Origin of the sequence: Komagataeibacter sp. FXV3 (genome assembly GCF_015155755.1) — a bacterium.
In the GTDB taxonomy this organism is placed as follows: Bacteria; Pseudomonadota; Alphaproteobacteria; order Acetobacterales; family Acetobacteraceae; genus Komagataeibacter.
Window position 1 is genome coordinate 1 of record NZ_VWPI01000137.1, and the last position, 56,807, is coordinate 56,807.

Genomic DNA, 56,807 nt, shown 5'->3' on the forward strand with positions numbered 1-56,807 from the left:
CTGGCGGGACCAGCCAAGCGTGAGGCCTTTGCAAAAGTGCGCGCCGGTGACCCCGCGGAACCCGCCAGCCACATCACGACCGAGGGCGAACTCATCTGGCTTATGGACAAGGCGGCGGCGGGACAATAAGTGGCACAGTATCGTGTTTGTGCGATACGGATCACGGTTCAATAAAAACGACGGGGCACCCGGTGGCGGGATGCCCCGCAGGAGAGGAAGCAGCGCATGTCCACCCAGAACACGGACCCACGGGCAGAACTGAAGCGCAAGGCGGCGATCGAGGCCGCGGACATGGTCAGGGAAGGCATGGTGGTCGGCCTTGGTTCAGGCAGCACATCGGCCTTCATGATCGAGGAACTTGGCCGCCGCTGGGCGGAGGGGCTGCGATTCTGCGCCATTCCCACATCCGAACGCTCGGCCGAGCAGGCGCGCTCGCACGGGATCAAACTGGTGACATTCGCCACCCACCCGCAGATCGACATCGATATTGATGGCGCGGATGAGGTCGAACGCGGCTCGCTCAATCTGATCAAGGGGCTTGGGGGCGCGCTGTTCCGCGAAAAGATCGTGGCCGCCGCATCGCGCAAATTCGTGGTCGTGGTGGATGACAGCAAGCTGGTGGATCGTCTGGGCGCGCGTGTGCCCGTCCCGGTGGAAGTCGCGACCTTTGGCTGGACCTCGACCGCCCGGCAGCTTGAGGCGCTGGGCGCGCGTATCACCCAGCGCATGGACCGCAGCGGCAACGTGTTCGTAACCGACGGGGGCAACATGATCCTTGACTGTCATTTTGGCGCAATCGCCGATTCCGCGCGGTTGCAGGCGCAGCTGGCGCAGGTGGTCGGCGTGATCGAGACCGGTCTGTTCATCGGCCGTACATCCGAAGTGATCGTGGCGACCGCCACGGGACTGCAGAAGCTGGTTGCGGCATGACCGGGCGGGAACTGCAGGACCAGGGCATCCGGCCGCAGGTCCTGGTCATCATGGGGGTGTCGGGCTGTGGCAAGACCACGCTGGCGGAAGGGCTGCACAACCTGCTGGGCTGGCCCTATCAGGAAGGTGACATGCTGCACCCGCGCGCCAATGTGGAAAAAATGGCGGCGGGCATTCCCCTGACCGATGCGGACCGCCTGCCATGGCTGCAGGCCTGCCATAAATGGCTGCTTGGCCGCGTGGCGTCAGGGCAGGGGGGGATCCTGACCTGCTCCGCGCTCAAGCGGTCATACCGTGACCTGCTGCGTGCCGACGGGGCGGCGGATATCGTGTTCGTCTATCTGGAAATCCCCGAGGACGTGCTGGCCGAACGCCTGCAGCGCAGGCGCGGGCATTACATGCCGCCCAGCCTGCTGCCCAGCCAGCTTGCCACGCTCGAGCCGCCGGGGGCGGATGAACACCCGGTGGTCGTGCATCTGGAAGAAACGCCCGCCGACCTGATTGCCGAGACCATCGGCCTGCTGCGGCAGCGTTTTCCCGAACACACCCCCGAAAGGGGATAGATGACTGACATGCCTGCGGTCCTGTTTGTCTGCATGGGCAATATCTGCCGCTCCCCTTTGGCGGAGGCTGCATTCCGCGCGGCTGCCGACCGGGCGGGACTGTCGTTTGCGGTCGATTCGGCGGGTACGGGCGACTGGCATGCGGGCGCACCGCCTGACCGTCGGGCCTGTGCTGTTGCCCGTCGGCATGGCATCGACATTACCCGTTATCGTGCGCGCATGGTGACGGCGGCGGATTTTGACCGTTTCACCCACATCATCGCACTGGATCATGCCAACCTTGCGCATCTGATGGCCATGAAACCGGCGGGTAGCCGGGCGCAGGTCTCACTGCTGCTGGACCATGTGCCGGGGCGCAGGGGCCATGCCGTGGCCGACCCGTATTATAGGGACGCCAGCGGGTTCGACACTACATGGCGCGACGTCACGGCGGGTGCCGCGGCACTGGTAGAAAAACTGCGGCGCGACAGTCCATGACGCGCCTTGCCCGTCATGGGGCCGCCCTGCTGGGGGCAGGGTTGTGGAACTGGCACCCGCTGCCCGGTGGCGACGTGGCGCAGGTGCTGCTGGTCTATCTCAATGACGGACGCCGGGTCGTGGTCAAGCATGGTCCCGACCCGGTGGCCGAAGCCGCCATGCTGCGCACCCTTGGCCAGACGGGCGCACCTGTGCCCGATGTGCTGGCGGTGGATGAAGACGCCCTGGTGCTGCAGTACCTGCCGGCCGATGGCCGCCTGTCCCGATGCTGGGATGATCTGGCGCGTGTGCTGTCCCTTGCACACACGGGGCGGCCCGATGGGGACGGTATCCGTTATGGCTGGTCCGGGGATTATGCCTTTGGCGCCGTAAAGGTATGCAATGACTGGACGGAAACATGGCCGGATTTCTGGGCGCGGCACCGTATCGGCGTGCATCTGGCGCATGTGCCCGTCGACCTTGCCCGCCAGCTTGAAACCCTGATGCGCCGCCTGCCTGATCTGCTGCCCGCGACGCCCACGCCCTGCCTGCTGCACGGTGACCTGTGGGGTGGGAACGTGCTGGTGGCGGACCGGCATGTAACGGGACTGATTGATCCGTGCTGCTATTATGGCCATGCCGAGGTGGACCTTGCCACGCCGGGCGTGTTCAGCCAGCCGCCTGCGGGATTTTATACCCGCCATGGTGGGCTGGCGCGCGGGCATGATGTCCGTTTCGCCATTTACCGCCTGTGGACTGCACTGGTTCATCTGCGGCTGTTCGGTGCGACCTACCGGCCCATGGTGGCGCAGTACCTGAATGATGCCGGGGTGTAGGGCGTTGCTTTAAAAGAGAAAGTTCTTGGTGAAGCTTTTTTCAGAAAGCTTCAGGAAACGCCGCCTTTTTGAAAAAAGGCAGCACCCAAAAACTTTTATCATTTACCCATCAGGCAGAACGGTAGCGCGCCAGCCAGTGGGCATAGGGTGCGGGCAGGACCCATGCCGCATCCGCGCGTCCCAGCGCCCGTGCCGCCGCATACGGCCAGTGCGGGTTTTCAAGGAAGGGGCGGCCGATCATCGCAAGGTCGATCTTTTCCTCACGCACCAGCCCGTCAATGACGGGAGCGGTGCCCAGATACCAGCTTGTGGCGACCGGCAGGCCGGTTTCGCGTCGCACGCGCTGCGCGACCGGGGCCATGAAGGCCGGGCCCCACGGAATTTTTGCCGTAGACGTGGAAAAACCGATGCTGACATCAAGGAAGTCCAGACCCGATTCGCGAAAGACCTTCGCGACTGCAATGGCATCCTGCAGCGTCTGTTCGTCCTGACCGTCAAATTCGATCATGCCAAGGCGGGCGCTGAGCGGCCGGTCCTCGGGCCAGACGGTCCGCACGTCGCGCAGGGTTTCCACAAGGAAGCGGGCACGGTTTTCAAGGCTGCCGCCATAATTGTCATCACGCTGGTTGGAATGGGGGGAAAGAAAACCCTGCCCCAGATAGCCATGGGCAAAATGCAGCATGAGCCAGCCAAACCCGACATCACGCGCCCGAACCGCCGCCGCCACGAAATCCTGACGCACGCGGGTGATATCCGCCAGGGTCATGGCGCGCGGCACCCTGGGCAGGTTGGCGCCAAAGGCAATGGCGGACGGGGCGATGGTATCCCATCCACGCGGGTCATCGGTGGCGATGTGGTCGTCACCTTCCCACGGGCGGTTGGCGCTGGCCTTGCGGCCCGCATGGGCGATCTGGATGCCGGGCACGGCCCCTGCGTCGCGTATTGCGTGCACCAGCGGGCGGAAGGCTTCGGCCTGCGCGTCATTCCATAGCCCAAGGCAGCCCGGCGTGATGCGCCCTTCGGGTGAGACGGCGGTGGCTTCCACCACCACCAGCCCGCTGCCACCACGGGCCAGGGTGGGGTAATGCACAGCGTGCCAGTCGTTCACCATGCCATCGCGCGCCATGTACTGGCACATGGGGGACACGGCGATACGGTTGCGCAGGGTCTCGCCCTTCAGTGCATAGGGGGTAAAGAGATCGGTCATGGCCGTTGGGCTCCGTCATGCGGGAATCTGGCCACAGACTGAGCATATGGACGGCATGACGCAACACATGCAGGCATGCTGAAACGGCAGGACAGGTTTCAGCCAGACCCAGCCGTGCGACAGATTTCAAGAGGGGAAATGCACCGTAAAGTGGCGCGAGTGACGGGGCTCGAACCCGCGACCTCCGGCGTGACAGGCCGGCGCTCTAACCAACTGAGCTACACCCGCATCCGTTACCGCCCCGTGGGGCTGCAACCGTTCGGTGAAAGGGCAAATAACAGGCTGGCCCGATCATGGCAACAGGGCAGGCAAAAAAAAACGCCATGACCGTCACGTTCATGGCGTTTTGTCTGTAAGCGGGACCGGATCAGGCGGGAATTTCCACACCATCCAGCGTTACGGCCACGCCATGTACGACTGCGGCGACCCGGACGGCGGCCTGGATCTGCTCGGTCGTGACGCCGGCTTCACGCAGCTGGCGTTCGTGGCTTTCCATGCACAGGCCACAGCCATTGATGGCGGATACCGCCATGGCCCACAGTTCGAAATCCGCCTTGTCCACGCCGGGATTGGCAATGACGTTCATGCGCAGGCGGGCGGGCATCTTCTCGTAGTCGCCGCCAACCAGATGCACGAAACGGTAATAGACATTGTTCATGCCCATGATGGCGGCAGCCGAACGGGCGGCCTGCAGGGCCTCGGGCGTCATCTTGGGGCCATATTCCGCGACCAGGGCGTGCGTTACCGCCGGATTGCGCGACGCGATGGCGGACGCGATGAACGTGCCGCCCAGCTGCTGCGGCGTCAGCACGAAGTCATTGGCAAGGGCACCAAGGTTCAGCTTCAGGTCCTTGGCGTAATCGGGAAGGGCGGCCTTGAGGGAGTCGATGGACATGGGCGTGTTCCGTGTATTGCCGGTCGTGTGATGGTGGCGCGCCACCTGTCCCGACCCCTGCGGGTGGGGCAGGGATCGGGACAGGCGGCGTGGCCGCCCCGCGCGGGGCGCGGGGACGGCCGGTCGTGTGGCGATCAGGCCTTGATGAAGGCGTCGCCCTTTTTCCAGTTGCACGGGCACAGCTCGTCGCTCTGCAGGCCGTCAAGGATACGCAGGACTTCCTGCGGGTTGCGGCCAACCGACAGATCATTGACGCTGACGTGGCGGATGATGCCCTGCGGGTCCACGATGAAGGTGGCGCGCAGCGCGGCCCCGGCCTGCTCGGCCATCACGCCACAGCTTTCGATCAGCTCGCGCTTGATGTCGGACAGCATGGGGATTTCAAGGTTCTTCAGTTCGGCATGGTTCAGGCGCCAGTTCAGGTGCACGAACGCGCTGTCGATCGACACGCCGTAAACCACCGCGTCACGGTCCTTGAACTCACCGGCCAGCTTGCCGAACGCCACGATTTCGGTCGGGCAGACAAAGGTGAAGTCCAGCGGCCAGAAGAAGACGACCTTCCACTTGCCCTTGTTGGATTCGTCCGTGATCTGGACGAAATCGCCCTTCAGGCCTTCGGGGCCACCGGGAACGGCGCTCAGGTTGAAGGTGGGAAACTTGTCACCGACTGTCAGCATCAGGGTGATCTCCTGTTGGGGTTGTATATGGCCGGGACGGGCGCGCCGCCCCGCGGGCTGTATCTATGCCGGGAGTGATGCTATCACGCTATTGAATAATTTACATATGCATGATCGGAGTTATCGATGCTTCCGATGCCCTCCGCACAGCAGCTGCGTTATCTCGTCACCCTTGCCGAACTGCGTCATTTCGGCCGGGCGGCCAGGGCCTGCGCGGTGACACAGTCCACGCTGTCCGCCGGGATACTGGCCCTGGAACGCCAGATGGATGTCAGGCTGCTTGATCGTGACGTGGGCAAGAAGGTCGTGTTCACGCCGCTGGGGGACAAGGTGGTCGTGCGCGCCCGCGCCGCGCTGGAGGCATTGCAGGGCGTGCTGGACGTGGCCGTGGCTTCGCGTGAGCCGATGAGCGGCCTGCTGCGCCTGGGCGTCATTCCCACCATCGGCCCGTTTGTCATGCCCGCGCTGGTGCGCAGGCTGCCCGGCGCCTATCCGCAGCTGCGCCTGTCGCTGAACGAGGACGTGACCCATAACGTGATGGAAAAGCTGTCGGCAGGCAGGCTGGACCTCGTGCTGCTGGCCATGCCGTGCGACTGCGCGGATAGCGAGACGCTGCCCCTGTGGCGTGATCCCTTCATGGTGGTCATGCCGCGCGACCATGCGCTGGCGCACCTGCCCGACGTGCCGGTGCGCAGCATCGTGCGTGAGCGGATGATCCTGCTGGAGGACGGGCACTGCCTGCGTGACCAGGCACTGGCCATGTGCCGCCAGGTGCGGGGCTGGACCCAGCCGGAGGACGAGGCGGAATGTACCGTCAGTTCGCTCTACACCATGGTGGAAATGGTCGCGGCGGGCATGGGTCTTGCGCTGCTGCCCCGGCTTGCGGTCGAATCCCCGCTGATGGCGGGACAGGACGTGGTGGTCCGCCCAGTTACCGGCGCACAGGCATGGCGCACCATCGGGCTGGCGTGGCGGCCCCGTTCGCCCCGCACTGCCGATTTCCAGACCATTGCCCCGTTTTTCGTGCCGGATTCGATCACAGATACGATTTTACCCCCGTAAATGGCCCCAGAATCCGGCCCACCGGTTGACTCTTGGCGCAGGCAGGGGTATTCGGGCGCCTCTTTGGCGGTATTCCGCCGCTAGTCGAGGGTCGGATCATGAAAATCAGAAACAGCCTGAAGTCGGCCAAGGTTCGGGACAAGGACTGCCGTGTGGTCCGTCGCCGTGGCAAGGTCTATGTCATCAACAAGAAGAACCCCCGCATGAAGGCCCGTCAGGGCTGATTGCCGGACGGCCTTGACCGTCAGGTTCATCTTTGAACAGCCGCGAAGCTGCGCAGGCAGGTTTTTGGAAACCTGCTTCCGCGGCTTTTCGTGCGTACCCATGGTGCTGGCAGCAGGTCTGATGGGCAGCGGCCCGCAGGCTCATGCCGCCCTGCCGTCGCACGGGGTTGACCAGCATGCCGGCCCGGCCGCCGTAAATGGTCATGCCCCCGCCACGGGGAAGGCGGAAGCCGAGCCATCGCTGGATGATCTGGAAACCGAACTGGCCCATGCATCAAACGTCCACGGGGCGCGTGACCTGCTGACCCGGATCGAGCAGATACGCCAGAAGGATCTTGCCCCCACCACCAACCTGCTGCTCAGGCGCGCGCAGGATGATCTTGATGCCCAGCGCCCGCTGGATGCGGTGCAGGACATGGACGATGCCCTGCTTTTGCAGCCGGATGTCGAGGTGCTGTGGCGTAACCGTGCGCAGGCCCGCCTGGCGGCGGCCAATCCCGATGGGGCGGTGGCCGACCTTGGCGTGGCGTTACACCATGACGGGCGCGACGTGACCGCGTGGAAGATCCTTGAGGACACCGAGGAGCAGCGTGGCGACTGGCAGGCGGCATGGAAGGCATGGCAGCACGTGGTGCAGCTTGATCCCACCATTCCCGATGCAGGCCATGAAACAGAGCGCCTGCGCCTGAAGGCCTTCGGGCAACCCACCTGATCAGAAGAAGTGTTTGGTGAAGCTTTTTTCAAAAAGCTTCAGGAAACGGCGTGTTAAAAAAACGCGATACCCGGAAACAGCCATTACCTTCTGTCAGGCGGCGCCATCGCGACCGTAATGGTTCGTGCGCGTTTCCTGATACGATAATGCAGCAACGGACCGCCTAGGGCGGCCTGTTGCCATGTTTCGCCCATGGTGGATCAGCGATCCGTCAGGCGGAATTCGATGCGCCGGTTGTGGGCAAGGGCTTCGGCTGTCGTGCCGTGGTCCAGCGGCTGGTAATCGGAAAAGCCGGTCGCGGCCAGATGGTGTGGGTCGATCCCTTCGGCAATCAGCAGCTTGACCACCGTAATGGCGCGGGCGGATGACAGTTCCCAGTTGCTGGGGAAGGCGGTGTGGATCGGCTGGCGGTCGGCATGGCCATCCACGCGCAGGATCCACGGAACGTCAGGCGGAATCTGGACTGCGACCTCACGCAGGGTCTTGGCCAGCACCTTGATTTCCTCCACCCCTTCGGATGACAGGTCGGCGCTGCCAACGGGGAACAGCACCTCGCTCTGGAACACGAAGCGGTCGCCGACAATCTGCACGCCCTTGTGGTGCTGCATCACGCTGCGCAGGCGACCGAAGAATTCGGAACGGTACTGCTGCAGCTGCTCGACCTTTTTCGCCAGCGCCACGTTCAGCTGCATGCCCAGGTTGTTGATCTTCTGGTCGCGGTCATGCACTTCGTTTTCGGTCACTTCCAGCGCGGCACCAATGGCGGCCAGCTGCGCGCGCAGCTGCGCCACCTGGTCATCCAGCGCCGTGGCGTGGGCCTGCGCGCTGTCGCGCTCACTGGTCTGCTGGTTAAGCTGTGCGGTCAGTGATGTCGCGGTGGCCACATCGGCATCATGCGCCTTGTGCAGGCTGGCGACCTCGCCCTGCAGGGATGTCGTATGGCTTTTTTCAAGCGAGAGCATCTGCCCCAGCTTCGCCACTTCGCGCTCAAGCTGGTCAAGGGCCTGCTGGCGCTTGTTCAGTGTTACGGACAGGAAGGCCTGCCCCAGCACGAAAACAAGCAGCACGAATATGATGACCATCAGCAGCGTTGACAGCGCGTCAACATAGCCGGGCCATGCATTCAGTTCGGAACGGATCGAGCGACGGGAACGGCGCGCCATGGGATGAACCTCAGCCTTGGGATACGGTCAGGAAGCGGAGTGGTTCGTTCCCGGGGCGCTTGCGGCGATGGTGCGTGCAAGCAGGCGCAGGTCGTTGCGGATGTCGGTTGCGATCTGCTCCCGTCCCGCCGCGGATTCCTGCACCAGACGGGCCAGCAGGGATTCGATGCCCTGCAGGTGTTCCTCGCCCCGGCTGTCCGCCAGTTGCGCCAGACGGTCGTTCAGCGCGGTCAGCAGACGCTGTTCCTGTGCGCGGGTTTCCTCGCTGCGGGCCAGAAGGATCTGGAGTTTTTCCATGTTCTCGGCCGTGTGTTCCAAAAGCGCCTGCACATAGGCCGGGATGCTGGCGTCATTGCCGCCAACCTGCAGCCCGCCTGCCGAAAGGCGGGTGATGGTGGCCAGCCATTCTTCCAGTTCGTTAAAGAAGCGTGTCTGCGCCTGTCCCGCCGTAAGATCCAGGAAGCCAAGCACCAGCGCGCCCGCCAGCCCGAACATGGACCCCGAAAACGCGGTGCCCATGCCATGCAGGGGGCCGGCCAGCCCGGACTTGAGCTGGTCGAACATGACGGTGGTGTCCCCGCTGCCAACCGACATATTGCCGATCACGTCGGCAATGGAGCCGACCGTCAGCAGCAGGCCATAGAACGTGCCCAGCAGGCCAAGGAAGATCAGCAGGCCCGTCAGGTAGCGTGACAGTTCACGCCCCTCGTCCAGACGCGCCGACAGGCTGTCCAGCAGGGACTGCATGACCGGGGCGGACAGGGTCAGCCTGCGCCCCTTGTCATGGGTGGCCAGCATGGAGGCCATGGGCGCCAGCAGGCGCGGCGGCGGCGGCGTGGTCAGGCCCTCACGCGGGTGGCGCAGGATGTTGACCCAGCGGACTTCGGGGATCAGCCGCAGGATCATGGAAATGTTCCACCCGATGCCCAGCAGCAGGATGCCGATGATCAGGCCATCAAGGTAGGGATTGTTGCAGAACGCCTGATACAGGGTGGAGGAAAGCAGGGCTGTGACAACCCCGACCGCCAGAAGGAACAGCAGAACCCGGACAAGATAGGTCGTCGGTCGTGTCACGCAATGGTTTCCTTAACGTGAAGGTGAGCCTGTAGCATTCGAGGCCACCACACCCGAACGGGTGACGTCAATACAATCTGTTCCGGCTCCGTGCGCATTTTCATCCGGCAGCCCCACCGCGCGGACATAGATGCGCGTGGGCGCGATACCGGCATGCAGCAGTACCGAACGCGCCGCAAGCCCGCGCGACAGCGCAATACGGCGGGGTGTGGACGGATCATCGGCGCGGCCTTCGCCATATGCCGCAATGCTGATGTGCTGGTCAGGTAGTTTCTGCATGACTGTGGCAAATGTTTGCAGCGCCGCAATCATGCGGGAATTCATCTCCGCTGACTGCGGGGTGAAGTGCAGGCGCGTGCCACCGGTAATCCGTTCCGCCCGGCCCCGTGCCTGCGGGTCGGCCTTGACTTCGGGGGGCATGGGAAAGGGATGCAGCGGCACGTGCAGTTCCGGCGGGCGCAGCACGGGGTTATCGGGTGGCCGGGTCGCAACCGGCGGCAGGGAGGCGATGGCGGCAGGCGACGCAATGGCCGTGGCGGGGGCGTGGCTGCCAGGAATGTCCCCGGCGGCATGGTCGCCGGTGCTGCTGGCAGCCGGGGTGCCGCCCGCCGTGCTGGTCGTGGTGCCGGTGGGGGAAGCGGACATGCTGCCGCCATCGGGCAGCATGGCGGGGCGTCGTGGCGCGCCCAGCGCGTCCAGCGCGTTCCTGCTGGTCGTAACCTGCGCATGGGCACCCGCAATGGGGGCGGACAGCCCGATGGCCGCGGCACCCAGCACGATCAGCCTACGCAGGGACCGGCGGTGGAAAGGGGGGAATATGTATCGCATCGTGCCCGGCAGGCTACCGGGCGACGGGCGGGGGCGCAATCGGCAAACGGGCCGCACCCGCGCCCGCGCGGCATCAGGCGATGCTGCTGGCCACCAGTTCGCGCAGCGGCCCATGCAGTTGCGGGTTGCCCGCCACCGCGTCGATGGACGCGCCAAGGTCATTGAGGTCAACGCCTTCGGGATCGGTGGCATAGCCACCGGCCTCACGCACCAGCAGGATGCCGGCCGCGCAGTCCCATGGCTTGATGCCCATTTCCCAGTAGCCGTCATACCGCCCCGCCGCGACCCAGGCGAGGTCGAGTGCCGCAGCACCGAATCGGCGGATACCGGCAACCTGCGGCATGAGCGCGCCCAGCGTGCGGGCAAATGACAGGCGGTTGCGGGCCGAAACCTTGGCAAACGGGATGCCGGTCGCGAACAGGGCCTCATTCATCGACCGACGCGCGGAGACGCGCAGGCGGCGGTCATTGAGGAACGCACCCACGCCCTTTTCCGCCCAGAACATCTCATTGGCGGCGGGGTTGTAGACAAGGCCCGCCACGATCTCGATCGTGCCATCGGGCAGGCGGCGCTGCAGGCCGATGGAAATGGCCCAGTGCGGGATGCCGTGCAGGAAGTTGGTCGTGCCATCCAGCGGATCGACGATCCAGCGCCACGTCCATCCCTCGTTCCCCGAGGCACCGCTTTCCTCCATCAGGAAGGCATAGCCGGGGCGGGCGCGCGCCAGTTCCTCGCGGATGGCGGTTTCGGCCCGCAGGTCGGCCTGCGACACGAAATCGCCAGGGCCCTTGATGCTGACCTGAAGCTGCTCGACTTCGTTGAAGTCACGCAGAAGACGGCGTGCGGCCTTCTGGGCAGCGTTCTGCATCACCGTCATATGGGGAGAGAGTCGCATTGCCACGGTGATCGGTCCTGTCTGGTTCGTGCGGTGGAACGGAGTGTTGAGGCGTTGAAAAACCGGCCCGCGCGGGGTGTGAAGGCCCCGGCACGGATGGGTGGATGGTCAGGACTTGGCGCGCTCGACGTAGGTGCTGTCCTCGGTGCGGACCACGATGCGTTCACCCGCTTCGATGAAGGGGGGCACCATGGTCTTGACGCCGTTGGACAGGCGCGCGGGCTTGTAGGACGAGCTTGCGGTCTGGCCCTTCACCACGGGATCGGCCTCGACCACTTCCAGCGTGACCTGCGCGGGCAGGACAGCGCCAACCGGGTCGCCTTCCACCAGGTTCAGCACCAGCGTCATGTTGTCCTGCAGGAACGGCGCCTGGTCACCCAGAAGATCCAGCGGCAGGATCAGCTGTTCGAACGTCTCGGGGTCCATCAGCACGATGTTGTCGCCGTCCATGTAGGAGTAGGTGTATTCCTTCTCCTCGGTCATCAGGCGTTCAACGGTGTCGGCGGTGCGCCAGCGTTCGTTGGTCTTGTTACCGGTCTTGAGGTCGCGCATTTCCACCTGGATGAATGCACCGCCCTTGCCCGGCGTGATGATCTGCTGCTTCAGGACCGTCCAGCGACGGCCGTCGTGCTCAATAACCTGTCCGGCGCGGATCAGGTTTGCCTGCTGCTTCATGGTGGTCCCTGTATGGTTGTGGGAAGTATGGCGGTTCGGCTTCTAGCGCCCCACGCGCGGAAGGGCAAGGTTGCGGGCTGTCTTTTCGCCCGCGTTTTACCCGCGTTCGCGTGCCAGGCGGTGGATTGTGCCATCGGGCGCTTCCACGCGCAGGTATCCGTCCGGCCCTTCGTGCAGGTAGTCGGGCGCGATCGGCACCTTGCCATGGCCACCGGGAATATCCAGCACATAGGTCGGCCAGGCGATGCCCGTCACCCGCCCGCGCAGGCTGGCCAGCAGGCGCTGTCCTTCGCGTATGGGCACATGGAAGCGTGCGGTGCCGGGGGCGGGGTCAAGCTGATGCAGGTAATAGGGGCGGATGCGCGCGGCCACCTGCGCGCGCAGCAGGGCCTCAAGCGCTTCGGGCGTGTCGTTGACGCCGCGCAGCAGCACGGACTGCCCCAGTACCGGAATCGCGCGCGCCTGCACGCGGCGGATAGCGGCGCGGGCGGCAGCGGTCAGTTCACGGGCATGGTTGATATGTGCCACCAGCCACATGGAACGCGTGGTTTCCAGCGCATCCGCCATTTCATCATTCAGGCGTTCGGGGTCGGCCACCGGCACGCGGGAATGGATACGGATGGTATGGATATGGTCCATTCCCTCCAGCGCCGTCATGATCGTGCGCATGCGGCGTGGCGACAGCATCAGCGGATCGCCCCCGGTCATCACGACTTCATGAATGTCGGTATGTGCGCGCAGCCAGTCCAGTGCGCGGTTCAGCGCCGCATCATCCAGCACGCCGCCGCCGGGGCCGACATGCTCGCGGCGGAAACAGAAGCGGCAGTAAAGCGGGCAGACCAGCAGCGGCTTGAGCAGCGCACGATCGGCATAGCGGTGTACGATGCCCGGTACGGGGGAAAGCGCGTCATCCCCGATCGGGTCCGGGTCTTCCGTCGGGTCCGTCTTGCATTCCGCCGCGTCGGGAATGACCTGCCGGCCGATCGGGTCATCGGGACTTTCGATCAGGCTGGCAAAGGCGGGGGGAATGGCGGTGGCGTACTGCCGGGCCACCTGATCCAGCGCCGGGACCTGCGCCGGGGTAATCAGGTCTGCCGCAAGCAGGTCGGTTACATTGCGTAGCGTGCGCGTGGCCGGGGACGCCGTGCGGGGATGCTGAAATTCCGGTTTTTTTGAATCGATGACATTCACGATGCGGCGTTGATTTCCTGCTGGGGGGATGAATAATGGCGCTGTGTGGCCATTTATACCATCCGTGGAACATCGCAATGCGCTCAGGGCACGAACGGTTTCTGGCAATCGGGCATGTCCTGTCCGAAGCGGGGGGCGGATCAATGAGAAATGTGAAACACCCGGCCCCGGAAGGTCATCCCGTCACGACACATATGTGCGACGGCATCGTCATTACTTGCAATGGGGCCAATGATACATTTGATGTATGCCGTGACAATAAAAAAGTGAATCTTCAGGCCATCGCAAAAGCCATCGGCAATCTTGATGATTCCAATGTCAGGGTTGTCGATCAGGCGGTAACGGTGTTTGCCTGAGGCATGAATGCTTCTCCGCCACGCCCCGATCCTGCCCGCATTGCCGACCGCCTGCCGTTCCTGCTGCGCCGTAGCCTTGTGCTGCGTGGGGTCCGTGCGTTTTTTGATGCGCGTGGCTACATGGAAGTCGAGACCCCCTATGCCGTGCCGACTCCGGGTGAGGAAGTCCACCTGAAGGTCTTCGCCACCGAACGTGCAGGCGCGGATGGCAGCCGCCAGAAACTGTGGCTGCACACCAGCCCGGAATTCGCCATGAAACGCATCGTGGCGGCGACCGGCCTGCCGGTTTACCAGCTGGCCCGTGTATGGCGGAATGCGGAAGGCAGCCGGCTGCACGCACATGAATTCACCATGCTGGAATGGTATCATCCCGGCGCCACGCTTGATGCGCTGATGGATGAGACGGAAACCCTGCTGCGTGCCGTCCTGCCGCCCGTGGTGCGGGTGGGCGGGGATGACATCAGCATTGCCGCCCCCTTTGAACGCCTGCGTGTCGCGGATGCCTTTCGTCGCTATGTCGGCGTGGATATCCTGGCGAACGAAGGGGATGCCGCCGCCCTTGCGCGCGCGGCAGGCTGCGACCTGCGGCAGGGTGAGACATGGGAAGACCTGTTCTTTCGCCTGATGATGGCGCGGATCGAGCCGCATATCGGGCGCACGCGCCCCACCTTCCTGACGCACTGGCCTGCAAGCCAGGCAGCCCTTGCGCGGCGTGACCCGGCCGATCCACGCGTGGCGCTGCGTTTCGAACTGTATGCGGGCGGGATCGAACTGGCCAATGCGTTCGAGGAACTGACCGACAGCACCGAACAGCGCCAGCGGTTCGAGGCCGATCGTGCCCGCCGCCTGGCGCTTTATCCCGATGAATCCGGTCTGGACTGGCCGATGGATGAAGCTTTCCTGTCCGCCCTCGACACGTTGCCACCATGCGCGGGCATAGCCCTTGGCTTTGACCGTCTGGTGATGCTGGCGGCCGGTACCGGCCGGATCAGTGATGTGCAGTGGATGGGCGAAGGCCAGGGATGACGAAAGAAGTTTTTGGTGACGCTTTTTTCAAAAAGCTTCGAAGCATGCAGCCGTTTTGAAAAAAGACGGCACCCGGAAACTTCTGTTGTTTTTTAAGTGGTTTCTGCCGCCGCAATCGCCGCGTTCATGGCGCGTACACCCGCGCCGGCCCCATCGGGATGGGACCACACGGCACTGATCACCGACAGGAAGTCGGCCCCCGCGCGCACCAGCGTGCCGCAGTTTTCAGGCGTGATGCCACCAATGGCCACGACCGGCAGTTCGATCATGCTGCTCCACCACGTCAGCAGGGCGGGATCGGCGCGGATTTCGGTTTCCTTGGACGGGGAGGGGAAAAACGCACCAAACGCCACGTAATCAGCCCCCGCTTCCCCCGCGCGCAGGGCCATGTCGCGGCTGTCGTAGCATGATACGCCCAGTTGCAGTTCGTCTCCCAGCATGCGGCGCGCCGTGGCCACATCCGTATCGTCCATGCCCACATGCGCCCCGTCGCATCCGCAGGCGATGGCAAGGTCGGGCCGGTCGTTCATGATGAAGGCCACGTCCCGCGCATGGGCAACGGGCTGCAATACGTCCACCGCGCGGCGGATCGTGTCGTCATCCACGTTTTTCAGGCGCAGCTGCACGGCCGCGACCGGACCTGCGTCCAGCGCTTCGGCCAGGCGGGGGGCGAACGTCACCGGATCAAGCGATTCGGGGGTGATGAGGTAAAGCTGGCAATCGGTCATGTCGGCCTGATCCTATGCGACCATCGGGGTGGCGAACAGCCCCCGCATGGCATGTGTCCGCAGGCAGGGCAATGGGGCGTATCCCGGCGGATGGCTGTGATTTGCCCGGCATCAGGGTTTCAGTCAGCCTGTTGTGGCGCGGTGCCGTGTCCGATGCCCGGATCGGGATCTCGGTAACCGGGTGGTCGCGGGTGTCATGCCGTGATCAGCCCGTGACGGGCGCATGACCCAAAAGCGCATGCTTCGGCTGCGGGTTGATGGTATCATGCCGCCACAGGCGGGTTGCCCGTCGCGTGCATCCGGTCATCCTGCGGCAAATCTCCGCAGGTACCGCTCCAGCACCGGCCCCGCGTCACGCGGGGGCAGGTCCAGCGATGCGGGGCGCCGTTCCATCACATGGCCGCCCGTAACCTGCGCCAGGGACACAAGGGCACGGTGCTGTGCCACGGACACATGCGCAATGACGCCACATACGCCCGCGCGCAGGGCGCAGGCGGCGTATCCCGCCGCCTGCCCACAATCCAGAAGGGCCGGCAGCGGGCAGTCCGCCACCAGCGCCGTCCACCATGGCACCCCCATGACACATCCCGCGCCGGGAGGGGAAACCATGGTGCAGTTGACGCGTAACGATGCGGCCATGGCCATGACCCGCGTCAGGTCATGCATGCAGGAAACGGTGATGCAGGGGGCGGCATGCATAGAATGGTCATGTTTGTCGATCATGCTTGACGTTGAAACCACACCGGGCGATCAGTTCAAGGGGAGGAACGAGGGAAAGAATGAACGTGTCTGATATTATCATGCCACCGGGGCAGGAAGTCGCCCCTTCCCCCTCGGATGCCGGACGGGACCCGGCGGATCGTCTTGAACTGGCCCTGAACCGTATTGCCTTCGCCCTTGACCGGCGCACGGAACTGGCGTCCATCGCCCGCCCGTCCGGGCCGGAGGTGGACGTGCAGGCACTGGCGGCCAATATCGATGTCCTGATTGCCCGTGTGCGTGATGTGCTGGGCGAGGACGAAGCTGACGGCGGGAAGGAATAACGGCCATGAGCCAGGTGACCGTGCGCATCAACGGCTTTTCCTATGCCGTGGGCTGCAAGGAAGGACAGGAAAAGCACCTGCAGGCCATGGCGCAGGAAGTGGAGCGGCGTATCGACCGCATCCGCGAACTGGGTGGACATAGCGGGGAGGGACGCCTGCTGGCCCTTGCCGCCCTGCTTATGGCCGATGAAATCCATGACCTGACGGCGGAAAAGGTGTCCTCTGACACCGCCCATCAGCTGGCGCAGGGGCGTCAGGCGCGGATTGAAAACGAACGCCGGCGCGACCAGCTGGCGCATCTGGTTGAACGTGCGGAAAGCATTGCAGCCGCGATGGAAGAAGACTAGATTGCAGGGGCGGGGCTGCCGGGTGCGTCAGGCATGATTCAACCCCTGGGCCGATAAGCACTTCCTAGGGAGCTGGCACTGTCGTGACCGTGGTCACGTTACCTGGCGCCCACCTGCGTCAGCAGGTCCGGGAGGGCTGATCCGACCAACGGCCATGGCGGCTCCGTATATGTTTTCATGACCTCTCTCGATCCCGAATCGTGGCCTGTCGTGCGGGCCAAGCAGGCCCTGCGCCACCAGATGACGCGCCACCGGCAGGCTTTCACGACCAGTCCCACCCGTGCCGGTGCGGAAGAAGCCCTGTGCCACCGCATGGTGCGCGGCCTGCGTGGCATGACCGGGGCGGGGGACTGTATCGCCCTGGTCTGGCCCCTGCCGGGGGAAAGTGACCTGCAGCCGGTCATGCAGGCCCTGCATGCGGACGGGATGTGCATTGTCCTGCCTGAAACCCCGCCGCGCGGCCATCCACTGATCTTTCGACGCTGGCGGCCCGAATGTCCCATGCTGCCGGGACGTTACGGCACCCTGCACCCCGATGGTCCCCCCATGCAGCCCGATGTGGTGTGTGTGCCGCTGCTGGCGTTTGACCGACGTGGCATGCGGCTGGGATATGGCGGCGGATATTACGACCGCACGCTGGCGCGCCTGCCGCGTGCGCGAACGGTTGGTTTTGGCCTGTCCTTTCAGGAAGTGACATGCATTCCGACCGGCCTGTATGATGTGGCATTGCCCGCGATCGTGACCGAACGTGAATGGATCCGGTGTCGTGGCGACGGGCGTACACGGTAACAAAGGCTGTTTTCTTGAGAATTCTGTTTCTGGGTGACATTGTCGGGCGCGTGGGGCGCGAAGCCGTTATTTCACGCCTGCCTACCCTGCGGCGCGACCTGGCACTCGATCTTGTGGTGGTGAACGGGGAAAACGCCAGCCATGGCTTCGGCCTGTCGCCCGCCATCGGGCGTGACCTGATCGAAGCGGGGGCCGATGTCATCACCCTGGGCAACCATAGCTGGGATCGTCGTGACCTGATCGGCCATATCGATAGCGAACCCCGCATCATCCGCCCCGCCAACTACCCCCCTGGCACACCGGGACAGGGCAGCGTGGTGGTGGAACTGGTCGATGGCCGCAAGGCGCTGGTGGTCAGTGTCATGGGCCGTCAGTTCATGGATGCGATGGATGATCCGTTCCGCTCCGTCACCGATATCCTGTCGCGACACCGGCTGGGTGTGACCATGCACGCCGCCGTGGTGGACGTGCATGCCGAAGCCACGAGCGAGAAATGGGCCATGGGGCATTTCCTTGATGGCCGGGTATCGCTGGTGATCGGTACCCATACCCACACGCCCACGGCGGACCATCGTATCCTGTCCGGCGGTACCGCATTCCAGACCGATGCGGGCATGTGTGGCGATTATGACAGCGTGATCGGCATGGGCAAGGACGCGGCCATCGCCCGCTTCGTGCGCAAGATGCCCGGTGACCGCCTGCAACCCGCCGAAGGGGATGCCAGTATTGCGGGCATGATGGTGGAAACCGATGACGCGACCGGCCTGGCCCGCCGCATGGCCCCGGTCAGGCAGGGTGGCCATCTGGCCCCGACGCTGCCGGATTTCTAAAAGAAAGAAGTTTCTGGATGTCGCCTTTTTTCAAAAAGGCGGCGTTCTTCTGAAGCTTTTTGAAAAAAGCTTCACCAAAAACTTCCTTATGGTTTCGAGACTGTTTCGGGGACAGATTTTTTGAATGGTCCCGAAAATTAAAGCGGTTTGCAAAGGCCACTGCCCTTTGCCGGGTCTCAGGGCAGCGCCCTGAGAAAACCCTCCACCCCATATGGCGGTCGGAACGTGTTCGCAAGACCCGTTTCGCCCCCCAGCCAGGTGCGAAAGCAGCCCCATCCCCGCCGTTACCGGAACGCCGGTTCGTCAAACCCGCGCAGCTTGCGTGAATGCAGGCGGTCCACACCCTGCGCGCGCAACTGCTGCATGGTCTCGATTCCCACCACCAGATGCTGGCGCACGCGTTCGCGGTAGAAGGCATTGGCCATGCCGCGCAGCTTCAGTTCCCCATGAAGCGGCTTGTCCGATACGCATAATAACGTGCCGTAGGGCACGCGGAAACGGAACCCGTTGGCCGCGATGGTGGCCGACTCCATATCCACTGCGATGGCGCGGGAGGTGTTGATGCGGGTGAACAGCGCGCCAAGCCGCAGTTCCCAGTTCCGGTTGTCCGTGGTCATGACCGTGCCGGTGCGCAGGCGTGTCTTGACTTCGGCATCATGCAGGCCGGTCACGCGCGCGGTTACGTCCTGCAGCGCCATCTGCACTTCGGCAATGGGGGGAACGGGCACCCATGGCGGCAGGTCGTCATCCAGCACGTGGTCGTCACGCAGGTAGCCATGCGCCAGCACGTAATCCCCCAGCTTCTGGCTGCGGCGCAATCCCGCGCAATGGCCCACCATCAGCCAGCAGTGCGGGCGCAGCACCGCAAGGTGGTCGGTAATGGTCTTGGCATTGGCGGGGCCTACGCCAATATTGATCAGTGTGATGCCGTCGCCGTCGGGGCGGCACAGGTGGTAGGCGGGCATCTGCGGCAGGCCCTGGCCCGCATGGGTGGGTGCATGCGGGGCGTCGCGGGTGTGGATGATCTCCCCCGGTTCGACAAAGGTGGTGTATTCCGATCCCGCATCCACCTGGGCATGCCCGTATTCGCGGAATGCATCCACGTAACGCTGGTAATTGGTCAGCAGGATGAAGCGCTGGAAATGGCGCGGTGCGGTGCCGGTGTAATGGTGTAGCCGCGCCAGTGAATAATCGGTGCGTGCCGCCGTAAACAGAGCCAGCGGCCGGGGCACGCCGGGGCGCGGGATGTAATCGCAGTTGGCGATCGAATCATCAGTGACATGCAGGTCAGGCAGCGCGAAATGTGACTGGATCCATGCCAGGTCGGATTCGGTCAGCGACGTAACTGCTTCCTCCATCACATAGGGTAGCGGGATTGGCTGGTTCGACAGTCCGACCATGACCGGCGTTCTGTAATGGCGCAGCAGGCTTTCGATCTGTTCGCGCCAGTAATCGGCAAACAGCGCGGGCCGGGTCAGGGTGGTGCCATAGAATCCCGGCTCCAGCACTACGTCAAAGGGCGGACGGGGGCCATCGGGTGGCAGGGCGGCCTGCGGCATGAAGGCCAGGTAGGGATAGACCGCATCCGCAAGGCCCGTCGTATCGCGTGTGATAAAGGCATGGCGGACCAGTTCGCCCGCATGGTCATACAGTTCGGTAATGCGGGCCACGGCGGCATCCGCCGTATCGAACGGCTGGAAGTCACGTCCGACCTGCTGCAGGAGGGGGGCTGTATCCATGGCGCGTCTCTCCGTCTGCCTGACGCGCCTAGCGGCGGATCAGGATGTAGTTGATAGTCAGGTCAATGGGGAAGGTATCCCCCTGCATGTCCGGTGGCACCGGCGGTAGCTGTGCGTTGCGGAACATGCCCACCGTCGCGGCATCAAGGTAGTACGACCCCGACTGCCCTGTCAGGCGCACCTTGGTGACATGGCCATCGCGGTCCAGTTCCACATGCACCGAGGACGGGCCTTCCTCACCCGCGCGGGCCGCTTCCTCGGGGTAGTACATGTGGCTGCGGATCCAGCGGTCGAGTTCGCTGCCATAATCATCGCTGACCCCCTTGATCTGCGTGTTGGTGGAATAGGGGGCGTTGACCTGGCCATTCTTGACCAGCGGGCCAAGCGACAGGTCGATCGGGCTGCCCGTGCCGCCCGCGCGTCCGCGCTGGCTGCGGCGCGGCAGGGGTGATTGCGACAGTGACCAGTTACGCGGATGTTCCAGCGCCCTGTAGTCCGTGGCGGAGGAATGGTTGTGCGACTGCTGTGCGGGGTGGTGGCCGTGGCCCGAACTCTGCATGGACGGATTGAACGCATCCTGCCGTTCGGACTGCGGTACCGACAGGTCGGATGGCGCGTCACTCAGCGGCGGTGCGGCAGGCACTTCCGGCGTGGGTATGTTGGGCGAGGGGGAGGAATCCTCGTCACTCTGCTGCGGGTTGGGGGTCTTTTCCTGCGCACTGGGTTCGGGCTGGTCCTGCTGCTGCCGTGGCGCGTTCTGGCCGCCCGCCATGTCGGGGGAGGACTGTCCCTGCATCCCGCTGGAGGTCGGCGGCGAAAAGACCATTTCCACCTGTGGCTCCGACTGCGTGGCATTGGGGGAGCCATGCTGGCTGTGGTGGGCGGATTCAATCAGGATGGTCGCCAGAAGGGCCGCGTGCAGCAGCCCCGATATGGCGATGGCCCGGCCGGGGCCGGGTGTTTCTTCCGTATCGGGGCGGATCAGGCCCGACATGGTGGGGCGCAGCTTGCGATAGCCCGGCGGTGGCGGCACGGCCACGCCCGCCAGCAGGCGCTCGCGGTCGGGTGGCTGGTACTGGTCCCCTGCCGGATCAGGCGGCAGGCTGGCGCCGGGCTGTGTGCGGCGTGGGATCAGTACGGGCTCCACGGCATTGCGCCGCCGGGAGGAGGGACTGAGTGTCACCGTCATGAAAGGCTACGGGTCTCCGCCATGTTGGTCTGTTGCCGGGGCCGCGCACCTGCCTGCCCTGTTATATCGCCAGCATAACCGACGCGGATGGGGGGTCTGTCAAGGACCGGATGTGTAACGGAAGGCGGTTCAGTAACGTTCAGTGAAATTTTCCAGCAGTTCCGCAAATCTTTCGGGGTTTTCGACATGCAGCCAGTGCCCGGCCTGTTCGATCAGTTCCAGCCGGTAGCACGGAAACAGCCGACGCATGATGGCATAATGCTCGGGGCGGATATAGGGGGAATTCCCCCCCGCCAGGAATAGCGTGGGACCGGGATAGGCATAGCCTTCTGGTATGTAGGGCCAGTTTTCCACATTGGGCATCGATTCCACGATTTCCCGCAGACCGATGCCCCAGCCCGGGTTTTCCCCCACCCGGATGTTCTGCAGCATGAGCGCGCGGACATCCGTGTTGGGAATGTAGTGCTGCAGCAGCCTGTCCGCGCCCGCGCGGTTGAGGAACGGCGGAAACGGCACCCGCAGCATCTGTTCGCCCAGCGCGAACTGACCATGCCCGGTGCGTGCAGGCGGGATATCGGCCACCAGCAGGCTGTGCACCATGCCCGGTCGCGTCAGCGCCAGCGTCATCGCGACCTTGCCACCCATGGAATGCCCCACCAGGGTCGCGGGCAGGGCATTGTGGTGGGCCAGCGTTTCCAGCAGGTCGGCGGCCATGGTGTAGTAATCCATAAGCCCGTGCGGGCTGTCGCCATGGTTGCGCAGGTCAATGGCCAGCGTGCGACGGGTGGTGGCAAGCCGGCGCTGGAAGAAGCCAAGGTTGCGCGCCCGTCCGAACAGGCCATGCAGCAGGACAACGGGGGGGCGCCCGGCCGTGTCCGCGGTAATCTGTTCTGGTCCGCGCTCAATGACGTTCAGTAGCACCCGCTGTGTTCCTATCGTCCTGTCGTATCGATGGGCAGGTGCTGCAGGTCCAGCATGATCTTGCCCATATGCGTTCCGTTTTCCATGAGTTTATGGGCATCGGCAACCCGCGCAAAGGGGAAGGTGGCATGGATGATGGGCCGGATGGTCCGCTGCGCCAGCAATGGCCATACCCGTTCTTCCAGCTGGCGGGCGACGGCGGCCTTGTATGCGGCATCACGCGGGCGCAGCGTACTGCCTGTCACCACCAGCCTGCGGGTCATGATGCGCGCCAGGTTGACGCCATCGGCCTTCGCCCCGCCCTGCAGGGCGATGATGACCAGCCGTCCCGCCGTTGCCAGTGACCGTAGGTTGCCATCCAGATACGCGCCCCCGATCATATCAAGGATGACATCCACACCCCGGCCTTCCGTCAGTTCCTTTATGCGCTTGGGAAAATCCTCGGTCCGGTAATTGATGGCGGCGGTGGCGCCAAGCGTGGTGCACAGCGCGCATTTGTCATCCGTGCCCGCCGTGGCATAGACCGTACCCCCCATGGCGCGCACAAGCTGGATGGTCGTGGTGCCGATACCGCTGGTCCCCCCATGCACCAGCACGCTTTCACCCGGTTTCAGCCCCGCTGTCATGAACAGGTTGGACCAGACGGTGAAAAAGGTTTCGGGCAGGGCGGCTGCATGGATGGCGTCAAGGCCCGTGGGCCATGGCAGGCACTGGCCCGCGGGCACGGTGCAGTACTGGGCATAGCCCCCGCCATTGACCAGCGCGCATACCCGCGCGCCGATGGCGGGGAAACTGTCGGCGGGTACGTCTGGTCCCGTCGCCACGACTTCCCCCGCGACTTCCAGCCCCAGCAGGGGACTGGCCCCCGGCGGTGGCGGATACAGTCCCTGGCGCTGCATGATGTCGGGCCGGTTGATGCCCGCCGCCATGACGCGGACCAGTACCGTCCCCCCGGTGGGCCGGGGCACGGGCAGGGTGGAAATGCGTAGGCAATCGGGACCGCCGGGCTGGCTGAAGGTAACGGCCTGCATGGTGTCGGGTATGGCTTGGGTCATGTCTGTCCTCGTGGGGCGTGTACGTGCGGCATGCAGGCCTCAAGGTGTAGGCGATTGGTGGGCAGGACCAGTGTGCAGGGCCGGGAATCGAGCAAACGTGTGCACACGATCCCGGTTGCCCCATTGTTGCGCGCGGTTGTGATGCGGACATGAAAAAAGCGCCGGAACCATTCCGGTCCCGGCGCTTTCGTCCATAAGGCCTTCCCGGAGGGAAGCCGTTATCAGACGGAGTAGTACATTTCGAATTCAGCGGGGTGCGGCGTGTGTTCGAACTTGTAGACTTCTTCCCACTTCACGGCACAGTAGCTTTCGATCTGGTCCTTGGTGAACACGTCACCGGCCAGCAGGAATTCGTAATCGGATTCCAGCGCCGTCAGGGCTTCACGCAGGGAGCCGGCAACCGTCGGGATCTGCTTCAGTTCTTCCGGCGGCAGGTCATACAGGTCCTTGTCCATCGCATCGCCCGGGTGGATCTTGTTCTTGATCCCGTCGAGGCCAGCCATCAGCATGGCGGCGAAAGCAAGGTAGGGGTTCGCGGTCGGATCGGGGAAACGGACCTCGACGCGCTTCGCCTTCGGGCTGGTCGCGTACGGGATACGGCACGAAGCGGAGCGGTTGCGCGCCGAGTATGCCAGCAGCACGGGCGCTTCGAATCCGGGGATCAGGCGCTTGTAGGAGTTGGTGGACGGGTTGGTGAAGGCGTTCAGCGCCTTGGCGTGCTTGATGATGCCGCCGATGTAGTACAGCGCCTCATCCGACAGGTCGGCATAGCCATTGCCGCCGAATGTGGGCTTGCCGTCGCGCCAGATGGACTGGTGGACATGCATGCCCGAACCGTTGTCGCCATAGATCGGCTTCGGCATGAAGGTTGCCGTCTTGCCATAGGAATGGGCAACGTTGTGCACGCAGTACTTGTAGATCTGCATGAAGTCGGCGGAGCGGACCAGCGTGTCGAACTTGGTGCCCAGCTCATGCTGCGACTGTGCGACTTCGTGGTGGTGCTTTTCGATGGGCAGGCCCATCTCACCCATGGTGGTCAGCATTTCGGCGCGCAGGTCGCCTTCGCTGTCAACCGGGGCTACGGGGAAGTAACCACCCTTGACGCCGGGGCGGTGGCCCATGTTGCCTTCGGGGTAGTCCTTCAGCGAGGCGCCGGGGCCTTCGATGCTTTCCAGCTCGTAGGTGCCGAAGTTCGGGCCGGTGCCGAAGCGCACGCTGTCGAAGATGAAGAATTCGGCTTCGGGGCCGAAGAAGGCGGTGTCGCCCAGGCCGGTGGACTGCAGGTACTGTTCGGCCAGCTTGGCGGTCGCGCGCGGGTCGCGGTTGTAGAACTGCCCGGTGGACGGTTCGACAATATCACAGATCAGGATCAGCTGCGGCTTGGCGGAGAACGGGTCCATAACCGCGGTGGTCGGGTCAGGCAGCAGGATCATGTCGCTTTCGTTGATGGCTTTCCACCCGGCGATGGAGGAGCCGTCGAACATGAAGCCTTCGCGGAAGGTGTCTTCCTCGATCGTGGTGACGTACTGGGTGGTGTGGTGCCACTTGCCACGCGGATCGGTGAAACGCAGGTCAACCATCTCGACCGCGTTTTCCTTGATGATATCAAAGACCTTCGCGATGGCCTTGGCGGAATGTGACGGCGTGGAGGCCGCGGCCGGGGCCTGTGCTTTTTTTGCCATGTTAATTTACCTGTCCTGACTTTGGTGTGCCGTTCCATGCGGCGCGGCGGCTATGGTTACGGAAACGGAAGGCTGCTGTCGATAGGCCTGCGGTCATGGAAGCCATATTTGCATCCCTGACCTCAGACCGCATCGGCGCCGCGCTCACCTGTGCGGATACGGATGACATCCGTGACGGGGGTGACAAATATCTTGCCATCGCCGATGCGCCCCGTGCGGGCGGCCGCCATGATGGCTTCTATCGCGCGCTCGGTCATGTCGTCGGGACACACGATTTCCAGTTTTACCTTGGGCAGGAAGTCGATGATGTATTCCGCGCCACGGTACAGTTCCGTATGGCCTTTCTGCCGCCCGAAGCCCTTGGCCTCCGTGACGGTGATTCCCATCAGACCGATTTCATGCAGGGCCTCCTTCACCTCGTCGAGTTTGAAGGGCTTGATGATGGCCTCGATCTTTTTCATGCTGCTGTGTCTGTCTTCCGTCTCGTGGCGTAGGGTCCGCGGTGCCGTCTGTCTGGCGCAGGCAGGGTTGCATGGCTTTGGATTTCAGGCAATCGGATGATAAGGCAAAAAACACGCACGCGCGCGCGTCCTGATATGCGCGCCGGGACAGGATGATATGATGAAACCCGCCAACTCGCTGCTTTCGGGGCTGCCGACCACCATTTTTTCAGTCATCTCTGCGCTGGCGGTGAAACATGACGCCATCAACCTCGGTCAGGGCTTTCCCGATACCGAAGGACCCGCCGACATGGTGGATGCCGCGGCCGACGCCCTGCGTGACGGACGCAACCAGTATCCCCCGCTTGCGGGCCTGCCGGAACTGCGGGCCGCCGTGGCACGGTCCAATGCGCGCTTTTATGGAATTGCGGTCGATCCCGCGCGTGAAGTGGTGGTGACATGTGGTGCTACGGAAGCGATTACCGCCTCCCTCATGGCACTGGTCAACCGGGGCGATGAAGTGGTGGTGTTCGAACCGTTATACGACACGTACATGCCGGTTCTGGACATGCTGGGCGCGGTCGTGCGCAAGGTGCGGCTGACACCGCCGCACTGGGACCTGCCGCGGGCGGAACTGGCGGCTGCCTTCAGCCCGCGCACCAAGGCGATCTTGCTGAATACACCCATGAATCCGACCGGGAAGGTGTTCACCCGCGATGAACTGGAGTTCATCGCCAGCCTTGTCGCGCGCCATGATGCCTATGCGGTGTGTGACGAGGTGTATGAACACCTGACTTTCGGCACGATTGCGCACCTGCCGCTCATGACGTTGCCGGGCATGCGTGAACGCACGATCCGCATTGGCAGCGCGGGCAAGAGCTTTTCCATGACGGGATGGAAGGTTGGTTACGTCACGGCTCCCGCCCCGCTGGCTGACCTGGTGATGAAGGCGCACCAGTTGCTGACATTCACTGTCGCCCCCAACCTGCAGCGTGCGGTGGCCATGGGGCTGGACAAGGATACCGCCTATTTCCACCAGCTGGCGGAAGGCATGCGCGGCGCGCGTGATACCCTTGCGGATGGACTGTCGCGGGCGGGCCTGTCGGTGCTGCCATCGGATGGCAGCTACTTCCTGATCGCCGATATCGCGCCACTTGGCTTTGCGGGGGATGATGTCGCGTTCTGCCAGCAGATGATCCGCCATGTGGGCGTGGCTGCGATTCCGGTCTCGGCTTTCTATGACAGCAGGGGCACGGATATCCCCGCCCGCTATGTCCGTTTTGCCTTCTGCAAGAAGAAGGAGGTGATCGCGGGCGCCGTAAAGCGGCTGCAATCCGTGCGTGAACGGCTGTGCGCAGGAAATGTGGTGGAAATCCAAAAAGGATAGTTGACGTACGCGTACGGATTTTCTAAATCACTGCGCAGTTGTGGCGGACGTAGCTCAGTTGGTAGAGCGCCGGTTTGTGGTACCGGTTGTCGCGGGTTCAATCCCCGTCGTTCGCCCCAACCCACCTTTCCTGAAAATAACGAATATGACGTGTGGCGGCAGGCTATTGCCCGGGTCGCGCGAATGTGCGTTCCAGCCCGGCCAGTAGCGGCGTGGGCGTAAGCCCCAGTTGCGTGCGCATGGGAGCAATGTCGAAAATCTTGTCTTCCATCAGTCGCCGCACCTCGGCTGGCGCAATGTGGGGCAGGCCGGGCAGATGGATTCGCGCCGCCGCCATCAGCAGCCAGCCGGGAACGGATGCGACAGGCCGTGGGCGCAGCCCCGCCGCGATCGCGACATGGCGCGTGAAATCACGATAGGTAACCTGATCCCCACCCGCGATGACCAGGCTGTGCGGCCCATCCCACGCGTGGTTCAGGGCGGCAAGGATGGCGCGGGTCACATCGCCCTGCCATATGGGCTGGATGCGTGATGTGCCACCACCGGGCAGCGGCAGGATGGGCAGGCGGCGCATGAGGGTGGCAAGGCGCTGCACGTTATCCTCTCCCGTTGCGCCATAAATCATGGTCGGGTGCAGCAGCACGCCATGGCGGCCTGAGCGGACAAATGCCTGCGCGCCTGCCATCACGCCACGCGCATGCGCGTCGGGCCAGCGGGTAAAGATACGGGTGCTGCCCAGCGCCACGATCCGGGCCTGTGGCGCCGCCGCCGCCAGCACGGCGGGCAGGTGGCGGGCATGGGCGGTCAGGACAATGGACGTGGCATCAGCCAGTGCAGCGCGCAGGCGGCCGGTATCATCGCGCAGGTCAGCCACACGGGCCGGATACGCCATGCCCGTCGCCCGCCACCGGGACAGGTTGCGCATGACGGGCACAACGGGCCGCCGGGCCGCCTTCAGCGCATGGCACAGCGCCAGTCCCGACCGGCCGGTCGCGCCAATGACATGCACCGGCCCGGCATCGGTCATCAGGGTGTGGAGATGGTCAGGCCCAGCGGTGCGGCAACCGACGGATCCCCGGCCATGGACAGGGCAACACCCAGCATCATCAGGTTGACAGGCTTCATCGGGCGCAGGGCGATCTGCAGCGGGTGGTCCTGCGGTGACTGCAGGAAGCGGCCCATGGCGCGCATCGAGGCATCATCGGACGTGCTGAGCGTGGTCAGCAGGTTCTGCCGGTAGGTGTCCACATCCATGTCACGGCTTTTGGCCAGACCGGCCACCACGTGATTGGCCAGCGACAGGTCGTCCCACGTCATGGCGGCGGAGACGATCCGCGCGGTTTCGGGAATGATGGCCATGTCGTCAAACGGGATCTGGTCCAGTTCGGACACCATGGTCAGGTTGCCCATGTCGGGGGATTCGATGGTCAGCGGTTCCAGATGCACACGGCCCGCGCTGCGGTCGCTGGTGCTGTTGGCGTGGATGTTGCCGCTGAAATGGTCATAGCCGAAGGCATTGAGGATGGACGGGTTGTCCGTGCCGGTGGACCACAGGGTCAGGTGGTCCAGCTTCGTATCCATCTTGTCTTCGGTTTCGGTGGAAAAGCGCGACGTGGTCACATGGTCGATCTGCAGCATGGGGTGGGTGCTGTCGATTTCCACCTTCTTCAGGTCCATCGTCTGCGGATGGCGTTCATGCACCAGATGCCCCGACTGGATCAGGCTTGCGACCTCGCTGGCGAAATCCGGGCCGTCCACCACGATATGATCGACGGAAATGCGGCGTGTCGGTGTCAGGTTGATCTGCGTCGCCAGCCGGTCAAGGTCCAGATGCGATGCGCGGCCCATTCCGTACTGGCTTACGGTCATGCGCCCGATGGTCACGTCCGTCTGGCTGGCGGGAATGGCCAGATGCATGTTGGTGAACGTCCCCTTGTCCAGCACCAGGGAATCGAAACCCAGCGGGCGGGCCATGTCGCCCGCCGCACGCGCGGTGTTGGGCAGGACAAGGTTGCCCAGTTCCACCTGATCCAGCGATATGGTGTTGGAGGTGGTCATGACCTTCACGTTGCGCAGCACCAGACTGCCGATCTTCTCGCCCTGCACGTTATTGCCGGTCAGCCCACCCAGCCGCACGTCGGCTGCGATCAGCGTCATGGCGGGATTGTGGTAGGTGACAGCGGTGAAATGCGCCCCCCGCGCCAGCGTGCGCGGGCGCGCCGTGGCGTAGCTGAACGTGGCGTCAGGCCCGATGGAGGCCCGGAAGTCGGCAATGCCGGCCTCCAGCCTGCGTTGGGCAAAGTGGTGCACCCCCCAGCTGCCGACCAGCAGCACAAGTATAAGCAGGGGAATGGCGGGATAGAGTTTCTTCACGAGCCTGATATCCGTAATGACCTTGAACTGAGTGCTATCGCATTCCAGCCCCCTTGGGCAATCGCCAGCGGGCAGAGAGCTGCGGAAAGATGTGCGGTATCATGATACCACACACGTTTTTTTACCGGAAAAATGCCGCCTGTACGGGATTATGTGCTTGACGTTCGTGTCCCGTACGGATGATAACGCGCCACCTGTTACCGCTACATTACTGGACGGAACACTGAATCCATGAAGACCACACTTTCGCTGAAACCCGCAGAGGTGACGCGTGGCTGGACCCTGATCGACGCCGAAGGCCTCGTCCTGGGTCGCCTGGCGACCATCATCGCCCAGCGCCTGCGCGGCAAGCACAAGCCCCAGTTCACCCCGCATGTTGATTGCGGCGACAACATTGTCGTCATCAACGCCGAGAAGGTCCGCCTGACCGGCAACAAGGTGGACCAGAAGCTGTTCCACTATCACACCGGCTATCCCGGTGGGATCAAGGAACGCACCATCACCCAGCGCCTGACCGGCAAGAATCCCGGTGATGTCGTGCGCAAGGCTGTCGAGCGCATGATCACCCGTGGCCCGCTGCAGCGCGCGCAGATGAAGCACCTGTATGTGTATGCCGGTAGCGAACATCCGCACGAAGGGCAGAAGCCGCAGGTTCTCGACGTTGCGTCAATGAACCGCAAGAACGCCGTGAACACCCAGAAGGTCGGGGGCTGAACAACATGTCCGAAACCCAAGAACGTACAGGCACGCTGGCCGACCTCAAGGAAGCGGTTGCTTCCGGCCAGGTTACCTCTTCGCAGGAAGCCGCACCCGTTTACGAAGCCAAGCGCGATGCGCAGGGCCGTTCCTATGCCACGGGCCGTCGTAAGGACGCCGTGGCCCGTGTGTGGATCAAGCCGGGCAAGGGCGACATCATCGTCAATGGCCGTCCGGTCGGCACCTATTTCGCACGCCCCGTGCTGCGCATGCTGATCACCCAGCCGTTCCTGGTTGCTGATCGCTACAACCAGTTTGACGTGTACTGCACCGTTGTCGGTGGCGGTCTGTCCGGTCAGGCTGGTGCGGTCCGTCATGGTATCAGCCGTGCGCTGACCCATTACGAACCCGCGCTGCGCAGCATCCTGAAGGCTGCTGGCTTCCTGACGCGCGATTCGCGTGTTGTTGAACGTAAGAAGTACGGTCGCGCCAAGGCCCGTCGTTCCTTCCAGTTCAGCAAGCGCTGATCCTGTCTATCCCGTGGCGTGCCACGGGATACGGGTTTTGCAACGGGGTCGGTCCAGCAATGGACCGGCCCCGTTGTGCATCAGGCGTGCCGGATCGGCGCGGTATCAGGCAAAGGGGTTGGCGACCTTGGCCGGTTTGCGGGGCGGCAGGGAATCAGGCAGGTCCTGCTGCGCTTCCAGGGTCGTCACGACCTGCTGCATGAAGGCCAGCAGCGCGCGCGCGCGTTCCAGCCCGGCTTTGTCACGACTCAGGTCCGTCTGGCCGTAAAAGGCGATGCTGTCGGTGCCGTTTTCCACCGTCATGCCACCAACGGTACGGCTGGCGCTGTTATCGGCAAAGGGGACCAGCGCGTCGGTGGCTGTCGGGTGATGGGCGGTCATGATCTGTCTCCTGCAAAAAAGAAAGGGGCTGGTCACCACCGATAATAGATATGCCGGCTGCGGCGGTGGTAACGGGTTGTCCTGCGTGTGTGGGGACGTGTCGTGCCCAACGGCAACGTCATGCAGGTCTGCTTCAGGCGTGCGGGCAGGGCGGGAAAGGGATCGATCCCGGTAATATGGGTCAGTTCCGCCACGCTGACATGGCTGCAGCCGGGCGTGCGGGCGACGTTATGGCATACGTAAACCCCCGTCTGTTCACGGCGCGGGTCATATATGGCCTTCCATGTCGAGGTCGGCACCAGCACGCGATCCGCCCCGATGGCCGACAGCGTGCGGCCATGGAAGGCGGGGCCGGTCACGACATACAGTTCCCCTTCACGCAGGGTCAGCCTGCGCACGGCCGATTCGATTTCCTCCCACCTGCCCCGGTTCAGTGCGGCGCGTTGCGGCACGATATTGGACAGCAGGAACGTCTCTTGCTGTGTCTGTTCGTCGGGCATGTCGCCCGAGGGGCTCATATGCCCCCGGTCAAAGCCGGATCGGACATAGTCTTCCAGTTCCGCCCGCGCCGCTGGCGCAATGCGCGGGTCAGGGTGGAAGTCCCCCCGGCGCGGGGTGGACATGGCCGCGCGGATCATGGCGGTATCAAGATGTTCCGCCGACCACAGGGGTTCGTGTGCCAGCCCGGAATACAGCACGGCATAGCGGGCATTGCACAGCAGTTGTGTCCGGGGCGACAGTTTTGCATTGTCCAGCGTTGGCAACTGCTGCCCCGCCCCCATTTCCGCACACCCTTCGGCGTGTGCGGCATGGGATGGGAACAGGGCCACAAGCCAGACCAGAAGGGGCAGGACATACCGTGTCATGCGAAGGGCAGGGCAATGTCGGGACACGGTCTGGCGTTATCCATCTGTTCTGGTAAAATGGGGCTTATCCATGAAACATCTGATAAGGCAGGGCAATGGCCGAGCAACCTGATTCAGGAAATCCCGGCCCGCAGGATTCCTTCGTCCTGCATCGTCGTGAACTGCCCCCCACGCGGCGCGAGCGCATGCTGCGCATCGGCCTGCGTGTGGTGACGGTCGTGCTGTTGGCGGCGGCGTTGATCGACCTCGTCATGCAGCTTGCCGGACATGGTCGTTAAGGAACTGTCGGCTAATAACAAGGAAGTTTTTGGTGAAGCTTTTTTCTGAAAGCTTCAGAAGAACGCCGCCTTTTTAAAAAAGACGGCGCCAAAAAATTTTTATGTTTATTTATCAATAATTTTTCCCTTAAGGGGAATGCGCCCCTGCTGTTGTGGCGGGCGATGGCAGGTCGGCTGAAATGCCGCTTCTGGACAGGGCAATGGTCACGTCTATCGTTTCCTGATTGACCTGCGCATCAAATTCCTGGTCCACCACCGGGTTCTGCGCCATCGTCATCATGTCGCCAAAACGCAGATGCGCCCAGTCAATGCGGTCATGTGCCTGACGGGTCACGTCAAAATTCACCATGGGGTGCCGCGTACCGTTCGGGGCGGTGTAGGACCATGCAAAATGACAGCGTACGGGTGCGCCGCGCTGGGTAAACAGTGTGTGGACGAAGCCGGGCGTCACATCCATCTGCAATGTGTTCATGAGATAATGCGGCGCCTGCTTCTGCAGGGCGGGTGTGACCTGCGTATTGAACAGTCCGGCCTGAATCATTTCGGGCATGTGGGCCATGAAAGTGGGCTGGTTTATGGTCATTTCCACCACGCAGGGCGCGGTCTGCGCAAAGCGGGTTTCAATACCCCATGCATGTGCGGTCGTCTCCGTTCCCATGATGGGCGCGGGATAGGTGGCTGATGCGGCATGTGCCACATCCATGCCACCCATAAGGGCCAGGACCAGAACGGTCCCATGCAGGGTCCACCGTGGCGGGACAGGACATTCGGGATGGGTCGGACGTGTCAGGCTAGGCAAGGGTCGGCACCGGTCTGTGTAAGGTCTTGGTGAATTGTCAGGGTGACAGGAAACAGCTTTTGTCCCCCTGCTGTCACGGGGGGTGTGGGCATGTCAGCCCTGTCCAGTATGGGCGGCCAGCCACATCGTGGGCAAGTCCTGCCATATACCGTGCATGGGGCAGGTGATGGGCAGGTACGTCGGTATATTGCATTTCATGGCAATGATTATTGCGGACCATTCATGTTCTGCATGTATTGTTTTGGTATCTGTCTGTCCATATTGCCATCAGTCATTGAAATGCCACAATAATCATCTTTTTCATGCCCTGCGGTCCCACTGCCACGCGCTGGCGGGGGCGTGTCACATAGCCCGGACCATGGTTGTCAACCAATTGTGGCCACAGGGTTTTTTCGGGATATGTGATGATGAAACTCCTTCTGCCCTGCCGCGTTTGCGGCGGGTAATGGAAATCAGAAGAATATTGCCGGTGGCGGTCTGTCGATACGGTCTGCCCATGGGGTGGTCGTGCCATTCAGGCTGGCGCAACCGGCAGTTCGGGTCAGGGAACCATGTTTGAGTCAAAGATCATAGAAGTGGATGGCGTGTTCGTGGGGGCGGCCATCATTACGGGCATTGCGTCCTCGCTGCGTTTTTACGCAACCCATGACAGCGTGCGCAGCCTGCACAACGCCATCCTGCCCGATCTGGTGGCGCTGAAGCAGCGGGTGACGGCGACATTTCGCCGCATGGGGCATAAGGCCGTCACCTTCCGCGAGGCCTAGCCACACAACGCGCGACGCCCCGGTGGGAACGTGTATCCCGCCGGGGCGTCGGTGTCGGAAAAGACTGTCTGAACAGTCTGCAATCCCAAGAAAGTTTTTGCTGAAGCTTTTTTCAAAAAGCTTCAAAAGAACGCCGCCTTTTAGAAAAAAGGCGGTATCCAAAAACTTTGATTATTTTCCAACAGTCTGCCAGGTCGCCGGATATATCAGCGGCTGGTGCGGCGCCCAAGCTGACTGACATCACGTACGGCGCCGCGCGCGGCACTGGTGGTCAGTGCGCTGTAAGCCTGAAGGGCGACGGAGACTTCGCGTTGCCGGTCTGGCTGCCACGCCCGGTCGCCACGTTCTTCCATTTCGTCGCGGCGGGCAGCCAGCTGCGCATCGGTGACGGTGGTGCGCAGGACGCGGTTGGGAATGTCGATCTCGATCGTATCGCCTTCATGCAGAAGGCCGATGATGCCGCCTTCCGCCGCCTCGGGCGAGATATGGCCGATCGACAGCCCCGAACTGCCGCCAGAAAAGCGGCCATCGGTAATCAGGGCGCATTTTTCAGCCAGTCCCTTGGATTTAAGGTAGCTGGTCGGATACAGCATTTCCTGCATCCCCGGCCCACCCTTCGGTCCTTCGTAGCGGATCACCACCACGTCGCCCGGCACGATCTTATTGCCAAGGATGGCAGATACGGCCGCGTCCTGGCTTTCGAAAATGCGGGCCGGGCCGGTAAAGGTCAGCAGGTTATCGGCAACGCCCGCGGTTTTGACGATGGCGCCATCTTCCGCAAGGTTGCCAAACAGCACCGCAAGGCCACCGTCCTGGCTGTAGGCGTGTTCCGAATCACGGATCGCGCCATTGGCACGGTCGGTATCCAGCGCCTTGTACCGGCTGGCCTGCGAAAATGCTTCCGTGGTGCGCACGCCACCGGGGGCGGCGCGGAAGAAGGTGCGGGCGTCCTCATCCACCGTATCGGCGCTGATATCCCATTTGGACAGGGCTGCCGCCATGCTGGGTGCATGCACGCTGGGGGTGTCCACGTGCAGCAGGCCCATGCGGGCCAGTTCGCCCATGATGGCGGGAATGCCACCGGCGCGGTGCACGTCCTCCATGTGGATATCCATGCGCGATGGCGAGACCTTGCACAGGTTGGGCACCTTGTGGGACAGGCGGTCGATGTCGGACATGGTGAAATGCACCTTGCCCTCATGCGCTGCCGCCAGCAGGTGCAGGACGGTGTTGGTCGACCCGCCCATGGCGATATCGACCGACATGGCGTTTTCAAACGCGGACTTGGTGGCGATGCCGCGCGGCAGGACCGTGGCGTCGTCATTTTCATACCAGCGGCGGGCAAGGGCGACGATTTCACGGCCCGCGCGCTCGAACAGTTCGCGGCGGTCGGCATGGGTCGCGACAAGGCTGCCATTGCCCGGCAGGGCAAGGCCCAGCGCTTCGGTCAGGCAGTTCATGGAATTGGCGGTGAACATGCCCGAGCACGACCCGCAGGTGGGGCAGGCGGAGCGTTCGATCGTGGCCGACTGTTCATCCGTCACATCCGAATTGGCCGCCGCCACCATGGACGTGATGAGGTCAACCTGCTGTTCGGTGCCGTTATTGATGATCTTGCCCGCTTCCATCGGCCCGCCGGAGACGAAGATGGTCGGTATGTTCAGCCGCATCGCCGCCATCAGCATGCCCGGCGTGATCTTGTCACAGTTGCTTATGCACACCAGCGCGTCGGCGCAGTGGGCGTTGACCATGTATTCCACCGCATCCGCGATCAGTTCGCGCGACGGCAGGCTGTACAGCATGCCGCCATGGCCCATGGCGATGCCGTCATCCACGGCAATGGTGTTGAACTCCCGCCCGATGCCACCGGCTTCGGCCACCGCACCGGCCACAAGCTGGCCCAGGTCCTTGAGGTGGACATGACCGGGCACGAACTGCGTGAACGAATTGGCGATGGCGATGATCGGCTTGCCGAAGTCACCATCCTTCATGCCGGTTGCACGCCACAGGCTGCGCGCACCGGCCATGTTGCGGCCATGGGTCGTAGTGCGGGAACGATAGGCGGGCATGACGGTGACCTCTCGCGACAAAGGGGTTAGCATAGGGGAACGATATTGCCTGCCCGCATACAGGACGCGCGGCCTGCGCGCCAGTCCAAACCTGCCGTTAACCGTGGACGGGTAGGGAGGGGACGGGCACGGACCGCAACTCCATCTGCGGCCAGTCGTTCATCTGATACCTTACCCGTCATTGCACAAGGAGCACGCGCGGCATGCCAGAACCGGACCGTCAGGATGGATCACCCAGCACACGGCGGCGTGGCGTGCTGGCGCAGATACGGTTTCCGGTGCTGGGGGTTCTGGCGGTTGCCATGCTGGCGCTGGTCATCTTCTGGTCATGGGACTGGTTCATCCCGATGGTGGAACGCCGGGCGGAGGCCGCGCTGGGTCGCAGGGTCACGATCGCACACCTGCATGTGCATCTGGGGCGCGTGATCCGTATTACCGCCGATGACGTACATATTGATGAACCGGACGGGTTTGACACCCTGCCGCCATTCGCCACGGCGGACCACCTGATGGTGGGGGTCAATCTGTGGCACCTGCTGGGGGGAAGGATCGACCTGCCGGTAATCGCGCTGGACAGGCCGGTCGTGGAACTGGATGAAAAGCGTGACGGCAGCGCCAATTACCATTTCCCCGGCAGCAGTGATGGCGGGTCCACCGCCATGCCGCAGATCGGGGAACTGAACATTGCCGACGGGCAACTGCATTTCGTGCATGCGGGCCTGCGCAGCAACATGCGCGCGCAGGTGCATACCACGCCGGCGAAGGCGGATACGCAGGCCCGCATCGTTGCGGATGTGCGCGGTACCTATACCGGGCAGGCCATTACGGGGCATTTTTCCGGCGGGGCGCTGGTGTCACTGGCGGACAGGACGAAACCCTATCCCATCGATGTCGATGTGCATCACGGCCCCACGCGCCTGACGCTGGTGGGATCGGTGGATGACCCGCTGTCGTTCCGTGGCGCGCGCCTGAAGCTGACGCTGGCGGGCCCGGACATGTCGCTGCTGTATCCGCTGACGGGCGTGGTGATCCCGCAGACACCCACCTACCATGTGGCGGGGAGCCTTGATTACCATGACCGGCGCGTGCGCTTTCATGACTTCGAGGGCATGGTCGGGTCCAGCGACCTTGGCGGCACGTTGAGCGTCGATCCCCACCAGGCGGTTACGTTCGTGGATGCCGGATTGCATTCTCGCCATGTGGACCTTGCCGATCTTGGCGGTTTCTTCGGGGCGACACCAGGGGATCATCCCTCCACCACACAGCAGGCGGCGGAACAGAAGGCGCATGAGGCCAGTGGCGCCGTGCTGCCCACCACGCCCATCAACCTGCCCAAGCTGAAGGCCACCAATGTCCATCTGGCCTATCACGGGGACCATATCGAAAACCGGCATGTGCCGCTGGATAACATCGATGCGCTGGTGGATATCCGCGACGGGACGATTGATGTCCATCACCTGAGTTTCGGTGTGGGCAAGGGGAAACTGGCCAGCAGTGGCACCTTCGTGCCGCAGGGCAATGGCGTTGATGCCCGCATCCGGGTCGATATGGAACAGATCGACCTGTCCCGCCTCATGCAGGCGCTGGGTAATTATCAGGGGCAGGGGACGATTGGCGGCCATATCATGGTGCATGGCCATGGGCAGTCGCTGGCGCAGATCGTGGGCGATGGCAATGGCGGCGTAACCATGGCGCTAGATGAAGGCGGGGATATTTCCGCCATCCTGCCCGACCTGCTGGGGCTGGAACTGGGCAAGGCGCTGCTGTCCGCCCTCGGGCTGCCAGCCAAGACCGACCTGAAATGCCTGATCGCGGACATGCCACTGCGTGATGGTGTTTTCCATACCAAAACCATGCTGATGGAGACGGGCGATACCTCCACGGTGGGCAAGGGGGATATCAATTTCAGTGACAACACCATCAAATACGCCCTGCTGACACGTTCGCGCCATTTCGCCATCGCATCCTTCCCCGGCCCGCTGCACATTACCGGGCCGCTGAAGCACCCCAGCATCATGCCCGGGGCAGAGGTGATCGGCCGGGCCGTGGCGTCGGTGCTGACGGGCTTTGTCTTCTCCCCCGTGGGCCTGCTGCCCACGATCGAGGCAGGTGTTGGCAAGCAGTCGTCATGTGCCGAGGCGATCAGGGAGGTGAACGAAAATCCTGCCGCCGGAATCGCGCCCCATGCCTCTCGTCCCGTCCGCCATGTCGCGCATGGCCGCAGGGCCCCTGCAACACAGCAGGTCAATGGTGCGGTTTCCGGTAACCTGAGCCGTGCGGAACGCGAACATATCCGCGCCGTGTGGGCGCAGCGGATGGCCGCGCATTAAAGGGGAATCCCCGCTTGACCATGCGGGGCATTTCGGCAAAAAGGGGAAACAGGTGCAGTGATGCGTCCGATCGTGGGCGTGCTTCATTGTCATGCCGGGTTAGCACAGTGGTAGTGCAGCGGTTTTGTAAACCGAAGGCCGGGGGTTCAAATCCCTCACCCGGCACCAGTTTTTTTCTGAAAAATTACAGTGATTCTGTGCGGCGCACGTTGCGCATATGATACCGGCCAGACAGTCGGCATGGTGATTGCCAAACTGATCCATGGACCGTCCGGCAGGTGCATGGGAATGATAAAAGCTTTTGGGCGCCGCCTTTTTTAAAAGGCGGCGATCTATCGAAGTTTTTTGAAAAACGCTTCACCAGAAACGTCCTTCAGGCGAAAATACGCTCCATCCATGCTTCGACCGTATCGCCACTGCTGATGGCAGGGTCGATCAGGCCATCCACCATGAAGGTGGGGGAGGCATGGATACCGTTCTGGCGACTGTATTTACACTGCCATTTGATGGCTTTCTGCAGTTCCGGCACGGCAAAGGCCGGCGCCAGCTTTACGCCGCTATAATGTTCGATCCGCCTGATGATGTCGTTTGGCGTCGCGTCCATGTTGGGACCGGCGCAGTGATCGGTAAATTCGAATTCCTCGCGGTGCGCCGCCACGGCTGCCATGACGGTACGGGCGGTCTCCTTGCCCCCTTCCAGTGTGGCGGCAGCAAGGATGCACCGTATGATGACACCGGAAAACATGTGCCATGGCTGGGACTGCAGGCGGATCCTGATGGTGATCCGGTCCGCGCCGGCCTTTTCCAGCAGGTCTGGCAGTTTGCCGAAGGCACGGCACGAAAACGGGCAGGTCGGCTCAAGGAAAACCTCGAAAACACGCGGGCCATGGCCCCATACAAGCGGATCGACATGCAGGGGGGACGGGGTTGCTGGCATTGCCTGGATTCCTTCATGCTGACGGGGTGAGGGGCAGTTCCCCTCCATGGAACATGGGCGGGGCCTGCCGGTTCATCCACTGTCTTTTTTACCCCACGGATGGGACATATGCCTAATGGACCACTGCGGGCCGGTCGTGGTCGTGCATATAGGCAATCCGCTGGAAAGGCTGCATAAACGCAACGTTTCCCTTTTCCCGGAAATCTGCCAATGAGATGTCCCGCAAAACAGAAAGAGGTTTTTGGTGAAGCTTTTTTCAAAAAGCGCCAAAGAATACCGCCTTTTTGAAAAAAGGCGGTACCCAAAAACTTTTATTATTTTCTATCAACTGATTGTCCGGAAACAATTTCCAAGGTGGTAATGCATGGTCCGCACCCTTTTGCTCAGGAATGCGCTGCGTCTGGTTACAATGGATGCCCGGCGGCGCGAAATCGAAGGGGGATGGGTACTGATACGTGACCGGCAGGTCGCGGCCATCGGAACACCTGCGGACCCGTTGCCTGTGGCCGATGATGTCATTGACATGACAGGGCATGTGGTGATGCCGGGCATGGTCAATACCCACCACCATATGTACCAGACCCTGACGCGCGTCATTCCGGCGGCACAGGATGCCTCCCTGTTCGGGTGGCTGCAGGCGCTCTATCCCATATGGGCAGGCCTGACACCGGAGATGATCCGCATTTCCGCCTGCACGGCCATGACGGAACTGCTGTGGTCGGGTTGCACCACCACCAGCGACCATCTGTACTTGTTTCCCAATGGCGCGCGGCTGGATGATGAAATCGAGGCGGCGGGGCAGATGGGCATACGTTTCCATGCCGCCCGTGGCGCGATGAGTGTTGGCGAAAGCAAGGGCGGCCTGCCGCCGGACCGCGTGGTGGAGGATGAAGACGCCATCCTGGCGGATACGCAGCGCGTGATCGAAACCTATCATGACCCGGCGCCACTTGCGATGTTGCGGGTGGCCGTGGCGCCGTGTTCGCCGTTTTCCGTCAGTCGTGATCTTATGCGCAATGCGGCTCACCTCGCGCGTGCGACAGGCACAATGCTGCATACCCATCTGGCGGAAAATGCCAGCGACATTGCCTACAGCCGTGAAAAATTCAACATGACCCCCGCCGAGTATGCCGAGGACACCGGCTGGGTCGGCCGGGACGTCTGGCACGCCCATTGCGTGCAACTGGATGATGCCGGCATTCATCGTTTTGGCATGACCCATACCGGCATGGCGCATTGCCCGTGTTCCAACATGCGGCTGGGGTCGGGTATTGCCCCGGTGCGGCGGATGGTGGCGGCGGGCATGCGCGTCGGGCTGGGGGTGGATGGTTCGGCTTCCAACGACGGCAGCCATATGCTGGGGGAAGCCCGTCAGGCCATGCTGCTGGGACGCCTGCTGCCCACGGGCAATAACCAGCCCATGATGCAGGCGCGTGAAGTGCTGGAACTGGCCACACGCGGCGGCGCCTGCGTGCTGGGACGTGATGATGTCGGCTATCTGGCCCCCGGCATGGCGGCGGATATCGTGGCGTTTGACATGCGCGGGATCGACCATGCGGGCGCGCAGTCCGATCCGGTGGCGGCGCTGGTGTTCTGTACGCCGGGGCGGGTGGCATGCAGCATCGTCAATGGGCGGGTGCTGATCCGCGATGGACAGTTTACGGCGCATGACCCGGCCGCACTGGCCCGGCGGCATAACGTGCTGGCCCGTGAACTGCTGGAAAAAGCCTGATAAGGAATGACAGAAGTTTCTGGGTGCCGCGTTTTTTCAAAAAAGGCGGCGTTCTTCGAAGCTTCGTGGGAAAAAGCTTCACCAAAAATTTCTTTATGATTCCAAGGATATTCCAGACGGTTCCTGTCCAGTCGATCAGGTGCGTGAAGAGCGCCGTTTATAGGTGCGGTAGCCCATCCGCCCCAGAATTTTCATGACCGGCAGGCTGAGGTTGAGTAGCCCCTGTGACGCCAGGCAGGCGTGGGTGAACAGTTTGTCAAAGACGGAACTGAAAATTTCCCGGCTGCTGCGTTCGCAGCATTCCAGAATCCGTTGCGCCGTGACATCCGGCTCCTGTGGCTGGTCGATGAAATTGTATATCGACCCGCCTGCATCCATTTCATGGCGCAGCATCGGCGTATTGACGCTGGCGGGATAGATGGATGACACCTGTATGTGCCGGGGACGCAGTTCCTGTTCCAGCGCACGGGCAAAACCGCGCAGGCCGAATTTGGCCGCCGTATAGACACTGCTACCCGCCAGCGGAAAAACCGCGGCCATGGAATTGACGAATACGATATGTCCCCCGCGTCGCATCGCGGGCAGCAGGGCATTGGTCAGTTCAATGGGGGCGGTCAGATCCACCGCAATCTGGTCGGCGATTTCCTGCGTACCCATCTCGCCAACCGGTCGGGGCGTAATGATGCCCGCGCAATGCACGATAACGTCAAGTTGCGGCGCATGCTGGATAATCGTTCTGGCAGCCTGGCATATGCTGTCCATATTGGTCAGGTCACATACGACGGGCGTGACACCGGGCATGTCCATCTGCGCCTGTCGGGATAATATGATTACCTGATAGCCACACCCGAGCATGCGGCGTACCAGTGCCTGTCCAATGCCGCCGGTTGCCCCGGTCACGACGGCGACCCGTCCTGTCGTGGGCCTGCCGATTCTGTCGTTTAAATAACTCTTTTCCAACGAACTACATACTTCCCTGACCGCAATGTCCTGTCGTAGCGCCTGATACGCGCCAGACCCGACATTCCGCAAGGGCTTTTCCCTGCGGTGCAAGGGAATGCCTACCCCCTGTCTGATCGTATCCATGATATCTGTAATAAAATGATACGTCGATAACCCTTTATTCCCGCGCATCAATATACCGGCATACCCCGGCAGGGGCATGAATGGTGTTATACTGTATTAGTGTTATGCCTGACGTGTACAGCACCCGTCTGGCAGGAAATTTGCGATACCGTTGCCCGATGGACGCAATCAGTGACTGGCAATCTGATCCGGGCATATGGTGCGGACCGTTTCTGGCAGTACCATGAACTGCCTTTATTGCCGGGCTGACCGGATCCGGTACACGCAGGGACGTGCATCCGTGACCGCATGCCGCTTTCAATCCCATGTCGTCCATACCGGTGTGTCACGGGACGGCACACTGCCTGGGACGACGCTATGGTGCTATGCGGCTCATCTGGCTGGTCGCGGGCACAACTGCGACCGGAACGGCTGTCTTTCCAGCCGATGAGGCGACCGTTGCCTGGATGACTGGTTGCTGCGATTACGGCCCGATGGGTATGCGGACAGGCGCGTTCGCATATCATGGAAGCATCGGACTAATTCTTATAGGTTGCTACTGTGCCGCTGGTGACGGTGCTGCCGGTTTGAATTTCTGTGCCGTATCAGGCTGGTAACAGGCAATCAGGGGTTCCAGTATCTTGGCTGCTTTCTGATAGCCGCTTGGTGTCAGATGCACGCCGTCGTCTGCACGCAGGCGTACCTTGGATCCATCGACACCTTCGCCATATGCGGAAAAATGTCCATTGTCGGAAAAGGCTGTCCATAGCGGTACGAACTGGGCACCGTTCCCGGCCGCCTGATCCTGGAAAATGGTATTCAGGGTCGCCATGTCAGCGGAGAATTCTTCATCACGCACCATGGGATGCCCAACCCAGATCACCGGGATATGTGCATTTTTCAGCGTCGTCATGATGTCACGTACACGCGCTGAGTAAATTTTTGTAAAATTCGCCAGTTGGGCCGGATCAACCACACCATGCACCCTGACCGGAGGTCTGTCATTGGCGCCAAACATGACAACGGCAACATCGGCATGCTCGGTCGCCGCCAGTTTATGAACCTCGTCCGGCCAGTTAAAGAATGATACGGACACCAGACCGGTGGAAATCTTACTATGGTCCAGGACACGCATGTTCCTGTTGGTGCGATAAAGCCATCGCAGCCCACCCGCCAGGCCCTGGGCCTGTGAATCACCAATCACCAGTATGCGCCCGGTTTCACCAGACGATGCATGGCAGACCGGTGCCGGTGCCGCCGGGGTCGTAACAGGCGCGGGGGAAGCCGCATCGGAGGATGTGGCAGGTGTCGCCTGCGCAGTGGCAGAAGGCGCCGGAGCAGATGCAGGGGCCGGCAAACCGCCCGGGGAGGTCCCGGTTGCAGCAGCCGGTCCCGGGGGCTGTGCATTGGCACCAGCACATAGCGTGGAAAACAGCACAGTCGCGCACATCAAATGGCGAAGCCGACCTTGAGGCATATTGTTCTTTTCAAGCCAGCCGGAAGAAAAAATCATAAACGCCTCAAAGGTATTCGCAACAGATTGATGCGCGACGAACGGAATTGAACCAAGCAATCCCGATATGGATGGCTTGTAATTATAATGCAGTTTCAAAGGAACTGTGCGGATTGATAGATCTTGATTCTGCGACTCAACTCCAGCACGCGGAAATATTTAATATTTTATAAAAATTGGAACTGTACACATTTATAGATGTTTCCTTACTATGATCCTTTAAAGGCGTCAATCTTTCCCGAAACAATTCGTGGCGTCATCACTGCATATCTGATCATTCCTGAAGTAGAGTCCGGTCAGGAAGGGGGTAGATGACTGAAACTCGACCAATTTTCGGAAGAACAGGGCATCAACATGCCGCATGCCACGTAATGGCATGCGGGTGATTACCTGCGGTCGGATGGTTGCGGTGTCAGGTATGCCTGTGTTGCCATGTCCGGGACGGGGCCTGTCAACCACGTTCATAACGTTTGCTGGAAACGGGGCGACAACCTGTTATATGGCTGATTGAACAGGCAGCCTTTGTGACAGTGTACAAATCAAGAAGAAGTTTTGAGTTGGCTTTTATTTATTAAAAAATTGATTTTAAACGATTTTTTTACTGGAGGGATGTTTCCGCTTCCAGCGGCAGTCTGGCCTTCTTGTCTTCGGCCAGCAGGTCAAGGCTGACGGGACGCCGATTGAGCTTTTCTGAATACATCCAGCTATGCAGAAGGACTGTCTCGATCCAGTTGCGGATCTTGGGGTTTGGAATGGCTTCCAGAAAAGCAAGGGATTCATTGGTGCCGTGTTCGGAAGCATTCCAGTGCGCTACCGCAGTATGGCCGACGGCATAACTGGCCAGCAGTCGGATAAGATGATTATTGATATGCCCATCATGCGCAAGCGCCATCAGGTAACGCTGTCCGATCAGCAGATTGACGGAAGGATTACTTAAATCCTCATTGCGTCCACCGACGAAATTTGCGGCTGTGCGTGGCATCAGTTGCATCAGTCCCCGTGCACCGCTTCTGGAGACCACGGTCGGCTGGAAACGGGATTCAATGGAAATGATTCCATATATAAGCGCCGGGTCCACCACAAACCCACCGCGTGGCGTGAAACGCTGTGGCAGATCGATGGTATGGCCCGGCACAAGTTTACTGGTCTCCATGCGACCGGATGTTTCGGCCGCATCCCCGACCGTGTGTACGATCAGCCCTATGGACCGGCGTGCATTGGTATTTTCCGCATTTACCCAATCCGTGCGCAGTTCGGTCTCGGCCAGGTCCGCACGCCCAACCTGAAGCAGCGCCAAAGCCCGGTGGCCTGCGGGTCGGGCGGAAACCGCATTGACATCCACAACGGTCGGCACACCTGCATCAGCCATCTGCGGGCCGTTTTTATTGATGGCACGCCGTGCGAGCACCCCATAAAAGCAGTCCTTGCAACGGGCGCTCTGTACAAGCCAGCGCAAGGCATCCTTCGTATTGCCGATACGCCCGGTTGCGCGGCTTGCCCACCAGGCGGCGGCGCTACGCAGGTCGCGGGAGGCCGTGTCGGCATTCGCCGCCCACGCGAATAAAAGTTGCGCCTGCTGTATCTGCTCCAGCCGCCAGGCCGACAGGCCCGCATAGAACGCGACCTTGCCACTTGTTTCCTTGATGGCGGGTGTAGTCAGGGCCTTGTTGAGAACGACCTGATCCTGCCCCTGTATATAGAGATTTTGCGCATCCGCGGCATTAATACCCCCGCCGGATGCCCGATTTCCACTGGCAGGGACTTTTAGCGGGGATCCCGCCGAGACATCGGCCGGCAGGTCGCTGCGGGATTGCAGCAATGCCTGCATCATCGGCGTGGCCGGGAGGTCCGGGTAATGGGCCAGCCAGTCCCTCAGCATGGGTGTCGTGCAGGTATAGGATGTATGGAGGCATCGTTCAGCAAGGACAGTGCCGGTCAGGCTGCCATCCTTTACCTGTTTCAGCAGGGCATCGGCCTGGTCGAAATTGCCAGCGGACTGATCCGCGAAGGCTGTACGGATACGGGTGGCATCACTGGGGGAAAGCGGATGGAGGAGCGCCGTCTGTCCCTGCTGCATGGCCACTTCATCTGCCCGGGAGCGGCCACCTGTAATATCAGATGCCTGGCAAGATGTTGTTGCCAAAGAAAAAATGGCAATAGAAGCAACGGCAGAAAGAGTTGCCATCCTATGCTTCAGGGACTGTAAAATATACCGCATGATCATGACCAATAACAGATATTTCAAAATCAAGAAATGCCGGAATTACACTCTGATATCCTGCTCGTGACAGTCCACCATTCTTCCAGACATGCGTCCGGGATCCTGGCCACGCATCAGTAGTGAGCAGGCCTGTTCCAGGTGGCTTTCCGCAGCGCAGGAAAGGCAGCGCGGCCCTGCATGGGGTCACGGAATGTATCTGGACCCGTTCCATCATGTCATACCCGCATCAGGGCGACCGGGTGCCTCACCAATCGGTTTCGCGCTCCGGCGGCATGGTGCCTTATTGTGGAAATCTTGTGGTCATGCCTCGGTCGGGTGGGAATGCTTTGCTGTTTTTTACCATGTCCTGTCATATGAACGCATGACTTCGGTCCGCGGTTTCCGGGCCGTCATGTCGTGTGCGTAAAAGGGGCAGGCCTGCCTCTACATGGTCATTCTTCAGCATCATTCCCCATGTCATATCTTCTATTGAACCGTGCCCGGCGCGTAGAAACATAGAAGCGGACAGGATCAGAGCCTGTCACATACTGAAAATATCTGGTTACAGATATCGTGTTGCATGGTAGAAGCAGGCATTAAAAAATTTTTACTGGGAACTCAGTGTCATTCTCTCGCCGTAGCCTGAGCACTCGCCTGCTTCGTAACTGCTCGTTGCCGTTGTTTTGTGCAATGCTGTTAATGGGGTGTGCAGCAGCGCGTGACCCGGTACCAGCCCATGAAAAAATCGGTCGTTATGCTTCTGTAGTACCCTTTTATAAAGCGCTGGATTCATTGCAGGGTGGGCAGGCGACCGAACCTGTGACCGTACTGCAGATTGGTGACAGCCATACCGCCAACGATGCTTTCAGCGACCAGATGCGCACCCTGTTGCAAAAGGATTTCCAGAATGCCGGCAGGGGTTTTCTACAGCCTGGCATTCCATTCCGCTATTACCACCCTGCGCAGGTTACGGTTTCTTCTACAGGATGGACGCCTGTCAGTGCGTTCAGCAAAACAGCGACAGGCCCGTGGGGTATCAGTCTGGTCAGGCAGCATGCGGATGCGTCCGCCAGCATGACCATTACCCCGGATGAAGCGGGGGGTGCCGGACGTGGCATGGTGGAGTTCCTCAGCCAGCCGGGTGGCGGTCAGCTTGTCATACAGACTGATGATGGCGGGCGTACGGTTGTTTCAACCGCGTCATCGCAGGATTCTGATTCCATGTGGCTGCGGATGCCCACCACGGCTGATACGCACGCCGTCACGGTCTCCGCCATGGGTGATGGTCCGGTGGATGTCCTGGGCTGGGAAGTGGCGAAAGGAAGTCAGGCAAGGCCCGCACCGGGAATATTATATTCCAATCTGGGTATTACAGGTTCCACCATAGAAATCCTGAGCCGGGTCGATCCTAAGATACTATCGGAAGAAATGCGGCGTCTGGACCCGCGCCTTCTGATTATTGCCTTTGGCACCAACGAAGGTTTCAATACTTCAACAAATTTCGATACATATTCGGCACGATACGAGCAGATCATACAGACGCTGCATGATGCGGCGCCCATGGCGGGGCTTGTGGTTGTCATGCCGCCCGATGGCGTACGCCAGGAACGACTGCCCCCTTTCACCCGGTCGTGTGACAAGCTGGTGTCCACGGGCAGGGGCTTTGCCTCACCGGCCGCCCTCAATACCGTCCGGCAGGCCCAGACTGACGTCGCCCGGCGTAACCACTGGATGCAGTGGGACTGGCGGCAGGCCATGGCGGATACAGCCCACCCGGATGGACGATGCACCATTCTTGTCTGGGGTAACCGCAACCCGCCAATCGCCGCGAAGGATCATGTTCATCTTCTGAAAGCGGGCTATCAACAGACCGCCACGTCATTATACGATGACTTGATGAATGGTTATAAGCTGTGGACGTCACTGAAACATAAAAAATAATGCTTTTTCCAACGCTTGACTTCGCCTTATTCTTTATTGCCGTTGCTGTCATTCTCGCATTGATTGGTGGCCTGTGGGAAATCAAGAAGATCTTTCTGGTTGCTGCAAGCTACGTCTTTTATGCATGCTGGAACTGGCATTTCTGCTTTCTCCTGCTGTTCAGTACGACTGTCAGTTATTCGGTTGGCCTGTTTTTGCCAGAAGAAGACAATCCACGTTTACGTAAATGGATGGTTGGCGGCGGTATAGCTGTTCAGTTGCTGGTTCTGGCGTTTTTCAAATATTACGATTTCTTTGCGACATCCCTGAATAAGGCGACACGTGATATCGGATGGGGGGAACCTGTTCCGCTTATTGAAATCCTTCTGCCCGTCGCCATTTCATTTTTTACCTTTCATGGCATCAGCTACATTGTTGATGTGTATCGTGGTAAAGTCACGCGGTGCCGTCGTTTTACGGACATGATGCTGTATATGTCCTTTTTTCCGCAGCTTGTGGCCGGACCGATTGTACGTTCTTCCAAATTCCTGCCGCAGCTGGAACGGCCATCAAGCAATCCTCCCCCCATGGCAACAGCCCTGTTGATGATTGCAGGGGGACTTTTCAAGAAAGTTATATTGGCAAGCTATCTGGGAACGCAGCTTGTCGACCCGGTTTTTGCTGATCCTGCCAGTTTTTCCACGCTGGATCTGGTATTCGCCCTCTATGGATTTGCCGTTCAGATATTCTGTGATTTTTCTGGTTATACGGACATTGCCATAGGCCTGGCTGCGCTGCTGGGTTTCGAATTTCCGCAAAACTTCAACCAGCCTTACCGGAGTGCGTCCCTGCGCGATTTCTGGCGGCGGTGGCATATGACGCTATCGTTCTGGCTGCGTGACTATCTCTACATACCGCTTGGCGGTAGTCATCGTGGTGGGGTGCGTACATCCGCCAATCTTCTGATTACCATGCTTCTGGGCGGCCTGTGGCACGGTGCCGCCATGAAATTTGTCATGTGGGGCGCGTTGCATGGCGGTGGTCTGGTGCTGGAACGCCCTTTTTCCGAGCGTCTGGAAAATAGCCGGGGCATTTTCCGCATCATGGCCGTGCTGCTGACATTTCACTTTGTCTGTCTGACATGGCTGTTTTTCCACGCGGAAGATATGCAAAGCGTCTGGTTTTACCTGCAGTCCATAACACCCCTGAAACCAGGAAGTTTTGCACAGGTCACGCCCTTCATGCTTGGCCTGATCGCTATTGGTATCGGTCTGCATTTTGTGTCCAGGAACATGCCTGAACGTATTGCAGCGTTTCCCGTGGTGCAGCGTGCGCCGGACTGGGCGCTGGCCCTTGCGTTCGGTATCTGTGTGTTAATGATTGATGCCGCAGGACCAAGCGGTGTCGCTCCCTTCATATATTTTCAGTTCTGATGGCCCATTCTTCTTTCCCATCCCCCACGCGTCGTCTGCTCACAATCGTGCTGGTCGCAGCCGCAAGCGGTATAATTTTCGGATCTGGTCCCATCCTTGCCTGGACCGAGCAGTTGCCGGTAACCATGCCATACCAGTCAACGCTGCAATCTGCGGCGGAACGGTGGAATACCATCGCTGATCGCCTGAAGATGACCACACCATACGATATGGTCCGTAATTCGGAGCGCCAGATCGAGAGTTATCGCTTTGCTCCTGCGCCCGACCAGTAATGGATATGTATTTTTATATTTTAAATAAAAAATTAATGATATAAATTATTAAATACTGTTTTTATTATTAATTAAAAGTAAAATTTTTTGGGCACCGGCTTGTTTTAAAAAGGCGACGTCTTTTCGAAGCTTTTTGGAAAAAGCTTCAGCAAAAACTTTCTTATGATTTCAGGATATGTCTGTATCTGACTTTTAAAACCGTCTTCAAGATCCTTGCGGGTCAGTGGCATGAGACGCTGGCGCGGCCAATACAACGATTGCCGCCGGTTCGCTGGTCGAATAGGCAACCACCCGGTTACGTGATGATCGCAGGCAGTCAGGTCCTGGGGACAAGCAGTATGCTTTATCCTTACTGATGTTCTTGATGCTGGCAGGGGCCACAGGACGCAGGCAGGGTATCGCTGTGTGAAGCCTGCGGAACATCATGCAGGGGTCAATGTATGCCTAAGTCGGTCATGTGCAGTATCCTGGCCGCCTACGCCCTGTGTCTGATTTGGGCAGGGTCAGTTCTGTCCATGTCCTGACGGCTTTCACGCTACGCATGAAGGCACATTGTCCAGACATACCATGCACGTCATTCATGCCCTACGATATGTAATGCTGCACATGTAACCACACCATGCGGAACTATACCGCTGGGCATAGCTAGTTAACTGATTTCATACTGGGAAACAGGATATGGCGGAGAGAGTGGGACTCTCAACCGTTTAGCCATTTTCCGCAGTTTTCAGCCACAAAACATGTAACTACAGCGGCGTATGGTGTCGTTACACACTACAGCGGTTGCGGAAGTGTGAGGGCTGATAATCTCATAAATTGGTCTTGCGGCCAAGCGGTTTGACTGGCCCGTGTATGACCGGGCCATTACCGAGATGGGCGAGAGAGGCATTGCCGGGGCTGTTTTGCAGGCTATGCGAGAATGAAGGTGCACAGTCTGTAAGCTAGATGCTATTTTGGACCGAATAAACCAAATTGGACAGTTCCTCTATGTTCATCCAGGGACGTTGTGCGTGGATCATACGATGGCAATTTGCGCATACGAGCGCCAGGTCGTCCAAACGTGTTTTCGTCTCGTTAGGCAGATCGGAAAGAGGCTTAATGTGATGACATTCTATAAACCCCTGTCCCCTATCGCCATATCGTTCGACAAAATCGAAACCGCATGCTTCACAAGCAAGGCGTCCGGTTTTTGCTAGGACGTCCTTTTTCTTGGCCTGGACAATCTTCCTGGAACGCTCCCGGCTGTGATGCAGCACCGTAAGTATCCTTCCCTCGGGCGCTTCAACCTCCTCCATGCTCAATGCATCATTTTTCACGTAGTCAGTGGGTGATAATGTGTTGGCTGCAATTGCCTGGCGGATCGCTTCAGCCGTTTCCCGCAGATGTTCCGGCTGGCCCGCAAAGTCATTCCACACCTCAACTTCTAAACGGTTGCCCGCTTTCAATCCGGCTCTGTCCTTGAATGCTGGGTCATGGGCGCGAAGGTTCATGAGCTTCATTTTGACGCCGTTTGGATTGCGCAGGGTCGCCCCGTCAAAACCCTGCGAACGCCAGAGGCTATTTAAGGTGTTGCTTAATTCCTGGACTTCCGTATTGCCCTCGCTAGGCCATGCTCCTTCCAGTTTCTGATAAAGGTCGAGGGCAAGGATAATCTCATCACGTGTCCACGGTGGATTGCGCTTCGCTTTTTCCGTTTCCGTCACCGCTTGGTATCCCTCCAATAAATCTAGACGGAGGATATGCGAATAAGGGCAGCAAAGTTAGCTGAAAAGCTGCTCTTTCTCGGCCAAACGGGCCTCAAGCAGCTCTGTCTTGCGCTTCATAAGCCCGACAATCATATCGTTCAGGCTATCGAGGTCTTCCACGCTCGATGCACCCGCTACCTTTTCCTCGTCACGGACGTAAACACCTTCCTTACGGAGCGTGGGGAGAGCAGTCTGCGTCACCCAGTCCTGAAAGGGGCGTGCGTTGGGCTTGTCGCAGCGAAGGATAAGGCGGTAAAGTCCTGCCTCGGAAATCATGATGGTGCGCCGGTTACTACCAGCCGAATTGGTAGTAATGATAGTCCGCCGATCCACGCTTCCAAGGTAGTGAATATGGTTCGAGTAGCTCCCGGTCGCTGGGTTCTTTTTCAGACCGATAGCTTCGCACACATCCGTCAAGGCAAACCACGGCTGGCCCGCATGGGTTTCAACGCGGATTTCCTGTGGCTGGCCGTCCAGCTTCGTGAAGGTTTCGATAGTTACTTCGGGGTTTGGCATCGAAGGTATCAATTTGTTTGACGCCTTGCCTATTGCTATCCGCTGGCGTCCGATACCGTGACCCGAAGGGGCTGGCCCAGCCGTTCCTTACTGGCCTGCACGATTGCCTCACGCGCCCTGTCAGCCCATGACCGGGGCACGATCAAAGCGTCATGCATGGGCAGCGCAACGCCGCCTTGGTCCATAATCCAGCCCATTGCCCTGCGCATAATCTGGGCTTCCACGCAGGTTAGGAATTGCCCTACAGCTTTCGGGTGGTAGTCCTCCGGGACTGTTGCCATTATCTCGGCTGGCACAAGCCTGCTCAGGTCAGACAGGAACGGATACCGCCGTATAGCGGCCTTGTTTATAGCGGATGCGGCGATGCTATCCCGAATATCGGGCGGTGTGTTCTTGGGCCAACGGGCGCACGGTTTGCCAATTCCGAACGTGCCTACAAACCATTGTTTAACAGCGGCGCGGTGTGACGGTGCCACCCAAGGTAGGTCATACAGATCACCATCCGGCACTGTCCCGCCTGACAGGATCAGGGCAATGGAAAGGAAAGAGGCGGATATATCGACCTCGGCCATAGGTTCACCGTCTATCGTGATGAACTGCCTGTCCGCCTTGTGTAGACTGTTCTGGTAGTTATCCGCGCCCTTGGCATATATCCGTCCTCCGAAATCTAGAGAGCCGGTAAAGCTCATCTGGAATACCGGGGCGGCGCATCCTGCTATGCGATGGCGGCCCACAGCGGCGGATAGACGCGCCATAAAATCCGTAAGCGATTGAGGCACAGTGTCCTGTGGCAGGGCTTCGCCGGGAAACGGCTTGATGCTAACAGGCTGACAGTCCGATAAGACGGGCGCAGGATGCCGTAGAGGCCAGTCCGTAACGGCTGTTGTGCGATTGCACCCGCGCGACTCCGCAAGCTGCAAGAGGGTTGCTGAGGGCCTTATACGGGCTTCCTCGCCCTGCCAGTCTCCCCAACCGTTCTTCCAGCCTTTACCCGGCACATAGTCCAAGAAACCAAGCTCGATCATGGCGCGGGCTTTCTTCCAGAAGGCATTATGACCAATCGGTAGATCGCGGTCTTTACCCCAAAACCAGCGGCCAGAGCCTTCATGGACAGCCTGCCAATCCCCACGAAAGCCGCTGCGCATCAGCCCTGCAAGAATGATGCCGGTCTCCATTATGCGGCGCTCCTGGCCCTTATCACGGTCTCTTTTGGGCGCTGCTGTCGTCGGCTTTCCTGCCCGTGCAATCAGTGGGCGGAGGGCATCGGCCACTTCGGCTACGAGCTTTTCCGCTGCTTCTCCGTGCGGGCGGCGACCAAGGGATAGCGTGCGGGCTTCCTGCAATTCCTCAGTGTTGTGAGGATGTGATGGCGGTCGCTTCTGGAATGTATCCTGTGGCGCATCCATTATGGTCCGAAACCTTTCCACCTATCCTCCTAAGGTATCCTCTAGAAGATCGGAGAAGGAAAGAGGGAAAAATGGATAATCATCACCATCATTATCATCATCATCCAACCGGCATCATCCATCCATACTGTAGGTGCTGGGTGTGTTAGGTGGAGATGATCTACCATCATATGTAACGGATCAGGGCTGCACTCTGGATGTAAGGTGATGATGGAATAGATTTACCTGCTCGATCTTATTTCCATGCCGCGATATGCACATACCCAACGCAATCTCGATTAATGTCGATATACTTATTCACAATAAGCATGAAATGATGATGATGCTTATGCATGGCCTGCGTTCTGGTCGGGATCAAGACAACGCTTCACCGCCGCTGCGGTCCATGTCTCACGGCCACGGCTGGTCTTGATGCCCATGTCCATTAACTCGGTAGCAATGGCCCGCAGGGAAAGCCCTTTGGCGTGCAGGTCGGTGATGATCGGCCCTACATGCCCCTTGAACGCCGCAGCTTTCGCCTGAATGGCCGCTGTGCCCTTCGCATGGTCTGGCGCGGGGCCACCGCGCTTGCCACCGAGCACGACGCCACGGGCCTTTGCAGCGGCTAGGGCCACCTTGGTCCGTTCGGATATCATGCGGCGCTCCTTCTCGGCCATGGCGGCCCAGATATGAAGCATGAACGGGTCAGCATCCTTGCCAAGCTCGGCCACGATGAACGGGACACGTTCCACCATTAGGCCAGCGATGAACGCCACATCACGACTGAGCCGGTCGAGCTTCGCCACGATCACCGGGCATTGCATGACCTTAGCCTTGTCCAGCACATCGCGGAGTTGTGGCCGCTTTACCAGCGCATCGCTGCCCTTGCCGGTCTCGACCTCCGTGAACACTTCCACCACGCTGAAGCCTTCTGTCTGGGCAAAATGCTGTATGGCCGCAAGCTGCGCATCCATGCCCAGACCACTCTTGCCCTGTTTGGCCGTGCTCACCCGGACGTATGCGACTGCTTTCTGCATGGCGTTACATTCCTGTCGTCGTTCGTTGTCTGATTTGATACAGGCAGAACGGACGGATGGACCATATACAATCTGGAATCATGCCGATTCCGAAAACGCATGGCTGCGGAATGTGTGGTCTGGATACCTTTTCGGGACTCAAAACGGTCCACTAGACGGCCAGAAAGCCCGACCGGTCGCACTTCCAAAACCGGGGGATTAAGCCGTTGTTGTTGTTCAGCGCAACGCCGAGAGAAGTTACCCAGCGGAAATCCTACGGAGTTCGGCAAGGTGGTCCGAAACCTTTCCACTTATCCTCCTAATGGTCCCTTCCGAACTGCTCTCACTATAGGAGTGGCCTGGGTCCCTCCTATGGATACCTTCGCGGCCCAAATGGGCATTCTGTGGATAAGTCCAGTTTCTATAATGTTTTGAAAGGGTTACGTCAATAATGGGGAAATAGTGCTTGTAATAGAGACACACCCCTAATGTATATAAGGTATAGGGCTGGTGTGTAGGTCCCTGACTATCAGGACCATACCTCATTCATCCTCATTATAATGAGTAACCATATTCATAGGAGCATAGAGATATAAGGATGATGGTCATTGGCTATTGAGCCAACAGTCAACACCATTGCTGATCTTGTAGCAACCGATCCTGCTGATCCGCGAGGCCAAGACACCAGAGCGACGCATGAAGGCGATGCGTGAGCAGATCAGCAAACTGCCGGAAGATCAGCGCGAGGAGGCCCTGGTAAGCCTCAGCCCACTGACGGCCTATGGCTACAAAGGGACCAAGAAAACCAATGGTTGAAATCGTTGAAAAGCTCAATGGTATCATTGAGTTATCTGATAAAATCCGAAATAGGTTACGTAATAGAGAAGCGCCCCCGAAAGTAAAGAACAAGGGGCAAGGCCGCCTGTCACCGACCACATGCATATTGTCATATTCTGTGTGGCCGATGAGAGCGCGGTCGTGTCAACGCTCTACCCTGTAACGTGCAGCACCTTTCTGGCACCGATCACCGGGAGGATATTCTCCACTGCATCGAATCGGCGGCAGTGCTGGGCACTACGCTGCCAAAGCAGCCCACAACCTCCGTCACATGGACGCCCGCACAAGCCGCCTACATGGCTGCACTGGTCGAAACGCTGGCAATGCCTTGCTGGATGTGACCGAAAACATGGGGGATGCAGGCCTGTTTGGCCGCACAGACCCGAAATAACAGCCCTAGAAGATAAGCGGCCCAAGGGGAGTGGCTCAGGGAAATCCTGACCACTCCGCCCGGTTGACTTCATGCCAGCCAGACTATGCCCTGCGTCTGGTTGCCATGAGTTCAATCCTTCCACCCTAGACAGGTGGCCGATGGCTCATAACCACACGCCACAGAATAAGGAGACCACGATACCGTTGTTTATAGCTGACGGCCTGCTTTCATTGAGCGGGCTTCTGCCGATGCCTTTCTGTGGTGCCAACCATCTAAAGGACATTGAACAGAGACGGCTTTACCTCATACCCGGCTGACGAAAACAGCCACGACAAAAGCAACACTCCATCTGAAACACAGCAGGAAAGGAAACAGCGCCCAGAAGGCTTAACTCTCGCAGAAGCAATCAATTATCACACAGACAAAAAGACCGGCTACTGGACCGCGTCATGTGACAGTGATGGCTACCCGCACATTTGGTGGGAAGGGAAGCTCCGGGCTGTCCACCGTGCTCTAGCTACGCTTGCCGGATGGGATATTGTCGGCAAAGTTGTCATGCATATTGACGATAACCCGCTTCATGTTCGTCTTGAGAATCTTCGAGTCGGAACACAGGCCGAAAATATGGCTGATATGGCCGTGAAGGGCAGGGGCGTGGCAGGAAAAGCCAATCCTCGCATTACACCTGCGGAAGCGTCTGTCATTATTCGGCAATATGACGCGGGGGCGACAATCAGGCAAATAGCCAAAGACACATTCCGGAGCCGTGGCAGTATCCGTAATCTTATAAAGCGGCACCAGACCGCTACAGACGATCAGAATACCGCTCAGGCTGCGTTTGCTTTTTCCTGATGCGCTGATACCAGCCTGAAAAGACAGGCACGTTAGTAGCTAACTATTCAGGGCAACATCCTACGAGACTTTCTCATGGGTGTTGCCCTTTGTTTTGCTCATATCACCCAGCCCATGCCTAGAGCGCGAGGCGCACGGCTTCTGGCATTCCCATTTCCACCATGCCCAAAATGGCCCGCTCGTATGAGCTATGACCCAGCGCCCCAACATAGGTATTGTCTCCCAACGCCTGCGGGACATGGCCCACAAGACGATCCCGTATCAGTGGCGTGCAGGCATTCGCGCCTCTGGCCGCAGCCTCCGCAAAATAGGTCATGAACGTGCCTCGGAGGTTATGGAATGTATGCGGATCATCCTCACCCAGCACAGCCCGCCGGAACGTGGTAAAGCGTTTCGAGAACGTCCACGAGCGTTTCCGGTCGGGGCCACCGGGCGGCAATTCAGGGAACAGCGGGGCGTTAGCCTTCCCGTTCGGCTTAATCTGATCCAATCGGCGGGCAATGATAGGCTGCACCAGTGGATGCAAAGGGATACGCCGCTGGGAATTGAGCGTTTTGGCCACTTCGGAGGTAACACGTATCGCCCATAGGCCGCCCTCGGCTTCTGGCGGGATCACTCTATCCCGTGTCAGGCTGCATAATTCGTTCTGGCGTGCTCCGGTAAACAGGGCCAGGCGCAACAGGTCGTGGATGGCGGGGCCATACTTCCAGCGGCTTACGGTGTTCGGATCAGCCCGCAGAAGGCGAAGCATGTCCGCCTCCGCAAACGCTGTTTCCTTGTCGTCCTCTTGGTCTTCCTGCTCGGCCCGACGCTTTAGGCCCGTGGTGGCTCCCTGCCACGGATTTGTGCCCGATGCATAGCCTTTGCGTTCAGCCCATCCCCAGAACACGCTCAAGGGGCTGATACGACTCTGTATGGTCTTTGCCTTGAGCTTACGGACCTGTGCCAGCCACTCGGGAAACTCAGCAATGGTCCGCTTTGTCAGGGCTTCAATCGCCACCGTCCTTA

56 protein-coding genes, 3 tRNA genes, 1 other RNA gene and 1 pseudogene (1 of these 61 running past the window's edge) are annotated in these 56,807 nt (G+C 60.6%); 28 read left to right on the forward strand and 33 right to left on the reverse strand.

From position 1 onward, the window contains the following. From F1542_RS12640 to F1542_RS12660, 5 genes and pseudogenes are all read left to right on the forward strand, one after another. Nucleotides 1-129 (forward strand): annotated as a pseudogene (locus tag F1542_RS12640) (6-phosphogluconolactonase); the annotation flags it as partial. 96 nt (nt 130-225) lie between these two features. Beyond that, a complete protein-coding gene (gene rpiA / locus F1542_RS12645) occupies nt 226-930 on the forward strand; it encodes a ribose-5-phosphate isomerase RpiA (RefSeq protein ID WP_193733350.1) in 705 nt (234 codons plus the stop codon). Continuing rightward, nucleotides 927-1,493, forward strand: coding sequence for a gluconokinase (locus F1542_RS12650; protein WP_193733351.1), 567 nt, complete (start codon nt 927-929; stop codon nt 1,491-1,493). Before rpiA ends, F1542_RS12650 begins: the two co-directional genes overlap by 4 nt. Beyond that, nucleotides 1,494-1,970, forward strand: coding sequence for a low molecular weight protein-tyrosine-phosphatase (locus F1542_RS12655; protein WP_193733352.1), 477 nt, complete (start codon nt 1,494-1,496; stop codon nt 1,968-1,970). Continuing rightward, a complete protein-coding gene (locus tag F1542_RS12660; RefSeq protein WP_193733353.1) occupies nt 1,967-2,785 on the forward strand; it encodes a fructosamine kinase family protein in 819 nt (272 codons plus the stop codon). Before F1542_RS12655 ends, F1542_RS12660 begins: the two co-directional genes overlap by 4 nt. Before the next feature lie 109 nt (nt 2,786-2,894). Here the strand turns inward: F1542_RS12660 and F1542_RS12665 are convergent, their stop codons facing one another. From F1542_RS12665 to F1542_RS12680, 4 genes are all read right to left on the reverse strand, one after another. Beyond that, nucleotides 2,895-3,992, reverse strand: coding sequence for an NADH:flavin oxidoreductase/NADH oxidase (locus F1542_RS12665; protein ID WP_193733354.1), 1,098 nt, complete (start codon nt 3,990-3,992; stop codon nt 2,895-2,897). A 151-nt stretch (nt 3,993-4,143) separates the two neighbouring features. After that, a tRNA-Asp gene (locus F1542_RS12670) sits at nt 4,144-4,220 on the reverse strand. A gap of 139 nt (nt 4,221-4,359) precedes the next feature. Next, nucleotides 4,360-4,887 carry a carboxymuconolactone decarboxylase family protein gene (locus F1542_RS12675; protein WP_193733399.1) on the reverse strand — a complete coding sequence of 176 codons (528 nt, stop codon included), beginning with the start codon at nt 4,885-4,887 and terminating at the stop codon, nt 4,360-4,362. A 134-nt stretch (nt 4,888-5,021) separates the two neighbouring features. After that, on the reverse strand, nt 5,022-5,564 hold the full coding sequence (locus F1542_RS12680; protein ID WP_193733355.1) for a peroxiredoxin: 543 nt from the start codon (nt 5,562-5,564) through the stop codon (nt 5,022-5,024). A gap of 126 nt (nt 5,565-5,690) precedes the next feature. On the opposite strand from F1542_RS12680, the gene F1542_RS12685 reads away from it, so the two are divergent. The 3 genes from F1542_RS12685 (at nt 5,691) to F1542_RS12695 (ending at nt 7,562) form a co-directional block, all read left to right on the forward strand. Continuing rightward, entirely contained in the window at nt 5,691-6,626 is a 936-nt protein-coding gene (locus tag F1542_RS12685) for a hydrogen peroxide-inducible genes activator (RefSeq protein ID WP_193733356.1), read from the forward strand. A gap of 98 nt (nt 6,627-6,724) precedes the next feature. After that, nucleotides 6,725-6,850 carry a type B 50S ribosomal protein L36 gene (gene ykgO, locus F1542_RS12690; protein ID WP_003617324.1) on the forward strand — a complete coding sequence of 42 codons (126 nt, stop codon included), beginning with the start codon at nt 6,725-6,727 and terminating at the stop codon, nt 6,848-6,850. Nucleotides 6,851-6,950: 100 nt separating this feature from the next. Then, entirely contained in the window at nt 6,951-7,562 is a 612-nt protein-coding gene (locus F1542_RS12695; RefSeq protein WP_193733357.1) for a hypothetical protein, read from the forward strand. A 200-nt stretch (nt 7,563-7,762) separates the two neighbouring features. Here the strand turns inward: F1542_RS12695 and F1542_RS12700 are convergent, their stop codons facing one another. From F1542_RS12700 to F1542_RS12725, 6 genes are all read right to left on the reverse strand, one after another. Further along, complete coding sequence (locus F1542_RS12700) at nt 7,763-8,725, reverse strand: peptidoglycan -binding protein (protein WP_193733358.1); 963 nt, start codon at nt 8,723-8,725, stop codon at nt 7,763-7,765. 27 nt (nt 8,726-8,752) lie between these two features. Next, nucleotides 8,753-9,799: a flagellar motor protein MotA gene (locus tag F1542_RS12705; protein WP_141261830.1), complete on the reverse strand. Its 1,047-nt coding sequence runs from the start codon at nt 9,797-9,799 to the stop codon at nt 8,753-8,755. A 12-nt stretch (nt 9,800-9,811) separates the two neighbouring features. Further along, nucleotides 9,812-10,627, reverse strand: coding sequence for a hypothetical protein (locus F1542_RS12710; protein WP_193733359.1), 816 nt, complete (start codon nt 10,625-10,627; stop codon nt 9,812-9,814). Between the two features lie 73 nt (nt 10,628-10,700). Beyond that, a complete protein-coding gene (locus F1542_RS12715) occupies nt 10,701-11,522 on the reverse strand; it encodes an inositol monophosphatase family protein (protein WP_025439632.1) in 822 nt (273 codons plus the stop codon). 108 nt (nt 11,523-11,630) lie between these two features. Next, nucleotides 11,631-12,197 carry an elongation factor P gene (gene efp, locus F1542_RS12720; RefSeq protein WP_193733360.1) on the reverse strand — a complete coding sequence of 189 codons (567 nt, stop codon included), beginning with the start codon at nt 12,195-12,197 and terminating at the stop codon, nt 11,631-11,633. A 96-nt stretch (nt 12,198-12,293) separates the two neighbouring features. Beyond that, the gene (locus F1542_RS12725) at nt 12,294-13,379 is read right to left on the reverse strand and encodes a lysine-2,3-aminomutase-like protein (RefSeq protein WP_193733400.1); all 1,086 of its coding nucleotides are present in this window, start codon (nt 13,377-13,379) and stop codon (nt 12,294-12,296) included. Nucleotides 13,380-13,423: 44 nt separating this feature from the next. Between F1542_RS12725 and F1542_RS12730 the strand changes: the two genes are divergently transcribed. Continuing rightward, complete coding sequence (locus tag F1542_RS12730; RefSeq protein WP_193733361.1) at nt 13,424-13,744, forward strand: hypothetical protein; 321 nt, start codon at nt 13,424-13,426, stop codon at nt 13,742-13,744. A gap of 3 nt (nt 13,745-13,747) precedes the next feature. Next, nucleotides 13,748-14,770 (forward strand): EF-P lysine aminoacylase EpmA, encoded by a 1,023-nt coding sequence (gene epmA / locus F1542_RS12735; RefSeq protein WP_193733362.1) that lies wholly within the window; start codon nt 13,748-13,750, stop codon nt 14,768-14,770. A gap of 92 nt (nt 14,771-14,862) precedes the next feature. Here the strand turns inward: epmA and thiE are convergent, their stop codons facing one another. Together thiE and F1542_RS12745 are read right to left on the reverse strand one after the other, a co-directional pair. Beyond that, nucleotides 14,863-15,498 (reverse strand): thiamine phosphate synthase, encoded by a 636-nt coding sequence (gene thiE / locus F1542_RS12740; RefSeq protein WP_193733363.1) that lies wholly within the window; start codon nt 15,496-15,498, stop codon nt 14,863-14,865. Between the two features lie 303 nt (nt 15,499-15,801). Further along, on the reverse strand, nt 15,802-16,197 hold the full coding sequence (locus tag F1542_RS12745) for a hypothetical protein (protein WP_193733401.1): 396 nt from the start codon (nt 16,195-16,197) through the stop codon (nt 15,802-15,804). Between the two features lie 80 nt (nt 16,198-16,277). Here F1542_RS12745 and F1542_RS12750 point away from each other — a divergent pair, with 80 nt between their 5' ends. From F1542_RS12750 to F1542_RS12770, 5 genes are all read left to right on the forward strand, one after another. After that, nucleotides 16,278-16,541: a hypothetical protein gene (locus F1542_RS12750; protein ID WP_193733364.1), complete on the forward strand. Its 264-nt coding sequence runs from the start codon at nt 16,278-16,280 to the stop codon at nt 16,539-16,541. A 5-nt stretch (nt 16,542-16,546) separates the two neighbouring features. Next, nucleotides 16,547-16,888, forward strand: coding sequence for a cell division protein ZapA (locus F1542_RS12755; protein WP_193733365.1), 342 nt, complete (start codon nt 16,547-16,549; stop codon nt 16,886-16,888). 9 nt (nt 16,889-16,897) lie between these two features. Beyond that, a non-coding RNA gene (gene ssrS, locus F1542_RS12760) (6S RNA) lies at nt 16,898-17,056 on the forward strand. A gap of 9 nt (nt 17,057-17,065) precedes the next feature. After that, nucleotides 17,066-17,677, forward strand: coding sequence for a 5-formyltetrahydrofolate cyclo-ligase (locus tag F1542_RS12765; RefSeq protein ID WP_193733366.1), 612 nt, complete (start codon nt 17,066-17,068; stop codon nt 17,675-17,677). Nucleotides 17,678-17,691: 14 nt separating this feature from the next. Beyond that, nucleotides 17,692-18,507: a TIGR00282 family metallophosphoesterase gene (locus tag F1542_RS12770; protein ID WP_193733367.1), complete on the forward strand. Its 816-nt coding sequence runs from the start codon at nt 17,692-17,694 to the stop codon at nt 18,505-18,507. Between the two features lie 284 nt (nt 18,508-18,791). Here F1542_RS12770 and F1542_RS12775 read toward each other — a convergent pair whose 3' ends face one another. From F1542_RS12775 to F1542_RS12800, 6 genes are all read right to left on the reverse strand, one after another. Then, the gene (locus tag F1542_RS12775; RefSeq protein ID WP_193733368.1) at nt 18,792-20,246 is read right to left on the reverse strand and encodes an AMP nucleosidase; all 1,455 of its coding nucleotides are present in this window, start codon (nt 20,244-20,246) and stop codon (nt 18,792-18,794) included. 28 nt (nt 20,247-20,274) lie between these two features. Beyond that, nucleotides 20,275-21,435: an energy transducer TonB gene (locus F1542_RS12780; RefSeq protein ID WP_193733369.1), complete on the reverse strand. Its 1,161-nt coding sequence runs from the start codon at nt 21,433-21,435 to the stop codon at nt 20,275-20,277. A gap of 129 nt (nt 21,436-21,564) precedes the next feature. Then, nucleotides 21,565-22,356 carry an alpha/beta fold hydrolase gene (locus F1542_RS12785; RefSeq protein ID WP_193733370.1) on the reverse strand — a complete coding sequence of 264 codons (792 nt, stop codon included), beginning with the start codon at nt 22,354-22,356 and terminating at the stop codon, nt 21,565-21,567. Between the two features lie 11 nt (nt 22,357-22,367). After that, complete coding sequence (locus tag F1542_RS12790) at nt 22,368-23,411, reverse strand: NAD(P)H-quinone oxidoreductase (RefSeq protein ID WP_193733371.1); 1,044 nt, start codon at nt 23,409-23,411, stop codon at nt 22,368-22,370. A 221-nt stretch (nt 23,412-23,632) separates the two neighbouring features. Beyond that, nucleotides 23,633-25,093: a type I glutamate--ammonia ligase gene (gene glnA, locus F1542_RS12795; RefSeq protein ID WP_193733372.1), complete on the reverse strand. Its 1,461-nt coding sequence runs from the start codon at nt 25,091-25,093 to the stop codon at nt 23,633-23,635. A gap of 122 nt (nt 25,094-25,215) precedes the next feature. Then, nucleotides 25,216-25,554, reverse strand: a complete 339-nt coding sequence (locus F1542_RS12800) for a P-II family nitrogen regulator (protein WP_010510184.1) — start codon at nt 25,552-25,554, stop codon at nt 25,216-25,218. 160 nt (nt 25,555-25,714) lie between these two features. Between F1542_RS12800 and F1542_RS12805 the strand changes: the two genes are divergently transcribed. Continuing rightward, nucleotides 25,715-26,920, forward strand: coding sequence for an aminotransferase (locus tag F1542_RS12805; protein WP_193733402.1), 1,206 nt, complete (start codon nt 25,715-25,717; stop codon nt 26,918-26,920). Nucleotides 26,921-26,963: 43 nt separating this feature from the next. Further along, nucleotides 26,964-27,039, forward strand: a tRNA-His gene (locus F1542_RS12810). A 44-nt stretch (nt 27,040-27,083) separates the two neighbouring features. Here the strand turns inward: F1542_RS12810 and F1542_RS12815 are convergent. Both F1542_RS12815 and F1542_RS12820 read right to left on the reverse strand, forming a co-directional pair. After that, nucleotides 27,084-27,947, reverse strand: coding sequence for an SDR family oxidoreductase (locus F1542_RS12815; protein WP_193733373.1), 864 nt, complete (start codon nt 27,945-27,947; stop codon nt 27,084-27,086). Beyond that, nucleotides 27,947-29,293: a hypothetical protein gene (locus F1542_RS12820; protein ID WP_193733374.1), complete on the reverse strand. Its 1,347-nt coding sequence runs from the start codon at nt 29,291-29,293 to the stop codon at nt 27,947-27,949. The genes F1542_RS12815 and F1542_RS12820 overlap by 1 nt, the downstream gene beginning before the upstream one ends. 231 nt (nt 29,294-29,524) lie before the next feature. Here F1542_RS12820 and rplM point away from each other — a divergent pair, with 231 nt between their 5' ends. Next, entirely contained in the window at nt 29,525-30,007 is a 483-nt protein-coding gene (rplM, locus tag F1542_RS12825) for a 50S ribosomal protein L13 (RefSeq protein ID WP_010510192.1), read from the forward strand. A 5-nt stretch (nt 30,008-30,012) separates the two neighbouring features. After that, nucleotides 30,013-30,516 (forward strand): 30S ribosomal protein S9, encoded by a 504-nt coding sequence (gene rpsI / locus F1542_RS12830; RefSeq protein WP_025439615.1) that lies wholly within the window; start codon nt 30,013-30,015, stop codon nt 30,514-30,516. Between the two features lie 105 nt (nt 30,517-30,621). Here the strand turns inward: rpsI and F1542_RS12835 are convergent, their stop codons facing one another. Beyond that, nucleotides 30,622-30,897 carry a hypothetical protein gene (locus F1542_RS12835; RefSeq protein WP_193733375.1) on the reverse strand — a complete coding sequence of 92 codons (276 nt, stop codon included), beginning with the start codon at nt 30,895-30,897 and terminating at the stop codon, nt 30,622-30,624. Between the two features lie 32 nt (nt 30,898-30,929). Beyond that, nucleotides 30,930-31,763, reverse strand: a complete 834-nt coding sequence (locus F1542_RS12840) for a DNA/RNA non-specific endonuclease (protein WP_193733403.1) — start codon at nt 31,761-31,763, stop codon at nt 30,930-30,932. A 95-nt stretch (nt 31,764-31,858) separates the two neighbouring features. On the opposite strand from F1542_RS12840, the gene F1542_RS12845 reads away from it, so the two are divergent. After that, nucleotides 31,859-32,041 carry a hypothetical protein gene (locus F1542_RS12845; RefSeq protein ID WP_010510200.1) on the forward strand — a complete coding sequence of 61 codons (183 nt, stop codon included), beginning with the start codon at nt 31,859-31,861 and terminating at the stop codon, nt 32,039-32,041. Between the two features lie 127 nt (nt 32,042-32,168). Here F1542_RS12845 and F1542_RS12850 read toward each other — a convergent pair whose 3' ends face one another. Next, nucleotides 32,169-32,840: a hypothetical protein gene (locus F1542_RS12850; RefSeq protein ID WP_227672721.1), complete on the reverse strand. Its 672-nt coding sequence runs from the start codon at nt 32,838-32,840 to the stop codon at nt 32,169-32,171. 551 nt (nt 32,841-33,391) lie between these two features. Between F1542_RS12850 and F1542_RS12855 the strand changes: the two genes are divergently transcribed. Next, entirely contained in the window at nt 33,392-33,604 is a 213-nt protein-coding gene (locus tag F1542_RS12855; protein WP_193733376.1) for a hypothetical protein, read from the forward strand. A 206-nt stretch (nt 33,605-33,810) separates the two neighbouring features. On the opposite strand, the gene ilvD is transcribed toward F1542_RS12855, so the two are convergent. Beyond that, nucleotides 33,811-35,673 carry a dihydroxy-acid dehydratase gene (ilvD, locus tag F1542_RS12860; RefSeq protein ID WP_193733377.1) on the reverse strand — a complete coding sequence of 621 codons (1,863 nt, stop codon included), beginning with the start codon at nt 35,671-35,673 and terminating at the stop codon, nt 33,811-33,813. 203 nt (nt 35,674-35,876) lie between these two features. Between ilvD and F1542_RS12865 the strand changes: the two genes are divergently transcribed. Both F1542_RS12865 and F1542_RS12870 read left to right on the forward strand, forming a co-directional pair. Then, on the forward strand, nt 35,877-38,003 hold the full coding sequence (locus F1542_RS12865; protein WP_193733378.1) for an AsmA family protein: 2,127 nt from the start codon (nt 35,877-35,879) through the stop codon (nt 38,001-38,003). Nucleotides 38,004-38,096: 93 nt separating this feature from the next. Then, nucleotides 38,097-38,171, forward strand: a tRNA-Thr gene (locus F1542_RS12870). Between the two features lie 205 nt (nt 38,172-38,376). Here F1542_RS12870 and F1542_RS12875 read toward each other — a convergent pair. Next, nucleotides 38,377-38,940: a thioredoxin gene (locus tag F1542_RS12875; protein WP_193733379.1), complete on the reverse strand. Its 564-nt coding sequence runs from the start codon at nt 38,938-38,940 to the stop codon at nt 38,377-38,379. Nucleotides 38,941-39,304: 364 nt separating this feature from the next. On the opposite strand from F1542_RS12875, the gene F1542_RS12880 reads away from it, so the two are divergent. Beyond that, a complete protein-coding gene (locus F1542_RS12880; protein ID WP_193733380.1) occupies nt 39,305-40,672 on the forward strand; it encodes an 8-oxoguanine deaminase in 1,368 nt (455 codons plus the stop codon). 135 nt (nt 40,673-40,807) lie between these two features. Here the strand turns inward: F1542_RS12880 and F1542_RS12885 are convergent, their stop codons facing one another. The 3 genes from F1542_RS12885 to F1542_RS12895 form a co-directional block, all read right to left on the reverse strand. Next, a complete protein-coding gene (locus F1542_RS12885) occupies nt 40,808-41,572 on the reverse strand; it encodes an SDR family oxidoreductase (protein WP_193733381.1) in 765 nt (254 codons plus the stop codon). A 721-nt stretch (nt 41,573-42,293) separates the two neighbouring features. Then, nucleotides 42,294-43,349 (reverse strand): DUF459 domain-containing protein, encoded by a 1,056-nt coding sequence (locus F1542_RS12890; protein WP_227672723.1) that lies wholly within the window; start codon nt 43,347-43,349, stop codon nt 42,294-42,296. 499 nt (nt 43,350-43,848) lie between these two features. After that, nucleotides 43,849-45,327 (reverse strand): lytic transglycosylase domain-containing protein, encoded by a 1,479-nt coding sequence (locus F1542_RS12895; RefSeq protein WP_193733382.1) that lies wholly within the window; start codon nt 45,325-45,327, stop codon nt 43,849-43,851. A gap of 942 nt (nt 45,328-46,269) precedes the next feature. Between F1542_RS12895 and F1542_RS12900 the strand changes: the two genes are divergently transcribed. From F1542_RS12900 to F1542_RS12910, 3 genes are read left to right on the forward strand one after another with little or no spacing between them, the layout of a single operon-like run. After that, entirely contained in the window at nt 46,270-47,391 is a 1,122-nt protein-coding gene (locus tag F1542_RS12900) for a GDSL-type esterase/lipase family protein (protein ID WP_346011940.1), read from the forward strand. Further along, complete coding sequence (locus F1542_RS12905) at nt 47,391-48,803, forward strand: MBOAT family protein (RefSeq protein ID WP_193733383.1); 1,413 nt, start codon at nt 47,391-47,393, stop codon at nt 48,801-48,803. Before F1542_RS12900 ends, F1542_RS12905 begins: the two co-directional genes overlap by 1 nt. Beyond that, on the forward strand, nt 48,803-49,075 hold the full coding sequence (locus F1542_RS12910; RefSeq protein WP_193733384.1) for a hypothetical protein: 273 nt from the start codon (nt 48,803-48,805) through the stop codon (nt 49,073-49,075). The genes F1542_RS12905 and F1542_RS12910 overlap by 1 nt, the downstream gene beginning before the upstream one ends. A 941-nt stretch (nt 49,076-50,016) precedes the next feature. On the opposite strand, the gene F1542_RS17455 is transcribed toward F1542_RS12910, so the two are convergent. The 4 genes from F1542_RS17455 to F1542_RS12930 all read right to left on the reverse strand — a co-directional run bounded on the left by F1542_RS17455 (nt 50,017) and on the right by F1542_RS12930 (nt 53,758). After that, on the reverse strand, nt 50,017-50,778 hold the full coding sequence (locus F1542_RS17455) for an HNH endonuclease (RefSeq protein ID WP_193733385.1): 762 nt from the start codon (nt 50,776-50,778) through the stop codon (nt 50,017-50,019). Between the two features lie 57 nt (nt 50,779-50,835). Further along, nucleotides 50,836-51,336 (reverse strand): BRO family protein, encoded by a 501-nt coding sequence (locus F1542_RS12920; RefSeq protein ID WP_193733386.1) that lies wholly within the window; start codon nt 51,334-51,336, stop codon nt 50,836-50,838. 35 nt (nt 51,337-51,371) lie between these two features. Continuing rightward, nucleotides 51,372-52,511 carry a hypothetical protein gene (locus F1542_RS12925; protein ID WP_193733387.1) on the reverse strand — a complete coding sequence of 380 codons (1,140 nt, stop codon included), beginning with the start codon at nt 52,509-52,511 and terminating at the stop codon, nt 51,372-51,374. Nucleotides 52,512-53,068: 557 nt separating this feature from the next. Then, complete coding sequence (locus tag F1542_RS12930) at nt 53,069-53,758, reverse strand: recombinase family protein (protein WP_193733388.1); 690 nt, start codon at nt 53,756-53,758, stop codon at nt 53,069-53,071. Nucleotides 53,759-55,229: 1,471 nt separating this feature from the next. Between F1542_RS12930 and F1542_RS12935 the strand changes: the two genes are divergently transcribed. Further along, a complete protein-coding gene (locus tag F1542_RS12935; RefSeq protein ID WP_193733389.1) occupies nt 55,230-55,799 on the forward strand; it encodes an HNH endonuclease in 570 nt (189 codons plus the stop codon). A gap of 118 nt (nt 55,800-55,917) precedes the next feature. On the opposite strand, the gene F1542_RS12940 is transcribed toward F1542_RS12935, so the two are convergent. Then, nucleotides 55,918-56,807, reverse strand: partial view of a hypothetical protein gene (locus F1542_RS12940; RefSeq protein WP_227672724.1) — the 3' portion only. Its footprint extends 697 nt past the window's final position; only the last 890 of its 1,587 coding nucleotides appear in the window; its start codon lies off the right edge, out of view; it ends in the stop codon at nt 55,918-55,920.

Coding starts and splice junctions, on each gene's coding strand:
- rpiA (WP_193733350.1), top strand. CDS start 226: ATGTCCACCCAGAACACGGACCCACGGGCAGAACTGAAGCGCAAGGCG.
- F1542_RS12650 (WP_193733351.1), top strand. CDS start 927: ATGACCGGGCGGGAACTGCAGGACCAGGGCATCCGGCCGCAGGTCCTG.
- F1542_RS12655 (WP_193733352.1), top strand. CDS start 1,494: ATGACTGACATGCCTGCGGTCCTGTTTGTCTGCATGGGCAATATCTGC.
- F1542_RS12660 (WP_193733353.1), top strand. CDS start 1,967: ATGACGCGCCTTGCCCGTCATGGGGCCGCCCTGCTGGGGGCAGGGTTG.
- F1542_RS12665 (WP_193733354.1), bottom strand. CDS start 3,992: ATGACCGATCTCTTTACCCCCTATGCACTGAAGGGCGAGACCCTGCGC.
- F1542_RS12675 (WP_193733399.1), bottom strand. CDS start 4,887: ATGTCCATCGACTCCCTCAAGGCCGCCCTTCCCGATTACGCCAAGGAC.
- F1542_RS12680 (WP_193733355.1), bottom strand. CDS start 5,564: ATGCTGACAGTCGGTGACAAGTTTCCCACCTTCAACCTGAGCGCCGTT.
- F1542_RS12685 (WP_193733356.1), top strand. CDS start 5,691: ATGCTTCCGATGCCCTCCGCACAGCAGCTGCGTTATCTCGTCACCCTT.
- ykgO (WP_003617324.1), top strand. CDS start 6,725: ATGAAAATCAGAAACAGCCTGAAGTCGGCCAAGGTTCGGGACAAGGAC.
- F1542_RS12695 (WP_193733357.1), top strand. CDS start 6,951: ATGGTGCTGGCAGCAGGTCTGATGGGCAGCGGCCCGCAGGCTCATGCC.
- F1542_RS12700 (WP_193733358.1), bottom strand. CDS start 8,725: ATGGCGCGCCGTTCCCGTCGCTCGATCCGTTCCGAACTGAATGCATGG.
- F1542_RS12710 (WP_193733359.1), bottom strand. CDS start 10,627: ATGCGATACATATTCCCCCCTTTCCACCGCCGGTCCCTGCGTAGGCTG.
- F1542_RS12715 (WP_025439632.1), bottom strand. CDS start 11,522: ATGCGACTCTCTCCCCATATGACGGTGATGCAGAACGCTGCCCAGAAG.
- efp (WP_193733360.1), bottom strand. CDS start 12,197: ATGAAGCAGCAGGCAAACCTGATCCGCGCCGGACAGGTTATTGAGCAC.
- F1542_RS12730 (WP_193733361.1), top strand. CDS start 13,424: ATGGCGCTGTGTGGCCATTTATACCATCCGTGGAACATCGCAATGCGC.
- epmA (WP_193733362.1), top strand. CDS start 13,748: ATGAATGCTTCTCCGCCACGCCCCGATCCTGCCCGCATTGCCGACCGC.
- thiE (WP_193733363.1), bottom strand. CDS start 15,498: ATGACCGATTGCCAGCTTTACCTCATCACCCCCGAATCGCTTGATCCG.
- F1542_RS12745 (WP_193733401.1), bottom strand. CDS start 16,197: ATGCATGCCGCCCCCTGCATCACCGTTTCCTGCATGCATGACCTGACG.
- F1542_RS12750 (WP_193733364.1), top strand. CDS start 16,278: ATGAACGTGTCTGATATTATCATGCCACCGGGGCAGGAAGTCGCCCCT.
- F1542_RS12755 (WP_193733365.1), top strand. CDS start 16,547: ATGAGCCAGGTGACCGTGCGCATCAACGGCTTTTCCTATGCCGTGGGC.
- F1542_RS12765 (WP_193733366.1), top strand. CDS start 17,066: ATGACCTCTCTCGATCCCGAATCGTGGCCTGTCGTGCGGGCCAAGCAG.
- F1542_RS12775 (WP_193733368.1), bottom strand. CDS start 20,246: ATGGATACAGCCCCCCTCCTGCAGCAGGTCGGACGTGACTTCCAGCCG.
- F1542_RS12780 (WP_193733369.1), bottom strand. CDS start 21,435: ATGACGGTGACACTCAGTCCCTCCTCCCGGCGGCGCAATGCCGTGGAG.
- F1542_RS12790 (WP_193733371.1), bottom strand. CDS start 23,411: ATGACCCAAGCCATACCCGACACCATGCAGGCCGTTACCTTCAGCCAG.
- glnA (WP_193733372.1), bottom strand. CDS start 25,093: ATGGCAAAAAAAGCACAGGCCCCGGCCGCGGCCTCCACGCCGTCACAT.
- F1542_RS12800 (WP_010510184.1), bottom strand. CDS start 25,554: ATGAAAAAGATCGAGGCCATCATCAAGCCCTTCAAACTCGACGAGGTG.
- F1542_RS12805 (WP_193733402.1), top strand. CDS start 25,715: ATGAAACCCGCCAACTCGCTGCTTTCGGGGCTGCCGACCACCATTTTT.
- F1542_RS12815 (WP_193733373.1), bottom strand. CDS start 27,947: ATGACCGATGCCGGGCCGGTGCATGTCATTGGCGCGACCGGCCGGTCG.
- rplM (WP_010510192.1), top strand. CDS start 29,525: ATGAAGACCACACTTTCGCTGAAACCCGCAGAGGTGACGCGTGGCTGG.
- rpsI (WP_025439615.1), top strand. CDS start 30,013: ATGTCCGAAACCCAAGAACGTACAGGCACGCTGGCCGACCTCAAGGAA.
- F1542_RS12835 (WP_193733375.1), bottom strand. CDS start 30,897: ATGACCGCCCATCACCCGACAGCCACCGACGCGCTGGTCCCCTTTGCC.
- F1542_RS12840 (WP_193733403.1), bottom strand. CDS start 31,763: ATGACACGGTATGTCCTGCCCCTTCTGGTCTGGCTTGTGGCCCTGTTC.
- F1542_RS12845 (WP_010510200.1), top strand. CDS start 31,859: ATGGCCGAGCAACCTGATTCAGGAAATCCCGGCCCGCAGGATTCCTTC.
- F1542_RS12855 (WP_193733376.1), top strand. CDS start 33,392: ATGTTTGAGTCAAAGATCATAGAAGTGGATGGCGTGTTCGTGGGGGCG.
- ilvD (WP_193733377.1), bottom strand. CDS start 35,673: ATGCCCGCCTATCGTTCCCGCACTACGACCCATGGCCGCAACATGGCC.
- F1542_RS12865 (WP_193733378.1), top strand. CDS start 35,877: ATGCCAGAACCGGACCGTCAGGATGGATCACCCAGCACACGGCGGCGT.
- F1542_RS12875 (WP_193733379.1), bottom strand. CDS start 38,940: ATGCCAGCAACCCCGTCCCCCCTGCATGTCGATCCGCTTGTATGGGGC.
- F1542_RS12880 (WP_193733380.1), top strand. CDS start 39,305: ATGGTCCGCACCCTTTTGCTCAGGAATGCGCTGCGTCTGGTTACAATG.
- F1542_RS12895 (WP_193733382.1), bottom strand. CDS start 45,327: ATGCAGCAGGGACAGACGGCGCTCCTCCATCCGCTTTCCCCCAGTGAT.
- F1542_RS12905 (WP_193733383.1), top strand. CDS start 47,391: ATGCTTTTTCCAACGCTTGACTTCGCCTTATTCTTTATTGCCGTTGCT.
- F1542_RS12910 (WP_193733384.1), top strand. CDS start 48,803: ATGGCCCATTCTTCTTTCCCATCCCCCACGCGTCGTCTGCTCACAATC.
- F1542_RS12920 (WP_193733386.1), bottom strand. CDS start 51,336: ATGCCAAACCCCGAAGTAACTATCGAAACCTTCACGAAGCTGGACGGC.
- F1542_RS12925 (WP_193733387.1), bottom strand. CDS start 52,511: ATGGAGACCGGCATCATTCTTGCAGGGCTGATGCGCAGCGGCTTTCGT.
- F1542_RS12930 (WP_193733388.1), bottom strand. CDS start 53,758: ATGCAGAAAGCAGTCGCATACGTCCGGGTGAGCACGGCCAAACAGGGC.